Here is a 56,218-nt window from a genome sequence, read left to right on the forward strand (position 1 = left end):
ACAGTTCTGAGGGGTAGGGACAGTGTTGCAAGCATACAAAACCGCAGGATAACATTGGCGAAGGATTATTACTCTAGCGGGCGGAGGTCTGTTTCATGTTAGCAGATATAAAGCCCGCACGCCCTTGGGCGTTACAACAATAAATAGGAGGTATGCGCCTCCTCCCCATAGCGAAAGCAAGGGGTATCCGGCGCAATTTTTTTGATGAACGCTCAGGACAGAAAATATATATTCATGACGACTCACCCTGTAAGCAGATTAGTTTTCCGTCTCGCAGTCCCCTCAATAATCACTATGATGATAAGCGCGGTGTACAACATTGCAGATACATTCTACGTTGCCGGGATTGATGTACAGTCCCCGGCGGCTGTCGGGGTAGTGTTCTCATACATGGCGTTCATTCAGGCGATAGCGTTCTTTTTCGGGCAGGGAAGTGCCAACTATATATCGCGGGCATTGGGCGCAAGGGACAGAAGGAGCGCGGAGCTTATAGCGTCATCGGGATTCTTCACGGCTCTTTTCACAGGGATAATTATTGCGGCGTTAGGCTTCGCGTTTATGGATGACATACTGATTCTCTTAGGCTCTACAGATACGATACTGCCATATGCGCGGGCGTACTTCAGGTATATATTAATCGGGACACCGTTCATTATGTCGTCATTCGTCATGAACAACCAGATGCGTTTTCAGGGGAATGCTTTTATCTCAATGCTGGGAATAACATCGGGTGCATTGCTGAATATCATTCTTGACCCTGTATTTATATTCGTGTTCGGGATGGGCGTTGCGGGCGCGTCTCTTGCTACTATGATTTCGCAGATTGTGAGCTTCTCGCTTCTTCTCATGCTTTCAGGGCGGAGGGACGGAATACGCCTGAGCCTGCGAAATTTCCGGCCTTCATTCGCGCAGTACCGGGAAATCACAGCCGGGGGGCTTCCCTCGCTGGGTCGGCAGGGGCTTGCGAGCGTCTCAATGGCATACATGAATCAGCTTGCGGGGTTCTACGGCGATACGGCAATCGCGGCACTGTCGATAGTGTTCCGTGTTACCATGTTCGCGACGGCCATCGTGTTAGGATTCGGGCAGGGATTTCAGCCTGTGTGCGGGTTCAATTACGGCGCGGGGAAATTTGAGCGTGTTAGGCGTGCTTTCTTGTTCTCCGTCTGTGCAACGGCGGTGTACTGCATATCACTGAGCATTGCGGGATATGCGTTCGCGGAGGGGATTATAGCCTTGTTCCGGCCTGATGACGCGGAGCTTATCGCGCTTGGGTCTAGGGCATTGCGCTATGAATGCCTCGTGTATTCGACAGTGAGCTTTGTTACGATCTCGAACATGTTTTTGCAGAACACGCGCAGGACAGTCCGGGCTACGATACTTGCGGCATCACGACAGGGATTTATGCTGGCACTTTCGCTGTATTTCGGGCGGAAGTTTTTCGGGCTGACGGGGATAATTTCAGCGCAGCCTGTTGCGGACGGATTAACATTTCTTCTTGCTGTGCCGTTTGCGTGGAGTGCCCTGCGTGAAATGAAGGGGAATAAAATAACGGAGGGGGAAAATTCTCATGTCAAAAATATATAACATTTACGGGACTGACCCGCACGCCATGACTCTCGCGCTTCTTGAAGCCTCGAACGCCGCGAATCTCGTGCCGTCAGGGGCAAATATCATCCTGAAGCCGAATCTTGTTGTGGCAGGGTCTCCCGAAAACGGAGCAACGACTCACACCGGAGTCCTCTCAGGGTGCATAGAATATTTCCGGGAGAACGGAGTCCGGGACATCACTATAGCCGAGGGAAGCTGGGTAGGAGCGCAGACTCTTCCGGCCATGAAGCGCGCCGGGTATGATGATGTATGCAGGCGGTATAACGTTCCTTTTGTCGACCTGAAGCACGGCAAGACACGCAAAGTTGACTCACCCATAGGGCCGCTTGAGATTTGCGAGCTTGCGCTTGAGGCGGGATTTCTCGTGAATCTTCCTGTCTTGAAGGGACACTGCCAGACGAAAATGACGTGCGCCCTAAAGAATCTCAAAGGCTGTTTGCCTGACCGTGAGAAAAGCCGCTTTCACGCGCTGGGACTCACTCGGCCTATTGCGGCGTTAGGTTCTGTGCTGAAGCCGGGACTGATTATCGTAGACAGTATTTGCGGAGATTTGGACTTTGAGGAAGGCGGAAATCCCGTCCACACTAACCGCATGTTTCTCGGCACTGACCCTGTTATGATTGACGCATACGGGGCGGGGCTTATGGGACTCGGTTTGTCCGATGTGCCGTATATAGGTCTTGCGGAAAAATTCGGGGCAGGCTCGGCGCGTTTCACCCCTGAAGATATTCTCACCCTGAATGAGCCAGAGTCCGCCGGGAAATATCCGAGGCCGTCCGGGAGAGTGGCGAGTCTTTCGCGGAATGTACATGAGGATTCGGCGTGTTCCGCCTGTTACGCGGCGTTGATTCGCGCTCTTCACACTGACAGCCGGGGGCGCAGGCAGGAGATATATATCGGTCAGGGCTGGCGGGGGAAAAATATTCCTGAAGGGGCGTTAGGTGTCGGGCGGTGCTGTTCGTCAGCAAAAAGAAACGTGAAAGGATGCCCCCCGGACGCAAAGAGCATCGCGGAAATGTTTTAGGGGAAAAATATTGCAGTGTCAGAGAAAGAATCCGGCACTGCATTTTTTGCGGGCATGAAATTTATTGCTTAGGTGAAATTATGAGTGTCATACCGTCAGCAGACTTCACGATTCCTTCATGGCCTGCCGGAATATTCCCGCCGTCAGATTTTGCCCGCCAAATTTCGCCGCGGCACTTCACCTGACCGGGGATAATTTCGCTTACGTCAGAAATCACTTCAGCCGTGAGTCCCTTCATGCCCTGAAAGCCTGTTGAGACTTTCCGCCGGAGTCCCTTCACAATGAAATACGCAAGGAATCCGAATGTAATACCAAGCGCAATGGCAATCCCCGCTATGAATGTAATTGAAATCTGTAGCAATTCACCGCCCGGCGCACGGAAGAGAAATATCCCGCCGAGACACATTACAGGAATCCCAAGCAGCATTAGCAAGCCTGACGCGCCCGCGATAAGGTCAGCGGACATTAAGATTATCCCTGCGACAACGAGAATGACTCCGGCCCAGTTGAACGGAAGCATTTTGAGTCCGATTGCGCCAAGCAGGAGCATTACGCCTCCTGTTGTGCCGAGAATGAATCCTCCGGGCGTGATGACCTCAAAGAATATAGCCATCATTCCGCCGGATAATAACAGGTACGCGATTTCCGGGCTTGAGACAAACTGAATAATCTGCTCGGTGAACGACATACTGACGCGCTTAACGGTGATTTCGCTGTCAAGAATGATTCTTGCTGACTGTGAGCCGTTCTTGATCCTTCTGCCTGACACGGCTTTGATGAGCGAATGAATGTCCCCGGCTACAATGTCAATGACCCTTTCCCTGAGTGCCTCGTCCGCTGTGAGTGAAACGCTGTCGGTAATCATGGCTTCTGCTGTCTCAACGTTGCGCCCTCTGAGCTGTACTACTGAACGCATTTGCGCTTTAAGGTCATTCATGACTTTTGTGTTCATGTCGCCCTCCGGGATATTCTCGCCTCCGCCTGTAACGGGATGAGCCGCGCCGATGTTTGTCCCCGGAGACATGGCCGCGATGTGTGCCGCCTGAACGATGAACGCTCCCGCGCTGGCCGCCCTTCCGCCGGGTGGAATCCAGACAGCCACCGGGACTTGTGATGACAATATAGCCTGAACGATTCCGCGCATTGCCTCAACGAGTCCGCCTGGTGTGTCGAGCAGGAATATGATGAGGGAGTCGCCGTCAAGCTCTGACTCTCTGATAGTGTCGCGGACAAATTCCTCCATCTGTACGCCGACAGTGCCGGACAATTCCGCGAGGGTTACGGATGATTTAGCGTCTGCTGGAATTGCAAGCAATATTAGCGTGAGCGTGAGCAGAATTTTCTTCATGTGTGTGCTTCCTCCTGCTAAAAAATGCGTTAAGGTTTATAGACCGCATTTCTGAGCCTGTCTATTTGTTCACTGCTCATTCCCTCGGATTTCATGAACTCTATTACAGCGTTGAACATCTCGCTTCGGCCTTCTGCAAGACCTTCTGCGAGACCCTTTGCGCGGCCTTCTTCTAGACCTTGATTGATGCTCTCACTGCGTATTTCCCAATCGTGCAACATCTGAAACATATAAACCCGCCTCCATTTTGCATTAAGTTTCGCCACTTTCATGCGCTCTTCAAGCTCTCTGACAAACGGATCTCCGCCCGCCTTCCCCGTCATAAAGTCAAGAAACGCTTTAAGCTCCCCGCTGATGTCGTCAGTTTTCCCCTGCGTGTTAAGGAATATTGTAACAGCTCCGTCATTGAGCTTCAGCCCGTCAGCCTCGCCGCAAGTATTCATGAATGTGTAGATATGCCGTCCGAGCCTGAACGGGTCAAACGTACAAATGAATATCACATAGACATCGGGAAGCTCATTATACGCTCCTGATCTTGTGAGCGTCTCAGACTCTAAAGCCTCTAAGCCTATAACAGAGTGATACGCCCTCGAACGGCGGGGAAGGTCTTTCTTGTCGGTCGTCTGAATCTCGCAGTCAAAAATTTTGCGGCTGTCGGATTTCGCGTAGACATCAAACCTCACTCCGCGTGTATCGAATGTATACCTTGCGGATTTTTGCGTATTAGTGAACTCTATATGCCCCCCTGATATTACGGCAGCAGAGTCCGCAGCAGTCGCACTGAAACATTTTTATTCTCCCTTTCCTCAAATGCATTTGTTATTTGTATGTGCTATGTTAAAATCTTATCATCCAAAATAATATATTAACGAGGTGATAAAGTGTCAGACTCAAAGAAGAAAGACAAGCCCGCAGAACTACTTAGCCCGGGGGAGGGGGGTATGATGACGATTCCCCTTTAACCGCAGCAGGACTCGCAGCCTCAAAGTCAGCAGAAATTTCCGCAGACATGGCCGCAAAAAGATTCGCCGCTCCGTCAAGCTATGACCGCTCAGTCTACAATGATCCTTCAGCAATGCCGCGATACAAAGAGCAGGTGTTTCAGCAGGGCGCAAAAGTAACAAGCACCGCAACAGGTCAGACGCTCGTCCGCACTCAGGCAGAAGCAAAAGCGATATACGGCGATGAATGGACGCTTCACTCAATGGAAACAGATCACATTGTCCCGGTCAAGCAAGTACACGAACAACTGAAGGACAATCCTTTTCTCACAAATGAAGACCGCCGGGAAATAGCAAACATTCAAGAAAATTTTCAGCCGTTAGGACGCTCAGACAACGCTTCAAAACGAGACCAGAGCAACGAGCAATTTATACAGAATCCCAACTCACAAGGAAAAATCACACGCAGGGGCGCAGAAAATCTCCGCAGAAGCCAGCAGAAAGCACATGCAGCAATCAACTCAAAAGTTCTAAGGAGAACTGCATACCGAGTAGGCGAAACCTTCCACAACGCCGGGACTCAGGCAGCGCAGTACGGAGGAGTCAGCGCGCTCACAGCGTCAGGAATCACAAATATCATCGCGGTGATTAAAGGCGAGAAATCTCCGGGGGACGCACTCTCTGACATCGCTAGGGACGGCGTAAAGGGAGCAGCTTCAAGTTACGTTGCCGGCGGAGGACTCACGACATTAGCGCAGGCGTTTTCACGTTCATCATCAAAAATCATTCAGTCGTTCATGAAATCAAACGTTCCCGGCCAAATCGTTACGGGTGTTATGGCTTTCGGCGGTGCGCTAAAACGTTACGCAACTGGCGAGATTGATACCCGTGAATTTGTGCTTGAGATTGGCGAAGGCGGACTCAATTTCGGCGCAATGAGTTACGGCTTTGCGGTCGGTCAGTCATTGATACCAATCCCGATAATCGGAGGCATTATAGGATCACTCGTAGGAAGCGCGTTAACCAGCGGGCTAATCGGGAGGATCACGGAAAATTTACGGCGCAAAGAACTCGAACACCTCGAACGTATGAGACTGACGGCAGAACTTGAAGAGGCAGCGAGGCAGGAGCGTGCGTTCAGGGCGGAGCTTGAGTCGTATCTTCGTGAATGGTTCAGGGATTACCGCGAGTGTTTCACGGAAGCACTTTCGGGAATGGAGTCAGCATTTGCGGCCGGGGCGAACGCTATCACCCGGAAATTAGGCGGAACAGTTCAGTTTGAGACAGTTGCGGAATACAGAAGGCATCTTGCGAATAATGTGCCGTTTGAATGGTGAAAGGAGAGAATAATTATGCCGTTACCGTTTTTAGTGTGGGCAGCAGCTGCGGCAGTCGGGGGACTCGGTGCAGTGGGTCATGCAGTTGCGAGGGACGATCAGAAAGAAGCCGAGAGAATCGCACAGCGCGCGAAAGATACATACGAGTCAGCAAAGAAATCTCTTGAGACTTGCATGGAAAATATGAATCAGTCGCTGTTATCTTTGGGACGCTCAAAGAAAAATGTCTACGATACATCGATGACAAAGTTCATGCGGAATTACGAGAGAATAGAGAACATACCGAACAAAAATTTTCCCGGCATGGATGAGCTGAGAAATTTCAGGATAACGCCGGAAGACATGTTACAGCTTCGGAGGATGTCAAGTATTTATGAGGGGAGCTTGGCGGCGGGTGCTGCTGGCGCGGGAGCTGCTGCGGGACTCATGGCAATTGCGGCTAACGGCTCATTGACGACTGTCGGAGGCGCGTTGATGGCGGGCAATATCGGCACGGCTCTTACTGGCATCGGCTCATTGGCGGCGAGTCCTCTTGCTGTTGTTGCGGCACCTGTGATGTTCTTCACGGCGTTATCTGCGAGCATGAAGGCTGACGAGAACAAAGAGAAGGCACGACTCATGCTGGCTGAGGCAAACGAGAAGGCCGAAAAGATGAAGACTAACGAGACTTTATGCCGGGCAATCGGTGAGAGGGCAGATATGTTTCACACTTTGCTTGTGAGACTCGATGGCATGTTTTCTCAGTGCGCGGGAAAACTTGAGGATTTAGTTTTCAGGAAGGCAGGCTGCGATTTCAGCAGAAAGATTCAAGGCTATGAACTCAACGACAGCGAGATAAATTTGTGCTTGGCTACAGCTTCTCTTGCAAAGGCCGTGATGTCTGTGCTTAACACTCCGATTCTGACGAAGGACGGAACAAATGTAAATCCTGCAGCGGACTCAACGATAGACAAATTAAACAATGGCCTTTCCGCATTAACTGCCAGCTTCATAAGAGTATAGCTTCAAGAATCAATGAGTCCTCCTGAAATCATCGGGAGGATTTTTTTTGCGACTTGTTCCCGAAAATAATATAATTCGCAGAAAGGGGGCATTTACCATGAAATTCAAATACGTACGCATTCAGGGCCGCGAGCTTGCAGAGAATACCATGTACGCAAAGGGCATCTTCTCTATGTGCTGGGGACTAATTCAGAAAGACATAATGGACGCTGAAGACGCAGAATTATTCCGTGAGATTGATTTGTGGTTCGCTGAGATTCTCCCGTGGCCGCCTCAGTGTCAGAGGCAGGAAAATGTCGTGTGCTTCTTCAAGACTGAGAACACCGCAGAAATGATGAGGCTGATTACCCCGGCCATGAAGCTGCTTGAGAAATACAATCACCCTTTCTATGTCGTCTACACAAACACACCCGGCGAAATTGTCTATGAGGATGAGTATCAAGTTGCAGTGAAGGCTGGCCATGATTTAATCATTGAGAGCGTACAGCTGTCATGGAGCGATGAGCATAAGAAGAAGTGAAATTCCCGCGTTGTGATAAAATTTCCGCATGAACAAGCGCAGGATTGACGAAATCGGAATAAGATACGTTGAGAGCCTCAAACTTTACGAGGAATACGCCGCAAGAATCCGCAACCTGATTCAGGACCTCGTAGAAGTTGAGGGAGTAGAGTTTTACGCGATTGAGGGATGGGCAGAGCCTCCCGCGGAGCTTCTGCGTATGCTTACGACTCTTGAGGAGAAAGACTTGGCCGGAGTCGACCTCGTTACGATTCGCGTATTGTTGCGTTTTCCGGCTGACGTTCTCAGAATTGAGTCGCTCATCAAGTCCGAATTTGACGTTGACCCGTCGCGCTCCCTCCCGTCAAACTCGCGAGTCCTAAAAGACCCCGGCAGATTCGGCTATCCCGCTGTCGTCTACATCCTCTCATTGTCAAAATCACGCTCAACCCTCAAAGAATGGGAGAAGTATAAAGACCTGAATTTCCGCCTCGAATTACGCACATTATTACAAGAGGCATGGGCGACGATTCTCCCGAAAGTGAGTCAGACTGTCGGCACGGAGTCGGAAGACGAATTTACGCGGGAATTGTTCCTTTTGGGCGCAATGCTTGAGAAGGCCGACAAGGGATTTTTGACGCTCAGGGACGAAATCAAGAGCGAGGCACTTTTAGTCCCTCCGTCAGCCAAAAAGCCCCCTGAGCCTGTCGCGGCTGAGACAGTTTTCACGGACGAGGAATTATACCGACTTTTCCACGATGACCCGTCATTGCTGGGAAAATGGAACAATAACGCAATTTCGGCGGGCTTCCCTGAGTTTACGCCGGACGCGGATTATCTCCGGGAAAGTTTTTCGCACCTGTCCGAAATTCTCAGGGCTTCAGGGATTGACACTCTGTCGGAAGTCAGGAATTTTCTTGACGACATGGACAATGACGACAAGGGATTACGTCAGCTCAGGACTCTTCACGACAGCTTCAGCGACAGTCAGCAGTGGAGGGTTGACCCGTTTTCGGCACTGTTCCTTCTTGTACTCAATTTCAGGTGGGACATACTCAAGGACAAAGATTTAACCGCCCTCAACATCAAGAGAGGCTCAGACCGTATCAGCGGAAAAGATTAAATTACAGGGGGAAAATTTATGCGGAGTATAATTTTATGGGTGATAGTGTCATATCTCATAGGCTCATTTCCTACAGGCTACATAGTAACAAAACTCTTCCACAAAGATTCATCAGGCAAACGCGACTGGCTCGACATTCGGACAATAGGCTCCGGGGCAATCGGCGCGACTAACGTGGGCAGAGCAATGGGCGCGGCGTGGTCATGGTTCACGGCGGCGGTTGACATGCTGAAGGGGGCATTCGCTCTCCTGCTGGCGGCGCATATAGTCCCGAACGAGGAGAAAGAGATCATCATGGCGGTGTCAGCGTTCGCGGTTGTTGTGGGTCATAATTATCCTGTGTGGCTGAAGTTCAGTGGCGGGAAGGGAGTCGCAACGACTTACGGGACATTGTTCTTTATATGGCCGTACCAGTCATTTGCGGCGGTTCTTTTCAGCGGGGGACTATGGTATATTCTGCGCTGGCTGACCCGTATTGTGTCGCTGTCGTCTATGCTTTCTCTTTTCTCAATATCCGTATGCTTTGCCATGCTCGGCGCGCCCGTAACTTTCACGGTTCTTGCGTTTCTCCTCGCGTTATTGTGCGTGTGGCGGCACCGTACCAACATCGTGCGAATCATAAACGGTACAGAAAACAAATGGAAGGGATATTAGCCCGGTAACAAGAAAAAACAAAGAGGCTCCCGGAAATTCTCGCAATGGGAAAATCTGAGAGCCTTTTTGTTCGCTCTTTGTGTCTTCCTTCCTGAAAGCCTATAATCCTCTCAGCGCGTCAATAAATCCATCTATTTCCCCCTCCTCTGTGAAATATCCCGGCGAAACTCTCAAAGCTCCCTGCGGAAATGTCCCTAGCGTTTTGTGTGCTGACGGAGCGCAGTGTAGCCCCGGCCTCGTCTCATACCCTAAGCGCGAAAGCTCGTCCGCTAAAATCCCGTTGTCATGGCCGGAAATGTTCAGCGCGAAAACTGGCAGGCGCCTCATCATATCAGGCATTCCCGACAATATTACGCCGTCAATTTCCCGCAAACGCTCCAGGAAGTAACGCCCCGTATCATTCTCGCGGTCAGCAATTTTCCTCAGCCCCGTAACATTCAGCCAGTCAAGCGCGGAATTAAGTCCCGCAATGCCGGGTAAATTCGGAGTCCCGGATTCAAACTTGTCGGGCATGTCCTCCGGCTGTGTCTCAAGATGTGAATAGCTCCCTGTCCCGCCCGTGATTATCGGCTCAACTTTCGCGGCAAATTCGGGATTCCATATGATACCCCCGGTGCCCTGCGGCCCCATGAGCGATTTATGCCCGGTGAAACACAAAGCGGCAAGCCCTAATTCTGAGGCGTTCAGGGGAATCACTCCGGCGGTCTGCGCCGTGTCAAGCACAAACGGAACGGAACGCCCCCGACAGATTTCCGCGATGTCATTCACTGGCTGAATTGTCCCGCATACATTGCTTGCGTGGCTCATGACAGCGAGGTCATATTTTGCCGACTCCAATTCGCGCCGGAAGTCCTCAGCGTGAACTAGCCCATGCGAGTCAGCCTTCACGACTCCGACATTAACCCCGCGGGACTCTAACGCCCTTAGAGGACGCATTACCGCGTTATGCTCCATTGATGATGTCAGAACCGACATTCCCGGACGCAGGTAACCGCGCAAAACTACATTCAGCGACTCGGTTATGTTGGCGGTGAAAGTTACTGTCATAGGGTCATCGTCATACGCACCGAAAAATTCAGCCAGCTTTATTCGGCAGTCGAGGATGATATTCATTGTCTTCATGTCGCGCTGAGAATTGCTGCCCCGTGAAGAGTTAGCCCCTCCCGTGAGCATGAAATCACGCACGGCATTCACAACGCATTCGGGCTTAGGCCATGTAGTAGCGGCGTTGTTCAGGTAAGACATCAATAGCCCTCCCGTATAGCGTAGCGGACGAGTCCGGCCATGCTTGTGCACCCGGTTTTCTCCATGATGTGCCGTCTGTGAACGTCCACTGTGTTTTTGCTGATGGATAAATCGTAGGCGATCTCCTTTGCGTTTTTCCCGTCAGCCAAAAGTTTCAGCACTTCCCTTTCACGCTCCGACAAAAGACGCGCCGAATTTCTTTCGTCAGAACGCAAGAGCCGCAGATAGTCTTCAACGAGGACTTCAAGCGATGACCTTGCAATGTAGAAATTTCCCATCATCACAGTTTTGATTGACTCGTAAAGCTCCTCCGATGTGCATTCTTTGAGGATGTATCCGACCGCGCCCGCCCTGAGACTCTCTACGATTAATTCCCGGCTGTTGTACATTGAGAGCATTATTGCGCGTGTTTCGGGGACTTTCGGCAGAATTTGCCTGAGAGCCTTTATCCCGCTTAATTCGGGCATAGTTATGTCGAGCAGAATAATATCGGGCCTGAGCTTTACGGCCTGCGATACTGCCTCCGCTCCGTCTTTTGCCCGGCCGATTAATTCAATGTCGGGCTTCTTCTTCATGAGTTCCGCAAGTCCTTCAACAAATAATTCGTGGTCATCTGCCAGAAGTATTTTTGTCGCCATGCAGAATATCTCCTTTCTTCATCTTCAGGGGGCAGGTCATAACGGCCATGACTCCTTCTCCGGGTTCGGATATTATCTTGAGACTTCCGCCTAAAGCCAATAATCTTTCGCGTATGCTGAACAGTCCGAATCCTTTGTTATTTTCCTGCAATCCTTTTCCGTTATCCTCAACTCCTACGGTTATGATTTGCGGCTTTCGGTTGATTATGATGTTGACCTGCGACGCTCCCGAATGCTTTACGGTGTTAATCAATAATTCCCGCGCCATTCGGTAGAGAAGAACACACACAGAGTCATCAGCTTTGTATTCTTCCTCGCTTCCTCTTGTGATAATGTGCCAGGCGATTCCGTGAGGCTCAAGAATATTCTGTGCAAGCTCTTCAAGCGCAGGATTGAGTCCGGCCTCCCTCAGAGCAGGGGGACTAAGCTCAAAGATGAGACTCCTGTTGCCTGAAATAATGCGTTCGGTGTTGGCGATGAGATTGCGAATCTGCGGGCGGATATTCTCAGCGTCATTCCGCGACTCAAGCTCCCGTAACATTCTCAGCTGACAGATTAAATCATAGCCGATTCTGTCGTGAAGCTCGGTTGCGACTCTCCTGCGTGTGTCTTCCTCTGTGATTGTGAGTCTTGCGGCAAGCTCGCGCAATTGTTCCTGATATTTACGCAGGTCATCCTCGGAGCGTTTGAGCTTTGTGCGGTCGAGGAATATAACTGCGGCCATGTCTGTTGGAATCGGGAACGCTATAGCCTCAAGATAGCCGCCGATGTCAACGCTTTCACCGACACAGTGAACCGTCCTGTTCTGCGCTATGCAGTCGCGGATTATGCCCTGCCATTTTGCTTCAGCGTTCGGCCAAACATCATGGAATTTTCTGCCGATGACTTTTTCCCGTGAGAGCTTCATTACGCGCTCATACGCCGGATTAACGTCAACAAAAGTAATATTGCCGCCCTCGATTTTGTGTATGGCTATCGGGTCAAAGACGCGCTCAAATAATATCCTGTATGAAAAATTTTTGCCGGAGTCTGAATTTGCCATTATGATTTTGCATGTCCTGATAGATTTTTTCTGACTGTTACATTATAATTCATGTCGCTGTTTTTCACGCACAATTCGGAAGTGAGATTCGTCTGGTGACGGGCACAGGCTTCAAACCTGATGAGGGGCGGTTATGGCTGTCTCTGGTGGGTTCAATCCCCACACGCTTCCGCCAAATGAAGACAAAAATTCCCCCGGTTGAAACATGGCCGGGGGATTCGTTTATTTCGTGAGGATTAATTTGTAGCCGCCCTCATCGCGTTCTTCAACGTCAACATTCCAGCCCTTGTTGCCTGCGAAACGTGATACATTGTTGCGTGAAGTTGCCGTATCAACAAGAATTTCTACATGGCCGTGTTCGAGTCCCGCAAGTGCTTTTTTCGTGAGCATGACGGGCTGAGGGCATGAAAGCCCTGACGCATTCACCGTGATAATGTCGCTCATGATTTACTCTCCTTTCTCCCGGCAGAATATCCCGACAAAGACGCAGAATATCAGCCCGATAACAGTAACATGAATCCCGTAAGCACCGATTCCCGCTCCTGATGAGGCTGCCGAGAAATTATGCGCGACAGCAGCCCCTGCGAGCATTCCGAGAACGAACACGCCAGCATCCGAGTCGCCTTCCCCGGCCATGATTAACTGACGGCCAGGACAACCGCCCGCGAGAGTGAAAGCGAGTCCTGATAGTACCATGCCCATGAAGTTCCATGTTTCATTTGTGTGCGCGACTGGCTGACCCTCGAATCCGGGTTTGAACATTCCGAGCGCGTAATTTGCCGCGAACGCAACAATCATGAATGAGATTATGCCCTTCAGCAGGTAGCCGTCTCCCATCATGAGAAAATCGCGAATCGCTCCGACAGTGCAGAACCGTGAACGCTGTGCGAGCCATCCGACAATGAGTCCCGCTCCCAGTGCCATTAACGCGGGGGCGTGCTGTGAACCGGGGCCCTTCTCCGAGAAGAACACGGGAGCATTCTCCCCGAACTTAGGCGCGAGGAAGAGAAATGCCAAGAGTGATAATGCTACAAGTGGCATGATGAGTCCGGCGGCTTTCGGGTTTGACTCTGAGGCTCCGAGGCTGAATCCGTTCCACAAAAATATTATGCCGATAAAGATTCCGACAATGAGTCCGCCGACACCGTACAGTGCGTTCCAGTCCCCGCCCGAAACACGCAGGTATGCCCGCCAAGGACAGCCGAGAAACACTAACGCCCCTAACATGGCGAACATTCCGAGTCCGAAACGCACGGCAGGCGATGAGCCGCCGCGGGGGGAATATTCACGGAAGAATATTGCCGACAGGAACGAGCCGAGAATGAAGCCGGGAATCTCAGGCCGGATATACTGCACGACTCCGGCGCGGTGAAAACCCAGTGCCCCGGCGATGTCCCTCGTGAAGCACGCCACGCAGAATCCCATGTTGCCGGGGTTGCCGAAATGAGCCAGCGCAACAGCAATCAGCCCGATTAACCCTCCTGCGATTAACGGGCCGTTCTTTGACGTTAAAGACTTGTCCATAACGATAAGACCTCCTGAATTTTTGCTGAGGCTATATTTTAGGACAGGCAATAACGCAATGCACTAACGGAAAAATTATTACACTGGGATTCCGGGGGCTTTCGGGAAGTCCTGCCAGTCGGGGATGATTTTGCCGGGATTTTCGGGGGGGATTCTGGCGCATAAAAATTTCAGGCAGTACCATAAGAATCTCAGTGCCTTCAACAGCGGGACGGGCATATACGCGTGGAGGATGTAAGAGCATTTTTCCCTGGGTGAAACTGTCCCGGCGCAGAGAAACTCTTTCGGGTACATTCCTGTAGCTTTGCGAACCTGCTTTAGTCTGTCATACTCGGCGTTCATTTCAATAGCGCGTTTGATTTCATACACAAGCTCCCTGCCGTGATGGATTTTGAGAAGCCTTCTCGTTTCCGGCGTGTTGAGCGGGCTATCAATTGCCATTTGTATGTAGTCGTTGAATTTCCCGTCAACAAAAATTCTCCGCTCGCTGTATGGAACATTTGACGCGCTTCCAGGCCTCCTCAATATGTTCCATAGAATGCGGTTGCAGTAAAATATACCGCCGATCCTGAGAAGGTACTGAAAGTTGAACAGCGAGTCTTCCCCATAATGAATGTTCTTTCTGAAGCGAAGCCCGCTTTCCCTTAAAATCTGTAGGCTGTAGAGTTTGGCATGAATAAAGTAAAAATGTAGCTTATATATAGCAGATAACGTTTCTTCAGCGGAAAGGGAGAGCGATTCTGTATTTTCTATTCCTGTATGCCTAGTCAAATTCGCGCTCCCCCCTTCAAACTTAACCCCGTAGAAATTCGCGGCGATAAGTTTTCCGGGGTGTTCCCTCTGAGCGTCAAGCAGGATTTCTATCGCGTCATCCTCCATCCAGTCATCAGAATCGAGGAACACGAGATATTCCCCTCTTGCCTCATTGATCCCGTGATTCCTTGCTGCAGAGACTCCTGCATTTTTCTGCGTGAAGACTCTGATTCTGCTGTCAGTCCCTGCAAAATATTCTGCGACCCTCAGTGTGTCATCTGTCGAGCCGTCATCAACTATGAGAATCTCAATGTTCCTGTGAGTCTGCCTGAGTGATGAGCCTATTGCCCGGTGAATGTACGGTGCTGTGTTATATGCGGGAATGATTATCGATACGAGGGTAGAGTCTTGTGTGGCTTGTGGCTTGTGGCTTGTGGCTTGATTATAGCGACATTATCGGCCTGTGTCAAGATTTCCTGTCATCCTTTCTTTGTGGGATATGGCGAGATTATACCAGACAAAAGCATAACCCCGCCCGAAATTTTCACATCACAGGCACGAGTCAACGTCAACCCGGTCAATCATAACGTTCAGAATTTCGCGGTCAGTCTCCCTCATGCCTACCTTCCCGATATAGCCCATATTCTTTATTGTGCGTTCAACATCATCCTCAACGAATCCTTCACCGCCGCGGAACTCGTCATAATTCATGCTCATGTGGTGCGCTAATATTGCCGCGTGGACTGATGACGCAATTTTCGCCGCGCAGCTCGGTTTTGCCCCATCGCAGACAATCCCGCCGACATTCGCGAGGGTGTTTGTGATTGTCCGTCCTATGCTTGCGTAGTCTCCTCCGGCCATGTACGTTATCCCCGCCCCCGCCCCTGAAGCCGCGCTCACAGCACCGCAGAAAGCCGACAATGAGCCGATAAAGTGCTTGATGTATATTGATACTAGGTTGCTTACGGCCAAAGCCCTGAACATTTTTCCGCGTGATATTCTCCATCTCTCTGCGTATTCGACAACTGGCAATGTTACAGTGATCCCCTGATTCCCGCTGCCTGAGTTTATGATTACGGGGAGGGGACATCCGCTCATGCGGGCATCACTTCCGGCGGCGGCACGGGCGCAGGCGCAAGTTCTCACGTCATCGCCCCATGTCTCAAGCATAGTTTTGCCGATACACGCACCCCATTTGTTGTCGAGACCTTCCTGCGAGATTCTGACGTTGCACTCAACCTGCCGCGAAAATATTTCCTCAACGTCAGAAATATTCAGCCCGTCAGCAAAGTCAACAATCCCGTGCAAAGTCATCATGCTTTTGTCTGCTGTTGACTCGGAATCGACTCTCACTTTTTCGGGGGCATTCTCACTGATGATTTTTCCGTCAAGTTTCACGAGGGTGATATTTGTGTGGAAGTTCTCAATTCTTACGGCTGACTTGTGATTTTGACTCTCCGCTTCAACCTCGATATACAGATTCGGGACATCCTCAGCCAGTGAGACAGAGCAGAAATTTTCCCGGACAAGTTTCCGCGTCAATGCTCTTGCGTCATCATCCGCGCCGGAAATGACTTCAAGCTCACGCGATGAGTCACCCCCTACAGCGCCGAGAATCGCCGCGGCCTCTATGCCTTTCTGCCCGCCTGAGTTAGGTACGATTACGCCCTTCACGTTCTTGATGATGTTGCCTGAACATGATACATGAAGGTGTGTTGCGTCCTCCCCTAAAATTTCGCGTGCCTTTGCTGAGGCGTAAGCTATTGCTATCGGTTCTGTACAGCCCATCGCAGGCACTAATTCTTCACGCAGAATCGCTATGTAGTTTTCGTACTGGTCATGTGAAATCATTGGGATAATTTTTCCTCCGCTGAATGTGTATGAAGTTGACTGTGAATTTATCACAATTATATATCATGTCAAAGTTGAGAAATTTTGTCGGGTATGCTATTCTTTGTGCCGTCAAAAATCAGTCAGGGGGGTAAAAATTTCGTGAGGCTTTCGACATCAGCGCGTTACAGCCTCCGGGCATTGTCGGATTTATGCACGTACCCGGAAGAGCCTGTATCAGTCAGCGATATAGCGACCCGTCAGAATATTCCCGCGGCATATCTCGAACAGCTTTTCGGGAAATTACGCAGAGCCGGAATACTTGAGAGCGTGAGAGGCTCACAGGGAGGCTACATTCTTGCGCGCCCTGAGCGTGATATTACGGTCGCTGAAATATTGCAGGCTATAGGCGAGCCGCTGATATTCGGGTCATGCCAGACGGAAAAAGGCTGCGAGAACGCCGTAAAATGTCCCACGTTCAATTTGTGGCGGAAAGTGAAAGGCTCAGTGGATGAGATTCTCAGGTCAACGACTCTTGAGGATATAGCCGGCGAAACATTAACCCTTCTTGACGCACAGCCTGACCCCGAACGCATAGAGGCTAGGCGGAAAGCACAGAAATCAAAGGGGGAGTAAATTTTCATGTTCGTATACTTGGATCACACAGCAACAACACCGACAAGCCCGGAAGTTTTGCAGGCAATGACTCCATATTTCGGGGAAATTTTCGGCAACCCTTCAAGCGTCTATTCATTCTCACGCAAAAGCAGAGAGGCCATCAGCAAAGCACGTGAGCAAGTCGCAAACGCACTCAACGCTGACCCGTCAGAAATATATTTCACAGGCTCCGGGACAGAGGCGGACAACTGGGCATTGAAGGGAACATTAGAGAAGGGGAAAATCGCCGGGAAGAATCACATCATCACTACAGCGATTGAACATCACGCGATACTTCACACGTGCGAATATCTCAAGAAAGTAGAAGGTGCTGAAGTAACATATCTTCCTGTTGACGCTGACGGATTCGTGAGTGTTGACGCTGTGAGGAACGCAATCACCGACAAGACCGCGCTAGTGTCTGTGATGTTCGCGAATAACGAGGTCGGGACAATTGAGCCAGTTGCGGAAATCGGAGCATTATGCCGGGAAATGAAGATACCTTTTCACACTGACGCGGTGCAGGCGGCGGCGCACCTCAAAATTGATGTTAAGGCCATGAATATAGATATGCTCTCGATGTCGGCGCACAAGATGTACGGCCCAAAGGGAGTCGGAGCGTTATACATGCGGAAGGGACTCAGGCCGGAAAATTTCGTTCACGGAGGAGCGCAGGAACATGGCCGGAGAGCAAGCACCGAGAATATAGCGGGGATTGTGGGCTTCGGCGCGGCAATGGAAATTTTGCAGGGGAGACTCGCGGAGGATTTAGCGGTAAATTCAGCAAGAAGAGACAGGCTCATAGCGGGAATATTGGAGCGGATTCCTCACGCGAAACTCAATGGCGCAACAGGCAGTAACAGACTCCCGAATAACGTAAATTTCAGCTTTATCGGAGTTGAGGGTGAGACACTGCTGCTTGACCTCGACGCAAAAGGAATATCAGCGTCAACGGGGAGCGCGTGTTCATCAGAGAGTCTTGACCCCTCGCACGTTCTGTTAGCACTGGGACTGAAACATGAGATGGCGCACGGGTCATTGAGATTCACGCTTGGGCGGCTGAATGACGACTCGCAGATAGATTATGTTCTTGACGTACTGCCGGAAATTGTAGCAAGACGCCGGGCAATGTCGCCGTTATGGGAAGATTACATGAAATCACAGGAGGGAAAATAGAGTCATGGCATTAGATTACAGCAAAAAGGTAATGGATCACTTCATGAATCCGCGCAACGTAGGCGAGATTGAGAACGCAGACGGAGTCGGCGAGGCAGGCAATCCTAAATGCGGGGACATCATGAAGATATATTTGAAGGTGAACCCCGACACAAAAATTATCGAGGACGTGAAATTCAAGACGTTCGGCTGCGCTAGTGCTATAGCGTCGTCGAGCATGGCAACGGAGCTGATAAAGGGACGCACGATTGAGGAAGCGTGGAACCTGACGAACAACGCGGTTGCGGAAGCACTTGACGGACTTCCGGCGATAAAGATGCACTGTTCAGTACTGGCGGAAGAGTCGATACATGCCGCGCTGAATGATTACCGAAAGAAGCATGGAATGGAAGAGATTCCGATGGAACATCACGAGGATTAGCGGGTGAAAAGAGAGTCCCTCTCCTGAGAATTTGCGGGGGAGGGATTTTTGTTGCGGTGATGTTATTCGTAGTCGATACGCTCAATCTTGAAGATTACCGGCCTTGTTCCGTCAGAGCAGCAGGTGATCATAGTGTTCTCGTCCTTCATCCATCCGCGCATAATTGAGCCGCCCTGCAATCCTGTGTAGATATAGCGCGAAATTGCGTCCCACGCCTCAGAACAGTGAGGTTTTTCCGGCCCTCCTGCGACTGTTGAGGGGTCAGCGTTTGTCTTTGTGAGTGTGTTGATGCCCATGTGCCAGAAGTCATCGCGCTCATCGTCCCGGAAGAACTCGAACTCATCGCCGACATTGTAGCAGGGGCATTCGCCGGACTCAGGGTCAGCGCAGTATTTTTCCTGCAAGTCGGGATAAAGTTTCTTGTCAATGACAGTGAGTCGTACTTTGTGTTTCACGAATATGCACGTCCTTTGTGAGATTTGTTTTCAGGCTATCACAATGTTGACGCGGATTCAATTCTGAAGTGTTGCATTTAATGACGGAGGACAAAAATTATCAAATTATCAGGGGAGGGATTTTTTTACTCGCATTCATAAAATTTTCTGTTCCACAAAAAACAAGGACAAGAATTTATGCTATAATCATACTCACCTAAAGAATGAAAGCACATGACTTTTTGGCGTGTGCCAGCAGTCTTATCTTGTCCCGTATAAATTATAACACAGGACATAATAAGATGATTAATAGTTGTGTGCTTAAAATTTTACTGAAGGAATCTATTTGCATGAAGGAGGTGTGAATCATGGGATTCTTCAAGGATATGTTTAAGTCCATAGCTAAGATGGGGCCTTTCGGGCTTGAGCGTCCTCGTGATGCTTTGCGTGCTCTTGAGAGCATCATTCATAGCAACAGAGATGATGATGAGAAAGTCAAACACGCGAAACCCATCTTAATGTGGCTGAAAAGAGTATCACTCACGGGGGACAGAGAAGCTAATGAGGTACTCAACCAGGTAAGAGACCGCTACAGAAATTTTCTTGACATTAACGGCATCAATGTATAGCTCGCAGATTAACGCAACTCCTTCTGTATTGTTGCAGGGGGAGTTTTGTTATGCGCTGTCTTTCTTGTTATGCCGCTCTGATATTGCGTAAATGAAATACGTTACAGCTAACAGATCCCCTGCACCGCCCGGACTAATCCATCTCCCGATAAATTCCCCGTCAAGCCTCCGAATGTCCTCAATCCCGAACCCCGACTCAATCATCTTACGCGCAGCCGTCATAACCTCGTGGGCGGTCTCCATGTCATGCCGTGATATTATGTTCGTGTCGTGAGCATGTGCCATGATGTGAATCAGCGTCATCGACAGAGCGTCATTGATATTCATTCCCCGCGAAATATATTCCCTCAGCGCAGGAAGCCCCGCAAGCCTCACAGAAGGATAGCCCGACTCAGCCTCGCCCCTTATGCCCGTTATGCCGTGAATCAGATATACCCGCTCGCCTTTCGTGAGCATGGCCGGATTTTTGTCCTTCACGCCCGCAAAATCTCTCTCGCAGATTCCCGCGCACATTTCCCCCGCAAGTGTCATGACTCCTTCCGCAGTAACTTCACGCCCTGAACCCGCCGAATATCCCGCGCACGCACAGAGCAGGCCGAGCGAGAATATTTCCCCCTTGTGAGTGTTGATTCCCCCGGTTGCCGCGAACATTCGTTTTTCCGCCTCGACTCCAATCTCTCGCACCGCCGGGAAAATTTCAGCAGGAGGAATCTTATTCGCCCCCCCGCTGAAGCCTTCCCGCGAAAATTCCGTGAAACTTCCCGCAAGGCTCGCCGCGCTCTTCATGAACGTGAAAAAATCCATGTCCCTGTGCGCCCCTGAGTTATTGCGGTCAACAAGTCCGGGCTTGGGAGTCGCTGACACCTCAAGCAGCATTGCTTCAAGTGCCAGTCTCCCTATGATTTGCGGAACTGATGCCGCCTGTGATGTGTTACCCCCCTCCGTGAACGGTGTCCCCCCTAAGTTAGGGGGGATTAAGGGGTGTGCATTACCGTTCGTGAGGACTAAAGGGGGGTATATCATTCTTCATCGTCATCATATTCTTCCTCGTCGTCTTTCTCTGCGTATTCGCGTCCCCTTATTTTTGCCCACAAGAAACGAACACGCCACACTAATTTATACGCCGCAGGTATCGACAGCATTGCCAGCATTCCGCCCGCTATCAGTCCCCCGATGGCAACAACTGCAATCGGCCTCTTCATTTCTGACCCTCGCCCGGTCGACAATAACGGGATTAATGATACGATTGACGTAACGACGGCCATTAACAGCGACTTGAATCGCACGTGGCACGCTTCCTCTACGGCCTCGTAAGGGTGAGTGCCTTTCAGCCGCAGAACTTCTGCATAGTCGACAACAACAATCGCATTGTTCACGACCATTCCCACAAGCATTATCATTCCGATGATGGCGAATATTGAGATGTTGACTTCTGAGAGCAGCATTGCAGGAACGACTCCGATTGCCGCCATCGGGACAGTTGCGAGGATTACAACGCTGTACGTCCACGACTCCAATATTGCCGCGACAACGAGATATGTTACGACGATTGCGATGATTAGAGTCCGCAATAACTCCGTGAAATTCTCGGCCATGTCTTCCTGTTCGCCTCCGAAATTTATTGATACACCTTCAGGAAGAGTCATAGCGTTTACGACCTCGCGCATTCTCGCGTTTCCTTCGCCTGATGTTATGTATCTCACTCGCCCAGTAACAACAACAGCTCTCTCACGTTCAACCCTGCGAATCTCCGTAGGGCCGTCGCTCCACGAAATATCAGCAAGTTCATCAAGCGGAACAAGCCCGTGTGATGTCATTATAGGCAGCTCGTGAGCCGTGAATATATCGCTGGCAAGTGAACGTGAAATCCTCGCTTTTATGTCGTACTCATAGCCGCCCTGACGGAATTTCCCTGAGTCCCTGCCTATGAGATAGCCTCTCACTATGCTTGCGAGATCCGCAATGTTTATCCCTAATGGCGCGAGCCTCCAGCGTATTGGCGTGATTCGGAGTTCAGGCTTGCCCATTTCCATCTCTATTTTGAGGTCTCGTATTCCCGGAATGACTCTGCCCTTTGCGCGAATCTCCTCGGCTATCGTGTAAAGCTGATTCAAGTCCTGCCCCTTTATCTGAATTTCTATCGGGTTTCCGAATCCTGAGCGTGTAGCGGCTATTGAGATTTCCACGCCGGGAAGGTCTGAAAGGAACGGGCGAATCTTGTCCGCAAGTGCCTGTGTTGACGGCCTGTCGGGGTCATCATTCATGTACAGTGCTATTTGAGCCTCACTGATTGAGTTTGACCGCATTGACCCTGCTACGGTTGATACTACGTTCCTGATGTATTTCCGTTCGGGAATGGAGTCAATGTATTTCTCGACCGTGTAAATCATATCCGCTGTCCTGTGAATTGATGAGTTGTTGTCGAGCGTCAATGTGATTCGCACAGTCCCGTCATCAGTTGAGGGCGTAAACTCCGTACCAATGAACGCGCCGAGCTTGAGTGAGCCATACGTAGCAAGCACCGTGAATATCACCGTCAGAAATGGGAATCTCATGGCCGCGTGCAGAATGATAAAGAACATATCCCGGAAGCCGTCAAATATCCAGTTCCACCAGCCTGTGAGAATTTTGCCGATTAACGGAAGCTCGTTGTCATGGCCGGTCTTCTTGATACGGGCGGCAAGGCAGGGAGTAACCGCCATCGTTACCCACAAAGAAAAGCACGTAGCATACACGATTGTTACGGCGTAGGGCTTGAGGAACTGCCCCGCGATTGTCGACATCAGCGCGACAGGCATAAACACTCCCAAGTTCGTCAAGACTCCCGCAAGAACGGATATAGAAATTTCTACGGTGCCTTCCTCGGCGGCCTCAAATGCCCCGTAACCCATATCACGGAATCGGTATATATTCTGTATGATTAGTATTGCGTTCATGACAAGAGTACCCATTGAGAGCGCGAGTCCCAATGTACTCATCAAGTTTAGCGTGTACCCGTGAACCTGAAGGGGGACAAACGTAGCCGCAAATGCAACAGGCATTGAGAACGCCACAATAAATGTCGCTCCGAATCTCCCTAAGAACAGGTAAATCACAAGTGCCGTCAGAGCGATTCCGATAGCCGTATCACGGATAATATTTTTGACCGCAGACTCAACAAAACTGGTATCATCATACGTGTATTCATACGTGAAATCGGGGTAATCTTTCATTGTCCGGGTCATCAACCGCTTAATCTGCCGTCCTGCCTCTACAACGTCAGCATTTGAGCGCGGGCTTATCCTCAGCTGCACAACAGGATGACCGTCAGCACGCGCCATGCTTCTTTGATCTTCCTCGCCGTCAATGACTTCTCCGAGCATTGAGAGTCTCACGGGCTGACCGTTGGCGGTCGGTATGAGTATGTCTTCAAGCTGTTCCACCTCGTTGAACTCGCCCATGAGTCGCAGTGATACTTCATCTTTTGTCTGAGTAACGTAGCCTGACGGTGTAGTCTGATTGTTGGCCGCAACGACTAAGCAGACGTGCATATAGTCTATCCCGTAATCGCTCAGGGCGGCGGGGTCAAGATTGATGTGAATCTCTCTGTCTCTTCCGCCAGTAACGTCAACCCGCCCGACTCCCTCAACTCGCGCCATAACGGGCTGTATTCTGTCTTCTATGAGCTTCTTTGCGGTCTTCTCCGGCATTGATGATGTGAATGATACGATAAGGAACGGCTGTGCGGATATGTCGAATTTGCTTGACACTGGCTCGTCTGCGTCATCGGGAAGATCCGGGATTTTTGCCTTCACCTTGTTGTTCACGTCAACTAGTGCCAAGTCCGGGTTAGTCCCTGCTTCCATCTCAACGGCTACCATTGAGATACCTTCAATTGAGTATGTTGTGATTGACTTTAGATTTTCGAGGTCAGCTAATGCGTCTTCAAGAGGTTTGCTGATGAGCTGTTCGATTTCGTTCGGGCCGGCTCCCTGATAGGTAGTGCGGACAAGCACAAAGGGTAATTCAACATCGGGGTAAAGCGTAACGCCTAGTGTGAAATAGCTTGAGATTCCCAGCAGTATCCATATGACAACAGAACACCCGGTAAAGACCGGGTGCGTAATGCAGAACTTTATGAATCCTCTCATGAAAATTTATCCCTCGTTTGAATCGTCCTGCTCAGTTTTCCCCGCAATGCCTACATTACGGACAATCCCGACTCCGTCATAAAGCACCCTGTTCCCGCTGGTGATTAATGCGTCTCCTGCTTTGAGTCCTGACGTTACTATGACTCGTCCCTCGCGGCCTTCTCCTGTCGTTATCTGCGTGAGTTTGGCTTTGTTTCCGTCAGCAACGTAAACTGACTGAGAGTTACCCCTGTAGACTACGACATTTGACGGGATGACAACAACACTCTGCTGTGTGTCGACTCTGAATCTTCCCTCTACGTATGTTCCCGGTAGTATTCCTGAGTTTGCCGGGAGGCCGACTGTTACGGGGTAAAGTCCTGAGCCTGACTGCGCTTCGGGGCTAATGCGCTTCACGAATCCCTGATGTGTTTTGCCGTCTACCCTGATTTCTACTGGCGTGTTCCTGTTGATTCTCGTTATATCTTTCTTTGACACCATCAAATCGGCTTCCATTTCTTTCGGGTCAACGATCGACAGCAACACCGCTCCGGCCTCTGCGATTTCTCCCGGCTCTACATTTCTTGCCGCTACGATTCCGTTGATGGAGGCTTTGAGGCTTGTGCGCTGTAAAGATGACTGCGTACTCTTGAGCGAGGCTTCCGCCGTCTTCATGCGTGAATATGCCGCGTCAACTTCTGACTTTGAGATTCCGCCCTTAGCGTTAAGCTGCTTGAGCCTGTTATAGTTCAGCACTGCCTCATCGTATGCCGTCTGCCCGGACTGAACCTGCGCCCCTCTTGCGGCTACCTGCAATGTGATGAGGGTCTGCCCGGCCTTTACGGGGCTTCCCACGTCAACATTCACAGACCTGACTATTTCGCGCTCGTATGTCGTTATGTTCTGTGTATGCGCGCTCTTTGCCTGGCCGTAATAGCTTCTCCATGTCTCCCAGTCTGATGTCTTTACCGTCTCTGTTTCTACGGGGTATACTGTCTCGGTCTGAGTCTCAAGCGAACGCAGGTTAGCCTCGGCCTGATTTAACTTTGCGCGTACCTGAGTGCTTACGAGGAATCCGACTCCGGCAAGAGCCAGCACCCACAGCAAAATTCTTATGCGTGTAATAATTTTTAGCATAAACTTATATCACCTCTGAGAAAATTTTGATGTTTATTGTGAAACCGCATTATAGCACAGTGAAACATTGTCATATGAAGAAATTGTGAAAGGTGAAAAAGGATTTTGCCGCAGATTTCATGACGGAAAAATATTGCCTGCCTCAAAATTTTTCACGGCAATTTTTATTCTGCAATATACATTCTTTTACTGCTGACAGAAAAATCAATCCCGCGTATTATTTTCTCATTCCAAAAATTTCAAGGAGGCTTCATCACAGTGAAAAGACTCGTAACAGTTTTCATTGCGTTAATTTTCGCGCTGTCTCTGGCGGGAATGTCATCCGCTAAAGATACGTTAGTTGTCGCTGACCAGTACGACGCTACCACGCTTGACCCTATCGGGCATAACGACTACCCGACAAGCCGCGCCTGCTCGCACATCTACGACACGTTAATTTTCCTCAACCCTGACGGAACACTCAGGCCGGGACTGGCTGAGAAGTGGGAATTTCTTTCCGATACGGCCTACAAGATGTACCTGCGTAAGGGCGTAAAGTTCCACAACGGAGACGAAATGACCGCAGAGGACGTGAAATTTTCCCTCGAACGCGCAAAAACTCCGGCAGGCTCTCACATTCACACATACTGCCAAGACTTAGACCACGTTGAAATTGTTGACCCCTACACCGTAATCATTCACCTGAAGAAAGTAAATTATCCGTTCTTCTCGTCTCTCGTCCACAGCTGGGGCAATATCGTCTGCAAGAAAGTCGTTGAGGCCGCCGGCGATGACTACGGTATGAATCCCGTAGGAACAGGGCCGTTCAAGTTTAAGGAATGGGCAAAGGGAGATCACTATACCTTTGAGCGTTTCGATGACTACTGGGGGAACAAGGCGAAATTTGAGACTCTCATAGTCCGTTCGATACCTGAGCCGACAAACCGCACAATCGAGCTTGAGACGGGCGCGGTTGATATTGCGTACCCCGTAACAACAATCGAGCTTGGGCGCATTCAGGATAATGACGAATTAGTGTTACAGCGCAAAGTTATCCCGTCAACAACATACATGGGCTTCAACGTCCACAAGGCACCGTTCGACAACCTGAAAGTGAGACAGGCAATTTTCGCGCTTCTCGACACCGTGAACATTCAGCGGGCGGTTATGAGGGGGGTAGGGCAGACTCCGCGCAGTCTGATTCCTGCCGTAACAAAATACTCAATCAATGATGAGCTTCCCGTTCATGAAAGAGATGTGGAGAAGGCCAAAAAGTTATTTGCTGAAGCAGGAGTTGACCCGACAAAACTGAAGTTCGTCATCCGTTCCAACGAGAGAAAAGAGCGCATAGACATGGCCACGATAATACAGGCTCAGTTAGCTGAGGCCGGCATTCAGACCGAAATTGTCCAGCAGGAATGGGGCGCATATCTCAATGTCCTTCAGCAGAAACAGCACGATGTATTTTTACTCGGCTGGGGATTGTCTGTGCCTGATCCTGATTACGCTGTGGCAGGACTTCTTGAGACAAACGCCGGGACAAATTACACGACATTCTCAGACCCGAAACTTGATGAGATGCTCGCAAAGGGCAGAAGCCTTCCTGACGGCCCGGAGCGTGCGAAAGTCTACAAGGATATGCAGCTCTATATCAATGAGCAGCTCCCGATGATTTACCTGCATAATGACGAGGCAATAGCAGGAGTCCGCAAAATCGTGAAAGGATTCGAGGTTGACCCGTTCGAGGTTCATTCGTTCAGGAATGTTTACTTTGAGGAATAACGAATCAGCGCGGAAAAATTGAATAGCTGACAATGACGGCAGGACTTCAGCACAACACCTGCCGTTAATTTTTTTGCACAAGGAAGTGAAAATTAATGCTGAAATATATTCTGCGCCGTATCATCATGCTTATACCTGTTTTGCTCGGCGTTGCTTTCTGCGTTTTCACACTGCTTTACTTCACGCCCGGAGACCCCGCAAGAATGGTACTCGGCGACCTTGCTACGGATGAGGCAATAAAGGAGTTCCGCGACAAGGAGGGACTCAATGATCCGTTCCTCGTTCAGTTTGGGAATTACGTCTACAAGGCAGTATTCAAAGGCGACATAGGGCGGTCGTACAGCTCAAAGCGTCCCGTAATGCAGGAGATATTGACGGCGTTCCCCTACACGCTGAAATTGTCGGCGTTCGCAATGATTATCGCAATCATAATCGGAATCCCCTGCGGAATAATATCGGCCATAAAACAATACTCATGGTTTGACACAATCACGATGATTTTCGCCATGATCGGACTCTCAATGCCGGTCTTCTGGCTGGGACTGTTACTGATTCTGTTATTCGCCGTGCGTCTGAGGTGGCTTCCGTCGTCGGGGTTCTCAACGTTCAAAGCAATGATTCTCCCTTCAGTCGCATTAGCCGCGCAGAGTATCTCAATGGTAACGAGAATGACGCGCTCCTCAATGCTTGAAGTTATCCGCGCCGACTACATCCGCACAGCCCGCGCAAAGGGTCAGAAGGAAAGTATCGTTATCGGCGTTCATGCCCTGCGGAATGCGTTAATCCCTGTTGTAACGTTATGCGGGTTGCAGTTCGGGCAGTTGTTATCGGGGGCGATTCTCACGGAGAGTATTTTTGCGGTGCCTGGAGTCGGTCGGCTTATGGTCAACGCGATAATGAGCCGCGACTATCCTATGGTGCAGGGCGGAGTCCTGTTTATCGCAATCACATTCAGCATTGTGAATTTGCTGGTCGATTTGCTGTATGCGTACATTGACCCGCGAATCAAGGCCGAATTAAAGTAGGAGGGCATGAGATGACAGAGAAAATTATCCCTGAGTTAGTCCGAAAACGCCGGAGTCCTTTTGCTGACGTAATGTTACGGCTTGCGAGGAGTCCTCTTGCTATGTTCGGGCTTGCGATAATATTCATGCTGGTATTCTGCGCGATATTTGCGGAAATGATTTCGCCCTACAGCCCGATAAAGCAGGACTTGATGCACATGTTCGAGACTCCATCATCGGCGCATTGGCTCGGAACAGACGAATTTGGCCGGGACATTCTGAGTCGTCTGATTTACGGCGCGAGGGTCTCATTGCAGGTCGGATTTATCGCTGTGGGAATCGCGCTTGTGATCGGCGGTATGCTCGGAGCGGTCTCAGGGTATTACAGCGGGAGACTCGACAACTGTATCATGAGAGTGATGGATGTGCTGTTGTCGATTCCTCAAACGTTACTGGCGATTGCGATTGTGGCGGCACTAGGGCCGAGTCTCATGAATCTTATGATAGCGGTAGGAATCTCAGCCGTCCCCACATATGCGAGAATCGTGCGGGGTTCGGTGCTGTCGATTCGGAGTATGGAGTTCATAGAGGCTGCGAGGGCGGCGGGAAGCTCCGACTTACGCATAATCCTCAAGCACATAATCCCAAACAGCATGGCACCCATCATAGTACAGTCAACACTTGGAGTCGCCTCGGCAATCCTGAACGCGGCGGGACTCTCGTTTATCGGTCTCGGAATCCAGCCCCCTAACCCTGAATGGGGCGCAATGTTATCGGGAGGCCGTCAATACATTCGCGATTTCCCGCACATGACTCTATATCCCGGACTCGCAATAATGCTCACGATTCTTGCGCTAAACTTTTTGGGCGACGGACTGAGAGACGCTCTTGACCCGAAATTGAAGAGGTGATGACGAATGAATGACATCATGCTTGACATAAAGAATCTCACGATACATTACAGCACGGAAGGCGGAGTCGTTCACGCTGTTGAAGGTCTGAATCTCACGCTGGGACGCGGTGAATCACTCGGCTTTGTCGGCGAGACAGGCGCGGGGAAAACAACAACCGCCCTCGGAATCATGCGCTTAATCCCTAATCCCCCCGGAAAAATTATGAGCGGTGAAATCATATTCAACGGTGAAAATTTGCTCACTAAGTCCGAGTCGGAAATGCGGAAAATTCGCGGCGAGAAAATAGCAATGATATTCCAAGACCCAATGACGAGCCTAAATCCCGTTATGACTGTCGACAAACAGATAGCCGAAATGATTTCCCTTCACAAAAATGTATCACACTCGGAGGCGTTAAAGCTGGCCGGGGATATGCTTGAGCTTGTTGGGATTCGCCGCGAGAGAATGCACGATTATCCGCACCAGTTTTCCGGCGGAATGAAACAGCGCGTGGTGATTGCGATTGCGCTGGCCTGTGATCCTGAATTGCTGATTGCTGACGAACCTACTACAGCACTTGACGTTACTATTCAAGCGCAGGTGTTAGAGCTGATGAAGGAACTGAAGCAAAAATTTTCGGCCTCAATGATTCTCATCACTCACGACTTGGGAATAGTTGCGGACATCTGCGACAAAGTTGCGATAATGTACGCCGGGCGGGTTGTGGAATATGCCGACAAAAGATCGCTCTACACGAATCCCATTCACCCATACACGCGGGGATTGTTCCGTTCAGTGCCGGATATTGATGAAGATGTTGACGAACTTCCCGTGATACCCGGCCTAATGCCTGACCCTGTGAATCTTCCGCCGGGCTGTGCGTTTCACCCCCGTTGCAGTATGGCGACAGAGGAATGCGCGAAAGTCCGTCCCGATATGCAGGAGGCGGAGCCGGGACATTTTGCGGCGTGTCCTTTCTGCGTCAAGAAATTTCTTAACGGGGAGGCGTTGTAGATGTCAGACGCATATATACGAGTCGAGAACCTCAAGAAATATTTTGCGACAAAACGCGGAATGTTACACGCTGTTGATGATGTCAGCTTTGAGATAATGAAGGGTGAAACTCTCGGCCTTGTCGGTGAGTCGGGCTGCGGAAAATCGACATTAGGGCGGTGCTTGATACGTTTGCTTGACAGCACATCGGGAAAAGTTTTGCTGAAGAATCCGAATGATGACGGCTACACGGACGTAACGAAAGCGAGTCCCCGCGAGATGAAAGAATTACGCAAGCGTGTGCAGATAGTATTTCAGGATCCGTACTCATGTTTGAATCCGCGCTTGTCCGTCTGGGAATTAATCGCAGAGCCGTTAATCGTCAACAACATTTACAGCGACAAAAACGAAATGAGGAAGCGAATCCGCTCATTGATGGACACAGTTGGACTCGCTGAACGACTCGAAAATAGTTACCCTCATGAATTAGACGGAGGAAGGAGACAGCGAATCGGAATCGCCCGGTCTCTTGCGCTTAACCCGGAATTTATTGTGCTTGATGAGCCTGTTTCGGCGTTGGACGTTTGCATTCAGGCGCAAATTCTGAATCTCTTGAACGCATTGCAGAAGGAGTACAAATACACCTATGTGTTTATCTCCCACAATTTGAGCGTAGTCCGCCATGTCTCAGACCGAATCGCAGTAATGTATCTCGGTCAGATTGTCGAGCTTTCAGAGTACAAAGAGTTATTCAGCAAGCCCCTTCACCCGTACACGCAGGCGTTACTGTCAGCAATTCCACTCGCAAAACTGGACGTAAGGCGCGAAAGGATTATACTTGAAGGCGATGTGCCGAGTCCGATTGAGCCTCCGCAGGCGTGCAGGTTCGCGGGGAGATGCCGTTACGCGCAGGAAATTTGCCGGAACACTCCGCCCGCATTGAGGGAGATTTTGCCCGGACATTTTGCGGCATGTCATTACGCAAAGGAGACGCAATAATGTACACAACGTTAGAACACTTCCTGAAGTATGTTACGTATGATACACAGTCAGACGAGAAAGCCGGGTTAGCGGGAAAAGTCCCAAGCACCGACACACAGTGGGAATTAGCCCGCGAAATGGAGAAGGAATTGACCGAGCGCGGATTCGTGAATGTCTCAGTCAGCGAAAATTGCTACGTAATGGGAACATTGCCCGCCAACACAGACAGGAAAATTCCCGCAATAGGATTCATTACCCACATGGACACAGCTGCGGAAGCCTCCGGGAAAAATGTGAAGGCCAGAGTCGTCAAGAACTATGACGGGGGGAATATCGTCCTCAATGATGCGTTGAACGTCATAATGTCGCCGGAAGATTTCCCATTCATGAAGGATTACATCGGCCATGATTTAGTTGTTACGGACGGCACGACTCTTTTAGGGGCTGACGACAAAGCCGGGATGGCTGAAGTTATGGGTGCGGTTGACTGGATAATCGCTCATCCTGAGTTTGAGCACGGAAAAATCTGTGTTGCCTTCACGCCTGACGAGGAAATAAGCGAGCTTGCGAGTCATCTCGACATTGAGAGATTCGGGGCGGATTTCGCGTACACACTTGACGGCGGTTCACTCGGTGAAATCAGCTATGAGAACTTCAACGCCGCAAGCGCAACCGTAAACATACATGGCCGCTCCGTACATCCCGGTTCAGCAAAAGGACTCATGTTAAGCGCGGTAATGATGGGAAATGAATTTCTGTCGATGTTCCCGGCCCACGAGACTCCCGCAACGACTGAGAAATACGAGGGCTACTATCACTGCCTGACGTTTCACGGAGACACGGAGAACGCAGAGCTTCACTTTATCATTCGCGACCACGACATGAAGAAATTTGAGGCGCGGAAGAAATTTTTTGCCGACTGCGTAGACTGGATGAGGAAGAAATACGGCGCGGAAAGATTCGATCTCGAAATGCACGATCAGTATTACAACATGCGCGAGAAACTCGACGGACATATGCACATCGTTGACCTTGCTGTGAACGCAATGAAGGAAATCGGGATTGAGCCGTACTTCAAAGCCATGCGCGGAGGGACTGACGGAGCCGCGCTGACATGGAGAGGGTTAATCACGCCGAATATTTTTATCGGAGGCCACAACTATCACGGGCGGTATGAATTTGTGTCGGTTCAGGTCATGGAGAAGGCAACAGAGACCGTCATAAAGATTCTGGAGCTTGCTGCGAAAACAAAATAGGGATTATAGGTTAGCGGTTAGGGCGCGGATTTTTTCTGTCCCCTAACCCCTACCCCCTGTTCCCTATACATCATAAGGAGCTGAGATTCACACATGGCATTGAGAGATTACCAGCTTAAAGCGATACGCGAGACATACAAATGGCTGCGAGAACATGACGGAAATCCCTGCATAGTAGCTCCGACAGGCTCAGGAAAAGCACACATCATAGCGGGCTTCTGCGAGGACATTTTACGCAAGAAGGCTGACGCGAAAATTCTAGTCCTCTCTCACGTGAAAGAGTTGTTAGTACAGGACGCGGAGAAAATCCGACTCGCATGGCCGGAAGCACCCATAGGAATCTACAGCGCGGGACTCGGCACAAAGCAGACCGACTCAATCACAGTAGCAGGGATCCAATCTATATGGCGGAAACCTTATGAGCTTGGCCGGATTGATGTCGTAATCATCGATGAGGCTCACATGATTCAGAATGAAGACGAGGGAATGTACCGCCGTTTATTGTCATCACTTCAGGAAATTAACCCTAAAATCCGCATGATAGGACTCACCGCGACACCCTACAGATTAGGGCAGGGGTTATTGACTGAGGGCGACAACGCTATATTCCAGGCGTTAATCGAACCCGTAACAATTGAAGAGCTTGTACAGAGGAAATTTCTTGCGCGACTGACATCAACATTCACAGACCTGAAAATGAATGTCGAGGGCATAAAGAAAGTACAGGGGGACTACGAGAAGCAGGAGCTTGAGTCCCGCGTCAACAGCTCAGACATTAACGCCAAAGTTGTCGCTGAGACTATACGCCGCGCCGGAAACCGTACAGCGTGGTTAGTGTTCTGCGTGAGTATCTCACACGCCGAAAAGATGAGGGACGAATTTATAGCGCAGGGAGTCAGGGCTGAGGCTATCACAAGCAAAACGACATCAGAGCAGCGCGCGAGGATATTCGCGGACTTCAAAGCGGGGAAAATCCGGGCGGTAACAAACGTAGGAGTCGCCACAACGGGATTCGATTACCCTGATATTGACGTTATCGTGATGGCTCGTCCGACTCTGTCGCCGGGACTCTATATTCAGATGAGCGGGCGAGGAATGCGCGTCAAAAGTCCGGGGCATCATCAGGATTGCTTAGTGTTAGACTTTGCCGGGAACATTGCCCGTCATGGTGCCGTAACGAAAATCATTCCCCCCCGAAGAACCGTAAAGGCCGGGAAAAAGTCCCAGGAGCTTGGCGACATGTTCAAGATCTGTCCCAAGTGTCATAAGACCGTCATGAAGCGGGCGCGGGAGTGCGTTCACTGCGGGCATATCTTCAGCGAACTGTCAGATTTGAACGTAAACGAGGACATAATGGAGGGCGTGAATGATTCTGCGGCTGAGACTCAGGAAACACCGCCGGGGTTTACGCGTATGAAGGTGGCTTACTGGTACTGGAAAGTAGTTTACCGGAAGAAAGACAGAATGCCGATGATAAGAGTCGATTTTTACGGAGAAGACAAATTGCAGGGGCCTAAACAGTTATTCTTGTACATCATGGATGAGGACAAATCAATGAAGGAACGCGCATACAGGATGATAAAAAGCCTTCTGCAGGGAGTAAAAATCCCGGAGCTTGAAAAATTTGACAGCGCGAGAATCCTTTACGAGCTTTGCGAAACTGTGAAGAACAATTTCACGCCGCCTTCATGGATTGAGTACAGAATCGAGGACAGGCACGACAGTCATTTTCACTGCATAATACCTAAATGGGGCTGGGACGAGTAAGAAAAATCCCCTTCCCGAAAATCTCAGGAGGGGGATAATTTTATGTCCTTCCGCCGTTCCACATGTCCTCAAGCCTGACTATCGTAAAGCCCCTGCGCTGAAGCTCCCGGATGATTCGCGGCAGTGCCTCTACAGTGTTGGGAGTCCCGGAATGCATGAGGATAATATCACCGTTTCGGACGCTCCCGGCAATTACGTTGTAGATTTCTTCAGGAGGCCGGCCGGTGTAGTCGGCAGTGTTGAGGCTCCACAGTCCCAGCTTCAGATTCATGCGCCTCATAGCGTTAAATATCTCCATGTTGTAATGTCCTCCGGGCGGGCGGAGAAAACGTGTCTTCCTTATGCCGAGATTTTCGAGTACCTCATCGCACCTTTCTGCCTGCCGGACAATGTGCGCCGTGTGATCTTGGTATAACCGCGGGTGAGTGTAGGTATGATTGGCGATTTCGTAGCCCTGATAACTGAGCATGAGTGTAATATTGCTGTAGCGTTCGGCGAATTTTCCCACAAGAAAGAATGTCGCTTTTACGTCAAAACTTGAGAGTACCGCGTCAAGCTCCTGCATTCCCGTTTCACGCGGGCCGTCGTCGAACGTAAGCACTACTTCCCGTATGAATGGATTGCCCTTAGCGATTCCGTATTTTTCGCGCTCGTCAGTCAGAGGCCCCCATTCTATGAATATGAACACAGCAAGAAAGAGAAGCATAATTCTGCGTAACATAACTAATTTCCCCTACGTAATATTTTCGATATGCTGATTATAGCATTAGGGCAAAAAAAATCCCCCTCACCAATCACGGCAAGGGGGGAAAATATTTCCGTATTACTTCCTGAAGGGGGCAAGCAGATCCTCATCCCAGCCAACCGGCCTGAAGAACCCTCCGTATAATTCCGCAAGATGATTCCTCATTGCCTCGCTCTGATACGCCTTCACGACTTTCTCATACGCCGCAAATTTCACGGGGTCAGAAAGGTCAGCGGTACGGGCGGCGATTAAGTTCCAGTACTCTTTCTCGCGTGCCTGGTCAGCAAATACAGCGTCAGAAGCCTTCAGACCGTAATCAAGCGCGTATGTATCATTGATTACCCCCGCCGCAACATCGGGAAGCGCAGAAGGTATCGTGTTGGCGGCAAGCTCCTGAAGCGTGATTTTCTTGCTATAGGACGCTATATCTTCCTTTGTCGGGTTGAACCCTGCGCCTTCTTTCAGCGTGATTAGCCCGGAAGTAGCAAGCACCTTTATCGCCCGGCCTCCGTTTGTCGGGTCATTCGGGATAGCTATCACATCGCCGTCTTTGATTTCGTCAAGCGTCTTGATTTTGATGGAGTAGAGATTCAGAGGAACGACAAATGTATTGGCTATGTTCGTGAGCTTATAGCCCCGGCTCTGAAGCTCGTCCGCAAGATATATCCTGTGCTGGAATCCGTTCAGGTCTATATCTCCGTCATCAAGTGCCCTGTTCGGCGTAACATAGTCCGTGAACTGTATCACCTCAAGATTTATGCCCTCTTTCGCGAGCATTTCTTTGACGGGCTGCCACATCTCATCGTAAACGCTACCGGTAACGCCGAGCCTCACAGTTACGTCAGCAAACGCACTCACCGAAAGCGCAAGCACTAACACAAACGACAGCAGAAATTTTCTTGCCATGATTCTTTACTTCCTTCCGTGAAAATTTACGTGATATTTTACCGCTTAATGTGTATTTTTTCGCGCGAAATATTCTCCGAGCCACTGTACGAGGCTCACTCCCGCCACAAGAACGCCCACAACTACCCACGTTATATCCTGCATGTTTCTGTCATGGCCGTAGCGTATCGCGAAATCCCCTAATCCCCCCGCACCGACTGCCCCGGCCATCGCAGTCAGTCCCAGCAGGCTTATGATTGTTATCGTTATCGCACGGATTATAGGCGCAAGGCTCTCACGGAGATATACCCGGAATATCACCTCAAACGGACTCGATCCCATCGACAATGCCGCCTCAACGAGTCCCTTCTCGGTTTGGGCTAATGCGCTCTCTACCTGCCGTGCGAAAAACGGAGTCGCCCCGAAAACTAGCGGCACAATCACGCCCCGGACATATATCGCCGTTCCCATTATGGCGCGGGACAATGGCATTAACGCCGTAAGCAGAATGATAAACGGAATGGAGCGGAAAAGGTTAATGATTTTGTCGAGTACCTGATATACAGTTCTGCTCTCCATGATTCCGCCGGGCTTTGTTACGGTCAGTATTATCCCAAAAATCAGTCCCAGCACGAAAATTATCGCCCCTGACCATGCCTCCATAAGCAATGTGTCTCCGCAGGCTCTCCAAAATTCCGGCAGGCGTTTCATAAGGTTAGGCAGTAATTCTTGCATCGTTCAGAACCTCCACGCGAATATTTTTGTCAACGTAATACTGAATAGCCCGGTCAATCTTTTCACTTTCACCGCTGAATATTACGACAGTCCCGCCGACCATAGCACCCGCTACAATTTCAACATCAGCAAGAACAATATTAATCTCAATGTCGAACGCCCTCGACGCATACGAGATTAACGGCTCTGAAACGTCAGCATGTACATAAATCAATCTCGCCATGACCTGACCGGGTTTCACTTTCACGATTGGCGAGTCGTCAGCTATGAGGGTCTCAATTTTCGACAGGTTGGACGTTGTGCGGACGAAATTTTTTGTTACGGGGTGCTTAGGGGATGAGAATATCTCGAAAACGTCGCCGGACTCGATTATTTTCCCTGCGTCCATAACTGCGGCTTTCCGGCAGATATTTTTGACGACTTCCATTTCATGAGTGATTACTACGATTGTTAGTCCTAATTTGCGGTTAAGGTCTTTGAGGAGCTGAAGTATTGCGCCTGTTGTCTGAGGGTCAAGTGCGCTCGTTGCCTCATCGCAAAGAAGTATGCCGGGGTCATTGGCGAGTGCTCTTGCGATTGCGACTCTCTGTTTCTGCCCGCCGGATAATTCTGAGGGGTAAGCGTTCTCCTTGTCGGGAATGTCTACGAGGGCGAGAAGCTCCCGGACTTTTGCGCGTATTTCGTCATGCGTCATTCCGCGCAGGGGGTATGCTACATTCTGCAGGACTGTCCGCGAGGGCATAAGGTTAAACTGCTGGAATATCATCCCGATTTTTGTGCGGGCCTTGTAGAGTTCTTTCGGCTTCAGCGTCATCATCTCAATACCGTTAATTTTGACGCTGCCGGAGTCGGGTCGCTCAAGAAGATTTATGCACCGCACAAGCGTTGACTTCCCCGCCCCGGAGAATCCTATTATCCCGTAAATGTCGCCGTCATTAACTGTGAGTGATACGTCATTGACCGCGTGAATGGATTTGTCTTTGTCCGCGTGAAAACTCTTCACTATGTGTTCAAGCTCAATCAATGAATTTTATTCCTCCTGTGAAAATTTTGCAGGGACATTACATAACACAGGCCGCGAAATTCCGCAAGGGTAAGGCGGCGGATATTCAGAAGGGTAGAAACATGGTATTATTTGAATTGTAATCCTACAGGCAAGAAAAAAATTTTTCACATATAACTTTACACAATTATACCATCATTCAAGGAGGTAGTGCCATGATATTCGGCGCGATTGTTGGCGATGTTGTCGGAAGCCCCTACGAGTTCAATAACATAAAGACGAAAAATTTTCCCCTCGTAACAGATGAGTCATTCCTCACTGACGACTCAATAATGACCCTGGCGATTGCCGATGCCCTAATGAAATTCCCGAAAGGAAGCGAGATTGACGGCGCGGAATTTGAGCGGGCTGTTACGGAGTCGATGAGGAGATTCGGCAGGCGTTACCCTCACAGGGGCTACGGCGGAATGTTCCTGAGCTGGCTGGAATCCCCTGACCCTAAGCCCTACAACAGCTGGGGAAACGGCTCGGCCATGAGAGTCTCCCCTGTGGCGTGGTACTTTGATGACCTTCCTACGGTCGAGAAGTTCGCGGAATTGTCAGCCCTTCCGACACACAATCACCCCGAAGGCATAAAGGGAGCGCAGGCTACAGCCTCGGCGGTTTTTCTTGCCCGCACAGGAAAAAGCAAGGACGAAATCAGGAGCTACATATCACTCCGCTATGGCTACAACCTTCAGAGGACCTGCGACGAGATTCGCCCGGTCTACAAATTTGACGGCTCATGTCAGGGGACAGTCCCGGAAGGAATTATAGCCTTCCTTGAGTCCAACAGCTTTGAGGACGCAATCAGGAACGCAATATCACTCGGCGGGGATTCTGACACGTTAGCGGCTGTAACAGGAGCGGTAGCAGAAGCATTCTACGGAGTCCCGGAGGAAATCGAGACTCTGATTCTCCCGCTGCTTGACGATTCCATGAAGTTCGAGCTTGAACGGTGGCGCAAGACTCTTTCAGGTGAGACGGACTCCGGCAAGTCAGACAAAAACGGCGCAACCGACATGATATTTATCCTAGACCGCAGCGGCTCTATGTCCGGGCTTGAGGCTGACACAATCGGCGGCTTCAACTCGATGATTGACAGGCAGAAGAAAGAGTCCGGCAATGCTTTTGTGTCGACAATATTATTCGACCACGTTCAGGAAGTCCTGCATAACCGCGTGAATCTTGCTGACGTTAAGCCAATGACGCGCACAGAATATTTCACGAGGGGAAGCACCGCACTTCTTGACGCTGTAGGCAGGGCGATACGCTACACAGTGAACGCTTACAGGCACATGAAGCCCACAGATGTCCCCGGAAAAACAATATTCGTCATAATCACAGACGGTTACGAGAACGCGAGCCGGGAATATTCGTACAATGATGTGAAGCGGATGATTGAGCATGAGAAAGAAAAATACGGCTGGGAATTTCTGTTCATCGGCGCAAATATCGACGCTGTAGAGGCGGCCTCATCAATCGGGATTTCTGCGGACAGGGCGGTGGATTATGTTGCGGACTCACAGGGGACGGAAGTCGTTTATGACGGAGTAGCCGAGGCGGTTTGCTGCATGTCAATGTGTGAAGAGCCTTCCGAATTTTTGAGCAGAGGAGAATGGCGGGCGAAAATTGATGAGGATTACAGTACGCGCTTTCACGGCGGAAAGAATCACAGGGACAATACCAATACGGATGATGACCCCGAAATTCTGAGCCTCTTTGAGGACGAAACGGACGAGAAATAACAGCTTTCAGCATGTCGGGGATATGTCGCGATATGGGCATGTCCCCCGGAATTTTTCGCGGAATATTTCAGGAAGGGGCGCGTAATATGGTAATGCAGGCAATATTTTTGGCGGCTGTGATTGTGATAATGGTATTCCTTCTCGTGATGATGTGGACGATTTACGGCGGCATGAAGGAATTTCTCCGGGACAATGTGAGGGAAGTAATAATAGCTTCCGGCGAGTGCATAATAGACAGGGTACAGAATCTTCACGGGGCAATGAGTACACATATTAATGCGCTTGAGACAGGGAATATGACTCTCAGGAATGAAATCACGCGGAGGCTTGATGCTCTGTCGAACATAATCGCGGACTCCGGTGGAAAATCAGAAACAGGAGTAAACAGCATAGTGAATGAGCTGAATGATATTATCCCCGCTCTGCGTGATGAGATGAAGAATCTGACTGACACTTTGTCGCAAAACACAGCCTCATTCCAGAAAAGCACAATCAGCAATCTTGAGGCCGAAATCCGCAAATTAATCATGGCTGTGAAATCTTTGTGCGGGGACGTAACAAAGTCAGCAAACGAACAAAGCAAAATCCTTGCGGAAATGGCCGGGACTGTACAGGGCGTAATGAGAGAGGGAGCCGGGAATCTTCAGAGCGAGTTCGGGAAATCCCATGCTGAAATCAGGAACATAATCACGGACTCAGTGAAGAAAATTGATGATGATTACCAGCAGAATATGACGAGAATATTTCAGGCGATGGCGGATAACTTATCGGCGATAATTCAGCAGTTGAAGACAGCGGGCGCGGAAGTAGTTTTACCTGCACCGGCAAACACCGCGGATATTCTCCCAGAATCGCAGAACATAGCCGCAAAACTTGAGGCCGCCGACCCCGCACAGGAAAAACCCAGGAGAGGCAGACCGAGAAAGAATCCCCCTGAAGTAACAGACACCGCAAAGAAAGAGGCCGGGAATAATGCCGCTTGACCCTGAGAAAATTTTTGCTGACTTAACCGCCTTCAGGAAAGAGGTACACGCTCCCGAATGCCATTGTGATTATGACGTTAAGCCCTTCCGTTTCGTGATATACAATCCTGCCGGGAGAGTCTTCCACTTCATGCCATGCCAGTCAATAATAACCGCCAATAACAGCGGGGCAGTCTCAAATTTCCACCGTACCCGTGAAAATCCCGGACTCGCCGTGTGCGGAAACTGCATAAACAAATGGAATAATATGCACCCCGACAAGGCATTGAACGCAAGGACATTCGACATCAATAAATTTTTCGGCGGACTAATGTATGACGCTCACATGTGGGACGGAATAAATTTGCCCTCTGAGTTTGACGGGGACGAATTTTCGCGGGAATGCTTCTTCCTCTACAGACCCGTTAAACTTCCGCATAACGTCTTTCACTTCATGAAGTGCAGCGCGGTGTGTGAAGATGAGAAAATCGGCTGGATTCGTTCGTTCAGCTTCACCGACAGGATTACGGGAAAATTTGAGATGTTCGACGGAAGTTTTCAGGCACTCCGGCCATGTGATAAATGTCTTGCCGAATGGGACGGCGGAAAAGGCTGGCAGGGTTACAGCAGTAAAGATAATGACGGAAAGAAAGCCACACGGGACTCCTTCAGCCTGCGGGAATTTGCGCGTCATTGCGGGAGTCTTGGGACGAAACCGCCGGAACTCTCTGCACTCTATAAGCTCATGGACGACAATTCGGTATGGTTCGGCGCGAAAGTCAGCAATGATTACCCGTCAAACTGGGACAAGATTTCGGCCATGTACAGAATCGCCCATAATTACCGCTGTGAGCAGTGCGGGCTTGACATGCGCGGACATCCTGATTTGGCGGTCGTCCATCACGTGAACGGCTCACACCCCGATGTAGCCCCGGAAAATATGCGGGTTCTCTGCCAATGGTGCCACTCAAAGCAGCCTCATCACGAAAGAAGCGTGAAGATTGACCGCTATACGTATAACCTTGTCCGGAAATTATCCCGCGAGCAGGGCATAAAGATGTCATAAAAATTGGACGGCCTCCCAAATTCTGAGAGTGCCGCCCGTTATAGCCGTGATGTTTTTTGCTGACGTTTAGCCGATTTCAGCGATTAATTTCTCGACAGCCTCGTGCGCGTCCGCCGGAAGTTTGTCGATTCCGCCCCTCTCAGTATCACGCGACTTGATGAAGCGCAGTCTGTCCTCAAATCTCTTCTTGAGCTGAGTCCTGTACTCCTCATTCTTGAGGTCTGCGACAAATCCGGGGATCTCCATCGTCTTTATGCCCGTGAGATTCCCGAAAGGCACCCAGTTAGCTTTGCCCTCAACAATGCGCTCAATAATCATGAGCGTGTTCTCTTTGCCCACAGCCTTGCCCATGAAGTTGCCGGTGTTCAGAATGTAGCAGTCAACGCCGTCTGAAATGAGCTGCTTGAATCTCTCGTAGTCCATCCCAAGAGGATACGTCCTGAACGGGTTGGCGTAAGGCTCGCACACAAGCGCGTCCGGGTCAACGCCGGGTGCTAAGTTCTCCGCGCTGGTTCTCTTTGTGGCAAGCGTTGCGCCGAGAACGGAAGCCAGTGAAGGCCCTTCAAGTTTCAGCACGGGCGGGAGTGTCGGGTCTCTCATGAGCCAGAATATAGCGTTGAGAGGCTCGTCAATTCTGTCGACTCTGTTCGGCGACCATAAGCGGGACTTTATTGCGCGCCCGTTTCCGTTGCGGATGTCTTCTGTTACGGCGATAAGTTTACCGTCCTTTGTCCTTACGCACCCGCAATTCTGAAGCGTCAGCACAAACTTGTTGTCCGGGCAGCCTATCGGGTAATCTGCTACCTTGTCGAAATATGTCGGCTCAAGTGCGATGGCGTACTTGTCTTTCACGTTCACGACAAAGGCATCATCATGGAGAACCATTACATCATATTTTCCGTCATGCTTTGCGTGAGTGATTGTTGACTTTCCTGACCCTGAGAGTCCGAAAGCCGCGACAACAAATTTCTTCCCGCTTCCGTCCTTCAGCGTGTAGCGTTTGAGTCCGCCGTGGCATGACGCATAGCCGTTGCGGGCGGCGATTCCCCAGGCAAGAGTCAGAGTACCCTTCTTGAGTTCGCCGAAATATCTCAGGCCAAGAACAATGGCGCAGTTCTCTTCAGGCGAGAAGAAAGCAATTCCGAGCGGGAACTGTTCTGCGAGTTTTGCGTCTCCGTGCGGCCAGTCAGGGTCAGCCACAAAGAATATATCCCCGTCATGATCTGAAATTCTGCGGGAAGCCTCGTAGCGCGGTTTATATGCCTCGTTTGCGTACTGGAAGTTAATCATCCAGTTGTAGAGGTTATTCTCGTAGCCTTCAGGGAGGACGATATGAGCCATCGTCATGAAGTCTTCATCGAGTCCCACATATGCATCAGCTTGGTAAAGTTTCCTGTAGCGCATATTGAACACTGCCTCGCGGATAATCTTGCAGTATTTCGCGACATCAACATCAGGATAGCCGACAATCCTGCGGGCCGCGGCTGTGCGTCCGAAGATTCCGCCGTCGTTGAACAGGAGAACGTTTGCGTCCTGTGGGAGTCCCTGCGCCTCAGGCATGAAGACGGGCATCCCGGTAAGCTCGATTGTGCCGGGGGAGTTTTTCGCGAGATTGTACGCCTCGTGAAGGTCTGAAACGTGATGAACGTTGTTGCCGTAGAATAATGTCTCAATAGTTGTGCGGGGCTGTGCGTGATAAACTTTCTTGAAATTTTCGGGATCATAGTATCCGATTGTTGACATGAAAAATTTTTGCTCCTTCCTTGAAATTTATGGGATATGCGCGGTAATTATAGCACCCGCAAAACAACATTGCGCTGTGATTATAGCGGTGAAAGTGTGATATATTGTTGCAGAATTTCACCTCAAGGAGAAAAATACATGCGGAGAATAAAATTACCCCTTGCAATAATAATATTAACGCTCATGATTCCGGGCGTGTCATACGCGGCTTCATGGATTAATTTCCCGACAAGCTGGGACATCGGGCAGGCGTTCGCAATTTCAATCACCTCAACGGCGGAATACACACAGCCTACAGTAACATGGATGAACAGAAGCATATCCCTCAACATAGAGTCAGGCGGTGCCGGGAAAATATCATACGGGCTTTTAGGCTCAGACGTTCGGAGCGTGAAGCCGGGAAGGTATAAGATATTGTTCGAGTTCATACAGGCCGGGAAAAAGTACAAAGCCTCCGGGAACATACAGCTGCGCGCAAGACAGTACCCGAAAGAAGAATTGCGGGTGAGTCCGAAAATGGTAAACCCTCCCAAGAAAGAATTATCCCGTATACAGAATGAGTCGAAATTAATCGGAGCTGCCCTGCGGACAATGACGACCCCGCGAAAATGGTCGACTCCTCCTCAGCCCCCGCTGTCGTCAATCACACTGACAAGCAATTACGGCAAGCAGAGAATCTACAACGGCCAGCCCCGCGCAGGCCATAACGGCGCAGACCTAAGAGCCGTAACAGGGACGGATGTCCGCGCACCTTTCGCCGGTACTGTAGTCCTTGCCGGGCATCACTATTACGCCGGGGGAAGCACGTATATAGACTCAGGCAACGGGGTAATAACAGCGTTCTTCCACCTGAGCAAAATACTCGTGAAGAAGGGCGACAAAGTAGCAAAAGGCCAGGTAGTCGCAAAATCCGGGGCAACAGGGCGCGTAACAGGGCCTCATCTGCATTACAGTCTTATACTCGGCGGGCAGTTCGTTGACCCTATACCGCTGTTATCCACGAGTATCACGAAAATGTTGAAGCACGGCAATATTCAGCAGGTGAATTAAACATGAGGAATATTTACGGGCTTATACTCAGCGGGGGAAGCGGTACAAGGCTGTGGCCTCTGTCGCGTGAGAATTTCCCGAAACAGTTTATCAGACTCTACGGGGACAAAACATTATTGCAGGCTACATTATTGCGTATGGTGAACATGATTCCGCTTGAGGCTCTGCGGGTAATATCGGGGTCAAAATGGCATGACCTGATTATGTCCCAGGCGGGCGAAACTTTCGGGGCTGACAATCTCCCGGACAATTTCATCACTGAGGAGCCTTGCGCGAGGGGAACAGCTCCGGCGATACTGCTTGCGGCTGAAGAATTGCTGAGTCACGGCGCGGGCGCGGACGATGTTATGATTATCGTACCCAGCGATGCATACATACGTAACACAAAGGCATTCACGGACTCACTGAAGGCGGGAGTCATGGCCGCTGATGATGGGTATATTGCCACGCTGGGAATCGCTCCTGTACGGCCTGAGACGGGATTCGGGTACATCATGCAGGGAAACGAGATCGCAAGGGGATATTACGAGGCTGAAGCGTTCGTGGAGAAGCCTGACTTTTTGACGGCGCAGAAATATATTGCTGACGGAAATTATTTGTGGAACGGCGGAATATTTATCTTCACGCCTAAAAGTTTGTACCGCGAACTTGAACGCGCTGACCCGGAATTACACGCCGCGGCCATGAAAGGAAACTTGCGGGAAAATTTCGAGTCCCTGAAAAATATATCGTTCGACAATTCAGTGATGGAGAAGGCAGAAAGAGTCGCCGTTGTCCCTCTTGTCAATTCGGGATGGTCTGACGTAGGCTCATGGGACGCGCTTCATGATGACGTAATGCAGTCTGACGAACGCCGCAACGTAATCACCGGGAACGCGCTAATTCTTGAGGGGAATAACTGTTTTGTTCATTCGCGGGAAAAATTAACGGTGCTGAATATGGTGAATGATTTGATTGTTGTTGACACTCCTGACGCATTATTCATCACTAGGCGGGGAGCGTCGCAGGAAGTCCGAAAGGCCGTCAAATTTCTGAAGGATAACGGAATGGGCGGTATGTGCTAAAATTTTCACACTCCAAATTTTATTACGGAAGGGGATATTGTCCCAATGAAGAAAAATATCTTTCCATTTGCTTTGGTGATGCTCCTGATATTTTCGGGAATGTCATACGGTGCTAACCTGTCCGCCCTCAAGAAGAAAGCCGAGAAGGGCGACACAAAAGCGCAGGTTGAATTAGGTCTCATGTACCATGAAGGCCGTGGAGTCAAAAAGGACTTCAACGAGGCCGCAAAATGGTGGCAGAAAGCCGCGGAGAAAAACGATCCTTCAGCGCAGAGCCATCTAGGGACAATATATCTGCTTGGCGAGGGCGTGAGGAAGGATTATCACAAGGCACTCGACTATTTCAACAAGTCAGCGGCTAAGGGAAATTCGGAGGCTCAATACAATTTGGGCGTGATGTATTTCAACGGGCTTGGAGTAAAACGGGACTTCAAATCTGCTGTGAACTGGTACACGAAATCAGCGAATGCCGGAAATATTGCGGCTCAAAATTCACTCGGTGCAATGTACTGGCTTGGGCAGGGAGTCAGCAAAAATCCCAAAGAGGCGGCTAAATGGTGGGCAATGGCCTCGAAAGCCGGGGACGCAAGCGCACAGTACAATCTCGGAGTAATGTACGAGAAAGGGCAGGGCGTGAAGAAAGACCCGGCGCAGGCAGTCAAGCTCTACCAGCAGTCAGCGGAAAAAGGCTACGCATTGGCGCAAAACAGTTTAGGCGTGGCATTTGAGAGGGGAATCGGTGTCATTGCCGACATAGCGATAGCGAAAATGTGGTACGACAGGGCGAAATCATCGGGCTATAGGCGGGTATACTATGATTTTGACGTTGTTGTGTGCCCGGTGTACAGCAGGCCGCTTCTTTACGTGGAAATTGATACGGCCGGTTACTGGTACTGCGGGGGATATTACGATGGCGGGTGCGTGTATTACGGCTATGATGCTCCGGGTGGCTATATCGGCGGAGGGGACTGGGTTTATTACACGGACGATTACAACACGACAGTGATTAACGAGGTCAACAACAACACGTATATTGACATGTCGGACAACTCCACGTATATCGACAACTCGGACAACAGCGTGAATATCGACAACTCCGAGACTAATGTTAATGTCGATAATTCCGAGACGAATACGAACGTGGACAGCTCCGAGACGAATATGAACGTGGACAGCTCCGAGACGAATACGAACGTGGATAGCTCAGAGACGAATACGAACGTGGACAGCTCCGAGACAAATACGAATGTCGACAGCAATACGGACAACAGCACGACAAACAATGACGACTCGCAGGGCGGCGGCTCATTTGGCGACAAGGACGATTCAAATCCCAGTGAACCCGCTGAACCTGAGCCGGAGCCGGAATCCGAACAGGAGCCGGAATCCGAACAGGAGCCGGAACCCGAACCCGAACAGGAGCCGGAACCCGAACCAGAGCCTGAACCAGAGCCTGAACCTGATGACTCCGGCGGGGACTCAGGAGGGGACGAGCCTGTAATTATTCCTGACGAATAGCGCGGAAAATTTGCGGGTTTGACAAAATTTTAATCGGAGTGTATTTTATGCGGTATCATTGAAAGCCGGAGTGGCGGAATGGTAGACGCAGCGGACTCAAAATCCGCCGGGGGCAACTCTGTGGGAGTTCGAGTCTCCCCTCCGGCACCATCACAAAAACATTCAGGGGAGATATTATGCCGAACAAGAAATCCGCAGAAAGGCGCGTAAGAATTTCCGAGCGCAACAGACTGTATAATAAGTACTGGACATCAAGATGCAAGACCGCCGTAAAACGTGTGCTTGAGGCCGTAGAATCAGGCGACAAAGAGTCAGCCGCAAAGACATTCGACACTGCACAGAGCGTAATAGACAAAGCAGTCGTGAAGGGCGTAATGCACCGAAACACAGCCGCAAGACGCAAAGCACTCATGTCGCGCCGAATGAAGGCAATGAACGCATAACTCACTCACGAAATCACAAAAGCCCCCCGGAGAAATTCCGAGGGGTTATTTTTGTCCCGTCATCTGTTCCTCCGCCCATTGATAGATAGACTCAAGCGCGGGAATCAATGACCTTCCCCGGTCTGAAAGGCTGTATTCCACTGTCGGCGGAATCGTCTCGTACTGCTTACGGCAAATCAGCCCGTCCGCTTCAAGCTCACGCAGGCATTTCGTCAGCATTGTCGCAGTTATCCCGACTACTTTCCGTTCAAGCTCCTTGTAGCGCAGTGTCTGATTGTCCGCGTCAGAGATGTACCACAGGATCGGCAGCTTCCATTTCTGTCCGATTATCCTCATCGCGTAAAGTATAGGGCATTCCGTCCCGTAAATATTCTCATCAGCAGGAAGATTCATATCCATTCAGCAACACTCCCAATGCTACAGATTTCAATACCGGCAAAGAAAATTCTTCATACTTCATAAATTTTTGCGGGTAATTATAATGTCGCGCTGAAAATTTCACAAACAGGAGTCAATCTCAATGGGCAGAAAAATTTTTGAGGCGGTAAATCTTCACAACCTCACAATGAAAAACAGACTCATACGTTCGGCGACATGGGAAGGAATTGCGGCGTTTGACGGCTCAATAACGGATGAGGCTTACGGGATTTACAGTGAGCTTTCGCGGGGCGGAGTCGGTGCGGTCATTGTCGGGTTCACGGATGTTTCGCAGGATGACTATTACATTCACGGCGCAATGAGACTCTCACGGGACGAGCTTATACTGCAGTACAGGAAACTCACCGACATAATACACGCTGAGGGCTGCCCGGTGATAATACAGCTTGCTTTAGGGGCATTTTACCGAAAACTTCCGAACGGACTCACACAGCAGGCAGAGCCGGACAATATGACAGAGGACGAAATACAGCAGGTCATCGGAATGTTCATTCAGTCAGCAAAAAGAGCAGAGGCAGCAAATTTTGACGGAGTACAGATTCACGCGGCGCATTTCTTTTTCCTCAGCCGATTCATTAGTCCGAGAGTCAATCATAGGAGCGACATTTACGGCGGGGACAATGTGAAACGTTCGCGCATTCTCATGGAAATTTTGAGCGGGATAAAATCAGAGTGTCCGAATCTGCATGTTACAGTCAAAATAAACTCAAGCGACTTCATACGGGGTGGCCTCACTGAATCCGACAGCCTCGAAATTTGCGGACTTCTTGCGGACAACGGCATAGACTCTATTGAGGTCAGCGGCAACGGAACTTCAGCAGAAGGAATCAGAGCGGGAGTCAATGAGGCGTACTTTCTCGACTTTGCGGCCAGACTCGCGGAGAATGTCAATGTTCCTGTTATACTTGTCGGAGGACTCAGAAGCCTTCAGACTATGCAGACGATTTTAGACACGACAAAAATTGAGCTGCTCTCACTCTCACGGCCTCTGCTGAGAGAGCCTGACCTGCCCGAAAAATTCCGCTCCGGGGAAAGCTCCGAGTCCCTGTGCGTTTCCTGCAATGCCTGCTACAGCTCACACGCTCACAGGTGCGTATACAGATGAGCGCGTACCGTCTTGAAGTTCCGACTGAACGGGGGAGCGTCCTGAACGGGGTACTGTTCCGAAATGATGACGTGAAAGCCAACACCGTTATGATTGCGATTACTGGTATACACGGCAACTTCTATTCTAATCCGTTCTATTACGATTTCGGGGAGACTCTTAACGCCGCGGGGATTGATTTCATTTACGCGCAGACTAATGACGCATTCAACCGCATAGAGACATTCAACGCAAAAACACATCAGCCCGAAATTATCGGCTCATTCAACGAGAGATTCTCATACACGGACGAGGACATAGACGCATATTTGAATCTCGCGCATGATGAAGGCTACGGGAAAATTATTCTTGCGGGTCATTCGTTAGGAGCGAACAAGGTCATATATTATCTCTCACGCCATCACGACACGGAAAAAGTATCACGATTCCTTCTGCTTAGTCCGGCGAATATTGAGTGGCTGACGAATGATGTTACGGAGCGTGAAAAAAATATTGTGCGGGAAATGCACGAGACCGGGCGCGGAGGGGACATGCTTCCGTTTCAGCTAATGGGATGGGTTCCCTGCATTGCTGACACGGCTTTTGACTGGCTGTTTTCTGACACGCTGAATAATGTACATGTTGAGCCGGAAAAAGATTTCTCGCAGGTTTCGCGAATCACTCACGCGGGAGGGCTGTTGATTGGGACATTTGACCGCTTCACTTACGGAGACCCCGCCGGCTTCCTCACGAACATAAATAATCATATGCCGTCAGCAAAAGACAACAGGCTGATATTCATTGAGGGCACCGGGCATACGTACCAGCGAAAAGAGAAGGAGACAGCAGAGAGGATACTAGAATTTCTGAAGGGGTAACAAAAAAAGCCTCCCCCGAAAAAAGGAGAGGCAATTTTTTCCCCTTTTTCCCCGATGACTATTCCGCAGACTTTTTCACAGCACTGTCAAAGAGGGACTCAACATCTGCTGACGGTTTCGGAGTGATTAGCGCGACAATTACCGCAACAATTAATCCCGCGAAAAATCCCGGTATTATCTCGTAGACTCCAGTGTCGGCCATGTACGTAAGCCAGGCAATGTCTACTACAGCTCCCGTGAAAATTCCGCAGGCAGCTCCCGCAAACGTGAAACGCTTCCAGTAAAGACTAAGCATTATCGCAGGGCCGAACGCAGCACCGAATACGCCCCAGGCATTTGAGACAAGCGACATTATAGAGCCGGCATTAGGGCTTGAAGCTATCATCAGTGCCGCAACAGCTATCAGCAATACTACAATGCGCCCCGCCCAGAGCATTTCACGGTTTCCGGCCTTGTCCCCGCGAATCACAGGGCGGTATACGTCTGACGCAAACGCAGAGGCCGCCGCCAGTAGCTGACTGTCCGCAGTACTCATCGCCGCCGCAAGAACAGCAGACAGCAATACGCCTGAAATTACCGACGGGAAAATTCGCCGCGTCATCACGACAAACACAAGCGAGTTATTATTCACGGCCTCGTCGAATCCGATAAACATACGCCCGATTACACCGACAAGCCCCGCAAAAATTAGTATTAGCACCGTCCATGTGATTCCGATTTTCGCCGACTTCCGCAATTCTTTTTGTGAATTTATCGACATGAAGCGGATGATGATGTGAGGCATTCCGAAATAGCCCAGCCCCCAGCCGAGTCCTGATACTATGTCCTGCCACGATGAAAATACATTCCAGTAATTAGGCGTGTCAATTTTCGCAGAGGCTCCCGCTTCAAGCATTGCCGCCGCCGCTATGGGTACTATGAACATCGCGCACAAAACTAACATCCCCTGAAAGAAATCCGTCCATGATACCGCGCTGAACCCGCCTAGGAATGTATAGCTGATTACGATTATCGCCGCGAGGTACATTGCTATTGTCGTGTCGAGTCCCGTTACGGTGTTGAAGAGAGTCCCGCACGCCTTTATGCTTGAGGCCGCGTAAATCGTATAGGCCACAAGGAAGACCGCCGCCGAGATTATCTGCAGGGCTTTCGATTCCGACATGAAGCGGTTTGTGAGGTACTGAGGGACGGTTATTGCATCGTTAGCCTCGATTGAGAATGTACGCAGGCGGGGGGCTTCATATATCCAGCTCAGTGAATAGCCAACAGCGAGTCCGACAGCTATCCACACCTGTCCGAGTCCAAGCGCGTATATTGATGTCGGAAGTCCCATGAGAACCCACGCGCTCATGTCTGACGCTCCTGCTGACAGTGCCGCGACCCAAGGGCCCATCTTCCTGTCGCCTAAGAAATATCCCTTCTCTGTCTGGTGCTTGTCCCTGAAGAAAAACCATATCCCTATCGACAGCATGAATACCAAGTAAATTATGAATACGCTGACTTCCTGAATGTTCATTCCCTGAGTGTTCAAATAAACATCTCCAATCGTCAAAAAATTCAATGAAGTATATCATAACTTAAAGTGCCATAAAATTTTTACGGTTTCTGCTATCATCAAAATACCGCGTGGATTCCCCTTGCTTTAGCTATGTGGAGGAAACGAGCTAACTTATTTTACTTTTTCCCTTTTGTTTCTTAAAATACAAATATATTAACAAATGGGCGTTCTGTAACAGGAACGGATAAATACACAACGGTCTTAGAGCCGTTCCGGGCTGGCATGTCGCCCTTGCGATTTCCGCATAAAAATTGCCCAAACATAAGGCGGGGGAGTAAGTCGTAAAAAGTAAGCGGATAGGCTTTAGGGTCTTACCGTATAGAGGCGAGTAAGCACGCCCCAGTGAATAAGGGTATTCTGAAGCGGTAACAAGCGTGTTCAGACATTAGTCCGTGTACCATACTTCGCTGAAAGCCTCCGGCTTTAGCTGTGAGGTGGCTTACGAAAGTTCTGCGCTACATTGAGGGAAATTACAGGAGCGGGACTCTCAACGAGATTGCAGGGGCTTCTCCACTACAACAACACGACACTCTCGCGCCTCATACGCAAAAAGACCGGGCGCAACTTCACCGGGCTTTTGCAGGAAAGGCGGCTATCCCAAGCGGCATGGTTTCTCCTGAACACGGACGAAAGAGTCGATGATATTGCGTACCTTGTCGGCTATGAGAACATGACTCACTTCCACAGAATTTTCACCGAGTGTTACGGGAAGAGTCCCAAGCACTACAGGGACGGCAAATGATGATACTTTTTGCGTGAAAATGCGCTTTGAATTTCCCGGTCTCATGTCGGATAATTAGCACACCCAGAAAAAATTTCACAACATAACAAAATATTACCGCGAGGAGTCATTATCCATGAAATATTATCTCGCTGTTGATATAGGTGCGTCATCAGGCCGTCATTTACTCGGCTGGAATGAAAGCGGGAAAATCCTCACAAAGGAAGTATACCGCTTCCCGAACGGCATGAAGGAGTCCGGCGGCCATCTCACATGGGACATTGAGTCGCTCGTCTCACACGTCAAGCGCGGAATCGATGAGGCCCTCAAAATTTCGCCCGACATCGTGAGCCTCTCTATCGATACATGGGGAGTCGATTACGTTCTCATGAAGGGAGACTCGGAAGTCCTGCCCTGCTACGCTTACCGTGATTTGAGGACGATTGAGCCGATCGAGAAAGTACACAAGCTGATACCGTTTGAGGAATTATATTCGCGGACTGGGATTCAGCTTCAGACGTTCAACACGATATACCAGATCTACGCGGACAAACTTGCGGGAAGGCTTGAGGGTGTTACGGATTTCCTTCTTATGCCTGAGTACCTGCTGTACAAATTGTGCGGGGTAAAGTCCCACGAGTATACGAACGCTACGACAGGCGGAATGGTAAACGCTCAGACATAGCAATATGACCAGGAAATTATTGCGCGTCTCGGACTCCCGTCAAACCTCTTCAAGTTCCTCCAGAATCCCGGCACAAAACTGGGAGCGTACAAGGGGATTCAGTGTGTATTGTGCGCGACTCATGACACAGCCAGCGCGGTCGAGGGAATCCCTATGGAGGGCAGCGAGATTTATATCTCTTCAGGAACGTGGAGCCTCCTAGGTGTAAAGATGCCTCACGCCGTAACATCAATGCATAGTATGTCGTCAAATTTCACGAACGAGGGCGGAGTCGGCTATATCCGTTATCTGCGTAACATCATGGGAATGTGGCTCGTGAACCGCCTGCGGGATGAGCTTTGCCCGGAAAAAGATTTCGGCGAAATAGTCCGGGAGGCTGAAGCGGATTCGTTTGATGAGACTGTAGACGCTAACGACAATATGTTTCTGTCCCCTGACAGCATGAAGGACGCTTTTGACTCTAATCTCAGGCACAAGCCCGCGAATGTTGCAGGCTACTTCAGGTGCGCTTACCGCTCGTTAGCCAACACTTACCGGGACACGGTGAACGAACTCGAAAACATCACAGGCAGGAAATATCACAGTATATACATTGTCGGGGGCGGGGCGAAAAATTCATACCTCAACCGCTTAACCGAAATCGCAACAGGAAAGAAAGTTATTGCCCTTCCGATAGAGGCTACATCACTGGGCAATCTCAAAATACAAATGGAGGCGGTATAGTTGAGCTATTCAGAAGCAAAGAAAAAATATTCAGCTCTCGGCGTTGACACGGACGCGGCAATCTCAAAGCTGAAGTCCGTACCTGTCTCGTTACACTGCTGGCAGGGCGATGACGTACGCGGATTCGACACAGACCCAAGCAAGCCCCTCACAGGCGGTATACAGACAACGGGAAATTATCCCGGGCGCGCAAGGACTCCTGACGAATTAATGTCAGATCTTGACGAGGTAATGAGCCTCATACCCGGTACGCCGAAAATGAATCTTCACGCAAGCTACGCGATTTTTGACGGCTCGGAATGGGCAGACCGCGACAAATTAGAGCCGAAACATTTTGCGAAATGGGCGGCATTCTGCAAGGAGCGCGGACTCGGCTGCGACTTCAACCCTACATTCTTTTCACACCCGAAATGCGACCCTCTAACGCTCTCTTCACCGAATGATGACACTCGAAAATTCTGGATAGATCACGGGAAGGCCAGCATACGAATCAGCGCATATCTTGCGGAGGAACTCGGACAAACCTGCGTCATGAACATTTGGACGGGCGACGGCTTCAAGGACATTCCCGCCGACAGAATCGGCCCGCGCAAAAGATACCGCGAGTCAATCGACGCAATATTCACAGAGCCTTACGACTTCAGCAAAGTGAAACCCTGCGTAGAAAGCAAAGTTTTCGGAATCGGAGTCGAGGCTTACACGGTAGGAAGCGCGGAATTTGCATTGAGTTACGCCGCTCTGAACATGGGCAAATGTATTCCCCTCATGGACAACGGACACTATCACCCGACAGAAGTTGTGAGCGACAAGATTCCCGCTCTTCTTGCGTTCTTCCCGGAGATTGCACTTCATGTTACGCGCCCGGTGAGATGGGACTCAGATCACGTTGTACTGTTCGATGATGAAATGAAAGAGATTGCCCGCGAAATAGTCAGGTGCGGAGGTCTTGAAGGCCGTGTGCATATTGCGCTTGATTACTTTGATGCTTCAATCAACCGTATTGCGGCGTGGACAATGGGCTACAGGAACGCGCAGAAGGCGTTATTGTTCGCACTGTTGCAGCCCGTCGAATCGTTGAAGGCCATGCAGGACAAAGGCGAGTTCAGCAAATTGCTTGTGTGTCAGGAGGAGCTGAAGACTCTACCGTTCGGCGATGTCTGGGATGAATACTGCGGTGTTTGCGGTAAGCCCCTAGACGGCGAATGGTTCCCGAAAGTCGAGAAGTACGAAGCTGACGTACTCAGCAAGAGAGGATAGCCGGCCATGAAGGACATAATGACAGCACCTTTCCTTGTCGAAATGATTCGGACATGCACGAACATGTACAATCACGGCTGGGACGAGCGCAACGGCGGTAATATCTCCCTCATGCTTGACGAGTCAGAAGTCGCAGAATACGGAGATGTGAAGAGAGTCTTACGGACAATCCCGACAGGATTCCGCGCTCCCTCGCTTGAAGGCAAGTACTTTCTTGTTACTGGGACGGGAAAATACTTCAAGAATGTGCAGTATGAACCCGCTGTGAATCTGGGACTCGTGAAAATTGCTGACGGGGGAGAGAATGCGCAATTGTTATGGGGCTTCACTGACGGTGGAAAATTTACGAGCGAATTTCCCGCGCACATGATGAGCCACGCGACACGACTCGCCGTCAACCCCTCGAACAGAGTCATAATGCACTGCCACCCGACAAACCTTCTCGCGATGACCTACGTACACACGCTTGACGAGAAAGCATTTACGCGGACACTCTGGCAGATGTGCACGGAATGTATTGTAGTTTTCCCGGACGGCGTGAACGTTCTGCCGTGGATGCTCTGCGGGACGAACGAAATCGGCGAGGCTACAGCGGAGAAAATGAAGACAGCCCGGCTCGTTGTGTGGGCGCAGCATGGGCTTTACGGAGCGGGTGAAAATCTTGATGAGGCGTTCGGACTCATTGAGACGGCGGAGAAAGGCGCGGAGATTTACATGAAGATAGCGCACCTTCCCCTAGTCAACACTATCACAGATGAGCAAATGCACCTGTTAGAGGGAAGATTCAGCGTAAAAGCCCGTGAAGGGTATTTAGCATAGGGAAATAATCCATCTGTGTCCCTTTCGTCAGCAAGCTAATACCTTCCCTTACGCAGGAGTACGACCCCTCCGACCCCTCCGGCCTACGGCCACCTCCCCTTACGCAGGGGAGGCAAGAAGCTCGGCGAGTCTCTCGTCCCCCCTGGCAAGGGGGGATACAGGGGGGTAGCCCTGGCAAGGGGGGAGGGAGCGCAAGCGGAAGTGGGGTGAACCTGCCAAGGAGGAAACAGAGGGGTAAAGAGAAATAAAGAGTAAATCATTAAGGAGGAATTATTGTAATGGCAAGCCGTATAGTACTTAACAACATATCGTATCACGGAAAAGGCGCAATCGAGAACATTCCCGCAGACCTCAAAGCACGCGGAAAAAAGAAAGTATTTGTCTGCACAGACGCAAGCCTCGTGAAGTTCGGGGTCAGCAAGAAAGTAACAGACCTCCTCGACAAAGCCGGAATAGCCTACGAGGTTTACAGCGACATCAAGCCGAATCCGACAATCGAGAACGTTCAGAACGGAGTCGCGGCCTTCAAGAAAGCACAGGCCGACTCAATCGTCGCAATCGGCGGAGGCTCGGCAATGGACACAGCGAAAGCCGTCGGAATCATCATCAACAATCCCGAATTTGCTGACGTGAGAAGCCTTGAGGGAGTCGCCCCGACAAAAACGCACGCAGTCTTCACAATCGCAGTTCCCACAACAGCAGGTACAGCGGCGGAAGTAACAATCAACTACGTTATTACAGACGTTGAGAAGAAGCGCAAATTTGTCTGTGTCGACACAAACGACATTCCTGAAATCGCAGTTGTTGACCCCGATATGATGTCATCAATGCCCAAAGGACTCACAGCCTCCACAGGTATGGACGCGCTGACTCATGCCATCGAGGGCTATATCACTAAGGGACACTGCGAAATCTCCGACATGTTCCACCTGAAAGCCATTGAGCTTATCTCGCACAGTCTGCGCGGTGCAGTCGCCGGGACTCCTGAAGGCCGCGAGGGTATGGCACTCGGACAGTACATCGCCGGAATGGGATTCTCGAACGTAGGACTCGGAATCGTTCACAGCATGGCGCACGGACTCTCAGCACTTTACGACACACCGCACGGAGTCGCCTGCGCAATCAGGGTCTGTCAAGTAAACTGTGTATGAGATTTTCTATGCCACTTTCGGAAAACGATCCGCGTATCTCACATAGAAGTGGCTTAACGCTTTTGACCAGTTGCTTATCGGCATTGTCCACTTGCGAGACGCATTCGACACCGC

53 protein-coding genes and 2 tRNA genes are annotated in these 56,218 nt (G+C 50.2%); 35 read left to right on the forward strand and 20 right to left on the reverse strand.

Annotated elements, in window-relative coordinates; translation table 11 throughout:
* Positions 1-204: 204 nt before the first annotated feature.
* Together IKQ95_02995 and IKQ95_03000 are read left to right on the forward strand one after the other, a co-directional pair.
* Positions 205-1,587, forward strand: a complete 1,383-nt coding sequence (locus IKQ95_02995; GenBank protein MBR4195661.1) for an MATE family efflux transporter — start codon at positions 205-207, stop codon at positions 1,585-1,587.
* Positions 1,571-2,635 carry a DUF362 domain-containing protein gene (locus tag IKQ95_03000; protein ID MBR4195662.1) on the forward strand — a complete coding sequence of 355 codons (1,065 nt, stop codon included), beginning with the start codon at positions 1,571-1,573 and terminating at the stop codon, positions 2,633-2,635. Before IKQ95_02995 ends, IKQ95_03000 begins: the two co-directional genes overlap by 17 nt.
* A 61-nt stretch (positions 2,636-2,696) precedes the next feature.
* Here IKQ95_03000 and IKQ95_03005 read toward each other — a convergent pair whose 3' ends face one another.
* Positions 2,697-3,983, reverse strand: coding sequence for a nodulation protein NfeD (locus IKQ95_03005; protein ID MBR4195663.1), 1,287 nt, complete (start codon positions 3,981-3,983; stop codon positions 2,697-2,699).
* A 29-nt stretch (positions 3,984-4,012) separates the two neighbouring features.
* The gene (locus IKQ95_03010) at positions 4,013-4,666 is read right to left on the reverse strand and encodes an Rpn family recombination-promoting nuclease/putative transposase (protein ID MBR4195664.1); all 654 of its coding nucleotides are present in this window, start codon (positions 4,664-4,666) and stop codon (positions 4,013-4,015) included.
* A 326-nt stretch (positions 4,667-4,992) separates the two neighbouring features.
* Here IKQ95_03010 and IKQ95_03015 point away from each other — a divergent pair, with 326 nt between their 5' ends.
* From IKQ95_03015 to plsY, 5 genes are all read left to right on the forward strand, one after another.
* Complete coding sequence (locus IKQ95_03015) at positions 4,993-6,261, forward strand: hypothetical protein (GenBank protein ID MBR4195665.1); 1,269 nt, start codon at positions 4,993-4,995, stop codon at positions 6,259-6,261.
* Positions 6,262-6,276: 15 nt separating this feature from the next.
* Positions 6,277-7,263 (forward strand): hypothetical protein, encoded by a 987-nt coding sequence (locus tag IKQ95_03020; GenBank protein MBR4195666.1) that lies wholly within the window; start codon positions 6,277-6,279, stop codon positions 7,261-7,263.
* 97 nt (positions 7,264-7,360) lie between these two features.
* Entirely contained in the window at positions 7,361-7,783 is a 423-nt protein-coding gene (locus IKQ95_03025; protein MBR4195667.1) for a hypothetical protein, read from the forward strand.
* Between the two features lie 28 nt (positions 7,784-7,811).
* Positions 7,812-8,885 (forward strand): hypothetical protein, encoded by a 1,074-nt coding sequence (locus tag IKQ95_03030; protein MBR4195668.1) that lies wholly within the window; start codon positions 7,812-7,814, stop codon positions 8,883-8,885.
* Positions 8,886-8,903: 18 nt separating this feature from the next.
* Positions 8,904-9,539, forward strand: coding sequence for a glycerol-3-phosphate 1-O-acyltransferase PlsY (plsY, locus tag IKQ95_03035; protein MBR4195669.1), 636 nt, complete (start codon positions 8,904-8,906; stop codon positions 9,537-9,539).
* 99 nt (positions 9,540-9,638) lie between these two features.
* On the opposite strand, the gene IKQ95_03040 is transcribed toward plsY, so the two are convergent.
* Genes IKQ95_03040 through IKQ95_03050 form a run of 3 tightly spaced genes read right to left on the reverse strand, consistent with a single transcriptional unit; the run spans position 9,639 to position 12,464 of the window.
* Entirely contained in the window at positions 9,639-10,787 is a 1,149-nt protein-coding gene (locus IKQ95_03040) for an aminotransferase class V-fold PLP-dependent enzyme (GenBank protein MBR4195670.1), read from the reverse strand.
* Positions 10,784-11,422 carry a response regulator transcription factor gene (locus tag IKQ95_03045; GenBank protein ID MBR4195671.1) on the reverse strand — a complete coding sequence of 213 codons (639 nt, stop codon included), beginning with the start codon at positions 11,420-11,422 and terminating at the stop codon, positions 10,784-10,786. Before IKQ95_03045 ends, IKQ95_03040 begins: the two co-directional genes overlap by 4 nt.
* A complete protein-coding gene (locus IKQ95_03050; GenBank protein ID MBR4195672.1) occupies positions 11,394-12,464 on the reverse strand; it encodes a PAS domain-containing protein in 1,071 nt (356 codons plus the stop codon). The genes IKQ95_03045 and IKQ95_03050 overlap by 29 nt, the downstream gene beginning before the upstream one ends.
* A 77-nt stretch (positions 12,465-12,541) precedes the next feature.
* Here IKQ95_03050 and IKQ95_03055 point away from each other — a divergent pair.
* Positions 12,542-12,639: transfer RNA gene (locus IKQ95_03055), tRNA-Sec, on the forward strand.
* A 47-nt stretch (positions 12,640-12,686) separates the two neighbouring features.
* Here IKQ95_03055 and IKQ95_03060 read toward each other — a convergent pair.
* From IKQ95_03060 to IKQ95_03075, 4 genes are all read right to left on the reverse strand, one after another.
* Complete coding sequence (locus tag IKQ95_03060; protein ID MBR4195673.1) at positions 12,687-12,908, reverse strand: sulfurtransferase TusA family protein; 222 nt, start codon at positions 12,906-12,908, stop codon at positions 12,687-12,689.
* A 3-nt stretch (positions 12,909-12,911) separates the two neighbouring features.
* Positions 12,912-13,988: a YedE-related selenium metabolism membrane protein gene (locus IKQ95_03065; GenBank protein MBR4195674.1), complete on the reverse strand. Its 1,077-nt coding sequence runs from the start codon at positions 13,986-13,988 to the stop codon at positions 12,912-12,914.
* A gap of 78 nt (positions 13,989-14,066) precedes the next feature.
* Positions 14,067-15,131, reverse strand: coding sequence for a glycosyltransferase family 2 protein (locus IKQ95_03070; protein MBR4195675.1), 1,065 nt, complete (start codon positions 15,129-15,131; stop codon positions 14,067-14,069).
* Positions 15,132-15,290: 159 nt separating this feature from the next.
* Positions 15,291-16,592, reverse strand: a complete 1,302-nt coding sequence (locus IKQ95_03075; GenBank protein ID MBR4195676.1) for a serine dehydratase subunit alpha family protein — start codon at positions 16,590-16,592, stop codon at positions 15,291-15,293.
* 93 nt (positions 16,593-16,685) lie between these two features.
* Between IKQ95_03075 and IKQ95_03080 the strand changes: the two genes are divergently transcribed.
* Genes IKQ95_03080 through nifU form a run of 3 tightly spaced genes read left to right on the forward strand, consistent with a single transcriptional unit; the run spans position 16,686 to position 18,825 of the window.
* Complete coding sequence (locus tag IKQ95_03080; protein ID MBR4195677.1) at positions 16,686-17,207, forward strand: Rrf2 family transcriptional regulator; 522 nt, start codon at positions 16,686-16,688, stop codon at positions 17,205-17,207.
* A gap of 6 nt (positions 17,208-17,213) precedes the next feature.
* Positions 17,214-18,404, forward strand: a complete 1,191-nt coding sequence (gene nifS / locus IKQ95_03085; GenBank protein ID MBR4195678.1) for a cysteine desulfurase NifS — start codon at positions 17,214-17,216, stop codon at positions 18,402-18,404.
* Between the two features lie 4 nt (positions 18,405-18,408).
* Entirely contained in the window at positions 18,409-18,825 is a 417-nt protein-coding gene (gene nifU / locus IKQ95_03090; protein MBR4195679.1) for a Fe-S cluster assembly scaffold protein NifU, read from the forward strand.
* Positions 18,826-18,887: 62 nt separating this feature from the next.
* On the opposite strand, the gene IKQ95_03095 is transcribed toward nifU, so the two are convergent.
* Positions 18,888-19,280, reverse strand: coding sequence for a TIGR04076 family protein (locus tag IKQ95_03095; GenBank protein MBR4195680.1), 393 nt, complete (start codon positions 19,278-19,280; stop codon positions 18,888-18,890).
* Between the two features lie 365 nt (positions 19,281-19,645).
* Here IKQ95_03095 and IKQ95_03100 point away from each other — a divergent pair, with 365 nt between their 5' ends.
* On the forward strand, positions 19,646-19,888 hold the full coding sequence (locus tag IKQ95_03100) for a hypothetical protein (GenBank protein MBR4195681.1): 243 nt from the start codon (positions 19,646-19,648) through the stop codon (positions 19,886-19,888).
* 48 nt (positions 19,889-19,936) lie between these two features.
* On the opposite strand, the gene citG is transcribed toward IKQ95_03100, so the two are convergent.
* Genes citG through IKQ95_03115 form a run of 3 tightly spaced genes read right to left on the reverse strand, consistent with a single transcriptional unit; the run spans position 19,937 to position 25,134 of the window.
* The gene (citG, locus tag IKQ95_03105; GenBank protein MBR4195682.1) at positions 19,937-20,911 is read right to left on the reverse strand and encodes a triphosphoribosyl-dephospho-CoA synthase CitG; all 975 of its coding nucleotides are present in this window, start codon (positions 20,909-20,911) and stop codon (positions 19,937-19,939) included.
* On the reverse strand, positions 20,908-24,018 hold the full coding sequence (locus IKQ95_03110) for an efflux RND transporter permease subunit (protein ID MBR4195683.1): 3,111 nt from the start codon (positions 24,016-24,018) through the stop codon (positions 20,908-20,910). The genes citG and IKQ95_03110 overlap by 4 nt, the downstream gene beginning before the upstream one ends.
* Before the next feature lie 6 nt (positions 24,019-24,024).
* The gene (locus IKQ95_03115; GenBank protein MBR4195684.1) at positions 24,025-25,134 is read right to left on the reverse strand and encodes an efflux RND transporter periplasmic adaptor subunit; all 1,110 of its coding nucleotides are present in this window, start codon (positions 25,132-25,134) and stop codon (positions 24,025-24,027) included.
* Between the two features lie 258 nt (positions 25,135-25,392).
* Between IKQ95_03115 and IKQ95_03120 the strand changes: the two genes are divergently transcribed.
* From IKQ95_03120 to IKQ95_03150, 7 genes are all read left to right on the forward strand, one after another.
* Positions 25,393-26,895, forward strand: a complete 1,503-nt coding sequence (locus IKQ95_03120; protein ID MBR4195685.1) for an ABC transporter substrate-binding protein — start codon at positions 25,393-25,395, stop codon at positions 26,893-26,895.
* Between the two features lie 95 nt (positions 26,896-26,990).
* A complete protein-coding gene (locus tag IKQ95_03125; protein MBR4195686.1) occupies positions 26,991-27,920 on the forward strand; it encodes an ABC transporter permease in 930 nt (309 codons plus the stop codon).
* Positions 27,921-27,931: 11 nt separating this feature from the next.
* On the forward strand, positions 27,932-28,810 hold the full coding sequence (locus tag IKQ95_03130; protein ID MBR4195687.1) for an ABC transporter permease: 879 nt from the start codon (positions 27,932-27,934) through the stop codon (positions 28,808-28,810).
* Between the two features lie 6 nt (positions 28,811-28,816).
* Complete coding sequence (locus tag IKQ95_03135; protein ID MBR4195688.1) at positions 28,817-29,806, forward strand: ABC transporter ATP-binding protein; 990 nt, start codon at positions 28,817-28,819, stop codon at positions 29,804-29,806.
* Entirely contained in the window at positions 29,807-30,784 is a 978-nt protein-coding gene (locus IKQ95_03140; GenBank protein ID MBR4195689.1) for an ATP-binding cassette domain-containing protein, read from the forward strand. It begins immediately after the preceding gene.
* The gene (gene pepT, locus IKQ95_03145; protein ID MBR4195690.1) at positions 30,784-32,022 is read left to right on the forward strand and encodes a peptidase T; all 1,239 of its coding nucleotides are present in this window, start codon (positions 30,784-30,786) and stop codon (positions 32,020-32,022) included. Before IKQ95_03140 ends, pepT begins: the two co-directional genes overlap by 1 nt.
* Before the next feature lie 93 nt (positions 32,023-32,115).
* Complete coding sequence (locus IKQ95_03150; protein MBR4195691.1) at positions 32,116-33,789, forward strand: DEAD/DEAH box helicase family protein; 1,674 nt, start codon at positions 32,116-32,118, stop codon at positions 33,787-33,789.
* Between the two features lie 40 nt (positions 33,790-33,829).
* On the opposite strand, the gene IKQ95_03155 is transcribed toward IKQ95_03150, so the two are convergent.
* The 4 genes from IKQ95_03155 to IKQ95_03170 all read right to left on the reverse strand — a co-directional run bounded on the left by IKQ95_03155 (position 33,830) and on the right by IKQ95_03170 (position 37,178).
* Positions 33,830-34,510 carry a polysaccharide deacetylase family protein gene (locus tag IKQ95_03155; protein MBR4195692.1) on the reverse strand — a complete coding sequence of 227 codons (681 nt, stop codon included), beginning with the start codon at positions 34,508-34,510 and terminating at the stop codon, positions 33,830-33,832.
* Positions 34,511-34,612: 102 nt separating this feature from the next.
* A complete protein-coding gene (locus IKQ95_03160; GenBank protein ID MBR4195693.1) occupies positions 34,613-35,440 on the reverse strand; it encodes a MetQ/NlpA family ABC transporter substrate-binding protein in 828 nt (275 codons plus the stop codon).
* Between the two features lie 45 nt (positions 35,441-35,485).
* On the reverse strand, positions 35,486-36,130 hold the full coding sequence (locus IKQ95_03165) for an ABC transporter permease (protein ID MBR4195694.1): 645 nt from the start codon (positions 36,128-36,130) through the stop codon (positions 35,486-35,488).
* 4 nt (positions 36,131-36,134) lie between these two features.
* Positions 36,135-37,178: a methionine ABC transporter ATP-binding protein gene (locus tag IKQ95_03170; GenBank protein MBR4195695.1), complete on the reverse strand. Its 1,044-nt coding sequence runs from the start codon at positions 37,176-37,178 to the stop codon at positions 36,135-36,137.
* Between the two features lie 194 nt (positions 37,179-37,372).
* Between IKQ95_03170 and IKQ95_03175 the strand changes: the two genes are divergently transcribed.
* The 3 genes from IKQ95_03175 (at position 37,373) to IKQ95_03185 (ending at position 40,972) form a co-directional block, all read left to right on the forward strand.
* Positions 37,373-38,944 (forward strand): ADP-ribosylglycohydrolase family protein, encoded by a 1,572-nt coding sequence (locus IKQ95_03175; GenBank protein MBR4195696.1) that lies wholly within the window; start codon positions 37,373-37,375, stop codon positions 38,942-38,944.
* Between the two features lie 86 nt (positions 38,945-39,030).
* Positions 39,031-39,927: a hypothetical protein gene (locus IKQ95_03180; protein ID MBR4195697.1), complete on the forward strand. Its 897-nt coding sequence runs from the start codon at positions 39,031-39,033 to the stop codon at positions 39,925-39,927.
* On the forward strand, positions 39,917-40,972 hold the full coding sequence (locus tag IKQ95_03185) for a hypothetical protein (GenBank protein ID MBR4195698.1): 1,056 nt from the start codon (positions 39,917-39,919) through the stop codon (positions 40,970-40,972). Before IKQ95_03180 ends, IKQ95_03185 begins: the two co-directional genes overlap by 11 nt.
* 66 nt (positions 40,973-41,038) lie before the next feature.
* Here the strand turns inward: IKQ95_03185 and IKQ95_03190 are convergent, their stop codons facing one another.
* Positions 41,039-42,715: a phosphoenolpyruvate carboxykinase (ATP) gene (locus IKQ95_03190; protein ID MBR4195699.1), complete on the reverse strand. Its 1,677-nt coding sequence runs from the start codon at positions 42,713-42,715 to the stop codon at positions 41,039-41,041.
* A 138-nt stretch (positions 42,716-42,853) separates the two neighbouring features.
* Here IKQ95_03190 and IKQ95_03195 point away from each other — a divergent pair, with 138 nt between their 5' ends.
* From IKQ95_03195 to IKQ95_03215, 5 genes are all read left to right on the forward strand, one after another.
* Complete coding sequence (locus IKQ95_03195; protein MBR4195700.1) at positions 42,854-43,765, forward strand: M23 family metallopeptidase; 912 nt, start codon at positions 42,854-42,856, stop codon at positions 43,763-43,765.
* A gap of 2 nt (positions 43,766-43,767) precedes the next feature.
* Positions 43,768-44,829, forward strand: a complete 1,062-nt coding sequence (locus IKQ95_03200; GenBank protein ID MBR4195701.1) for a mannose-1-phosphate guanylyltransferase — start codon at positions 43,768-43,770, stop codon at positions 44,827-44,829.
* A gap of 45 nt (positions 44,830-44,874) precedes the next feature.
* Entirely contained in the window at positions 44,875-46,347 is a 1,473-nt protein-coding gene (locus tag IKQ95_03205; protein MBR4195702.1) for an SEL1-like repeat protein, read from the forward strand.
* 64 nt (positions 46,348-46,411) lie between these two features.
* Positions 46,412-46,497 (forward strand) — tRNA-Leu (locus IKQ95_03210).
* Positions 46,498-46,523: 26 nt separating this feature from the next.
* Positions 46,524-46,790 (forward strand): 30S ribosomal protein S20, encoded by a 267-nt coding sequence (locus tag IKQ95_03215; protein ID MBR4195703.1) that lies wholly within the window; start codon positions 46,524-46,526, stop codon positions 46,788-46,790.
* A gap of 45 nt (positions 46,791-46,835) precedes the next feature.
* On the opposite strand, the gene IKQ95_03220 is transcribed toward IKQ95_03215, so the two are convergent.
* On the reverse strand, positions 46,836-47,189 hold the full coding sequence (locus IKQ95_03220) for a helix-turn-helix transcriptional regulator (protein ID MBR4195704.1): 354 nt from the start codon (positions 47,187-47,189) through the stop codon (positions 46,836-46,838).
* A 121-nt stretch (positions 47,190-47,310) separates the two neighbouring features.
* On the opposite strand from IKQ95_03220, the gene IKQ95_03225 reads away from it, so the two are divergent.
* Both IKQ95_03225 and IKQ95_03230 read left to right on the forward strand, forming a co-directional pair.
* Positions 47,311-48,333, forward strand: coding sequence for an NADH:flavin oxidoreductase (locus IKQ95_03225; protein MBR4195705.1), 1,023 nt, complete (start codon positions 47,311-47,313; stop codon positions 48,331-48,333).
* Positions 48,330-49,190 (forward strand): DUF1749 domain-containing protein, encoded by an 861-nt coding sequence (locus IKQ95_03230; GenBank protein ID MBR4195706.1) that lies wholly within the window; start codon positions 48,330-48,332, stop codon positions 49,188-49,190. Before IKQ95_03225 ends, IKQ95_03230 begins: the two co-directional genes overlap by 4 nt.
* A 58-nt stretch (positions 49,191-49,248) precedes the next feature.
* Here IKQ95_03230 and IKQ95_03235 read toward each other — a convergent pair whose 3' ends face one another.
* The gene (locus tag IKQ95_03235) at positions 49,249-50,721 is read right to left on the reverse strand and encodes a sodium/proline symporter (protein MBR4195707.1); all 1,473 of its coding nucleotides are present in this window, start codon (positions 50,719-50,721) and stop codon (positions 49,249-49,251) included.
* Between the two features lie 487 nt (positions 50,722-51,208).
* Between IKQ95_03235 and IKQ95_03240 the strand changes: the two genes are divergently transcribed.
* The 6 genes from IKQ95_03240 to IKQ95_03265 all read left to right on the forward strand — a co-directional run bounded on the left by IKQ95_03240 (position 51,209) and on the right by IKQ95_03265 (position 56,104).
* Positions 51,209-51,490: a helix-turn-helix transcriptional regulator gene (locus IKQ95_03240; GenBank protein ID MBR4195708.1), complete on the forward strand. Its 282-nt coding sequence runs from the start codon at positions 51,209-51,211 to the stop codon at positions 51,488-51,490.
* Between the two features lie 115 nt (positions 51,491-51,605).
* On the forward strand, positions 51,606-52,154 hold the full coding sequence (locus IKQ95_03245; GenBank protein MBR4195709.1) for a hypothetical protein: 549 nt from the start codon (positions 51,606-51,608) through the stop codon (positions 52,152-52,154).
* A 108-nt stretch (positions 52,155-52,262) separates the two neighbouring features.
* Positions 52,263-52,877 (forward strand): hypothetical protein, encoded by a 615-nt coding sequence (locus tag IKQ95_03250; GenBank protein ID MBR4195710.1) that lies wholly within the window; start codon positions 52,263-52,265, stop codon positions 52,875-52,877.
* On the forward strand, positions 52,878-54,134 hold the full coding sequence (locus IKQ95_03255) for an L-rhamnose isomerase (protein ID MBR4195711.1): 1,257 nt from the start codon (positions 52,878-52,880) through the stop codon (positions 54,132-54,134).
* A gap of 6 nt (positions 54,135-54,140) precedes the next feature.
* Positions 54,141-54,953 (forward strand): rhamnulose-1-phosphate aldolase, encoded by an 813-nt coding sequence (gene rhaD / locus IKQ95_03260; protein MBR4195712.1) that lies wholly within the window; start codon positions 54,141-54,143, stop codon positions 54,951-54,953.
* A gap of 278 nt (positions 54,954-55,231) precedes the next feature.
* Positions 55,232-56,104, forward strand: coding sequence for an iron-containing alcohol dehydrogenase (locus IKQ95_03265; GenBank protein ID MBR4195713.1), 873 nt, complete (start codon positions 55,232-55,234; stop codon positions 56,102-56,104).
* The last annotated feature ends 114 nt before the right edge of the window (positions 56,105-56,218 follow it).

The organism is Synergistaceae bacterium (assembly GCA_017540085.1).
Lineage (GTDB): Bacteria > Synergistota > Synergistia > Synergistales > Aminobacteriaceae > JAFUXM01.

Excerpts from the sequence above, each read along its gene's own strand:
- IKQ95_02995 (MBR4195661.1), top strand. The coding sequence starts at position 205 with ATGAACGCTCAGGACAGAAAATATATATTCATGACGACTCACCCTGTA.
- IKQ95_03000 (MBR4195662.1), top strand. The coding sequence starts at position 1,571 with ATGTCAAAAATATATAACATTTACGGGACTGACCCGCACGCCATGACT.
- IKQ95_03005 (MBR4195663.1), bottom strand. The coding sequence starts at position 3,983 with ATGAAGAAAATTCTGCTCACGCTCACGCTAATATTGCTTGCAATTCCA.
- IKQ95_03015 (MBR4195665.1), top strand. The coding sequence starts at position 4,993 with ATGGCCGCAAAAAGATTCGCCGCTCCGTCAAGCTATGACCGCTCAGTC.
- IKQ95_03020 (MBR4195666.1), top strand. The coding sequence starts at position 6,277 with ATGCCGTTACCGTTTTTAGTGTGGGCAGCAGCTGCGGCAGTCGGGGGA.
- IKQ95_03025 (MBR4195667.1), top strand. The coding sequence starts at position 7,361 with ATGAAATTCAAATACGTACGCATTCAGGGCCGCGAGCTTGCAGAGAAT.
- IKQ95_03030 (MBR4195668.1), top strand. The coding sequence starts at position 7,812 with ATGAACAAGCGCAGGATTGACGAAATCGGAATAAGATACGTTGAGAGC.
- plsY (MBR4195669.1), top strand. The coding sequence starts at position 8,904 with ATGCGGAGTATAATTTTATGGGTGATAGTGTCATATCTCATAGGCTCA.
- IKQ95_03045 (MBR4195671.1), bottom strand. The coding sequence starts at position 11,422 with ATGGCGACAAAAATACTTCTGGCAGATGACCACGAATTATTTGTTGAA.
- IKQ95_03050 (MBR4195672.1), bottom strand. The coding sequence starts at position 12,464 with ATGGCAAATTCAGACTCCGGCAAAAATTTTTCATACAGGATATTATTT.
- IKQ95_03060 (MBR4195673.1), bottom strand. The coding sequence starts at position 12,908 with ATGAGCGACATTATCACGGTGAATGCGTCAGGGCTTTCATGCCCTCAG.
- IKQ95_03065 (MBR4195674.1), bottom strand. The coding sequence starts at position 13,988 with ATGGACAAGTCTTTAACGTCAAAGAACGGCCCGTTAATCGCAGGAGGG.
- IKQ95_03075 (MBR4195676.1), bottom strand. The coding sequence starts at position 16,592 with ATGATTTCACATGACCAGTACGAAAACTACATAGCGATTCTGCGTGAA.
- IKQ95_03080 (MBR4195677.1), top strand. The coding sequence starts at position 16,686 with ATGCTATTCTTTGTGCCGTCAAAAATCAGTCAGGGGGGTAAAAATTTC.
- nifS (MBR4195678.1), top strand. The coding sequence starts at position 17,214 with ATGTTCGTATACTTGGATCACACAGCAACAACACCGACAAGCCCGGAA.
- nifU (MBR4195679.1), top strand. The coding sequence starts at position 18,409 with ATGGCATTAGATTACAGCAAAAAGGTAATGGATCACTTCATGAATCCG.
- IKQ95_03100 (MBR4195681.1), top strand. The coding sequence starts at position 19,646 with ATGTTTAAGTCCATAGCTAAGATGGGGCCTTTCGGGCTTGAGCGTCCT.
- citG (MBR4195682.1), bottom strand. The coding sequence starts at position 20,911 with ATGATATACCCCCCTTTAGTCCTCACGAACGGTAATGCACACCCCTTA.
- IKQ95_03110 (MBR4195683.1), bottom strand. The coding sequence starts at position 24,018 with ATGAGAGGATTCATAAAGTTCTGCATTACGCACCCGGTCTTTACCGGG.
- IKQ95_03115 (MBR4195684.1), bottom strand. The coding sequence starts at position 25,134 with ATGCTAAAAATTATTACACGCATAAGAATTTTGCTGTGGGTGCTGGCT.
- IKQ95_03125 (MBR4195686.1), top strand. The coding sequence starts at position 26,991 with ATGCTGAAATATATTCTGCGCCGTATCATCATGCTTATACCTGTTTTG.
- IKQ95_03130 (MBR4195687.1), top strand. The coding sequence starts at position 27,932 with ATGACAGAGAAAATTATCCCTGAGTTAGTCCGAAAACGCCGGAGTCCT.
- IKQ95_03135 (MBR4195688.1), top strand. The coding sequence starts at position 28,817 with ATGAATGACATCATGCTTGACATAAAGAATCTCACGATACATTACAGC.
- IKQ95_03140 (MBR4195689.1), top strand. The coding sequence starts at position 29,807 with ATGTCAGACGCATATATACGAGTCGAGAACCTCAAGAAATATTTTGCG.
- pepT (MBR4195690.1), top strand. The coding sequence starts at position 30,784 with ATGTACACAACGTTAGAACACTTCCTGAAGTATGTTACGTATGATACA.
- IKQ95_03150 (MBR4195691.1), top strand. The coding sequence starts at position 32,116 with ATGGCATTGAGAGATTACCAGCTTAAAGCGATACGCGAGACATACAAA.
- IKQ95_03155 (MBR4195692.1), bottom strand. The coding sequence starts at position 34,510 with ATGTTACGCAGAATTATGCTTCTCTTTCTTGCTGTGTTCATATTCATA.
- IKQ95_03160 (MBR4195693.1), bottom strand. The coding sequence starts at position 35,440 with ATGGCAAGAAAATTTCTGCTGTCGTTTGTGTTAGTGCTTGCGCTTTCG.
- IKQ95_03165 (MBR4195694.1), bottom strand. The coding sequence starts at position 36,130 with ATGAAACGCCTGCCGGAATTTTGGAGAGCCTGCGGAGACACATTGCTT.
- IKQ95_03175 (MBR4195696.1), top strand. The coding sequence starts at position 37,373 with ATGATATTCGGCGCGATTGTTGGCGATGTTGTCGGAAGCCCCTACGAG.
- IKQ95_03180 (MBR4195697.1), top strand. The coding sequence starts at position 39,031 with ATGGTAATGCAGGCAATATTTTTGGCGGCTGTGATTGTGATAATGGTA.
- IKQ95_03185 (MBR4195698.1), top strand. The coding sequence starts at position 39,917 with ATGCCGCTTGACCCTGAGAAAATTTTTGCTGACTTAACCGCCTTCAGG.
- IKQ95_03190 (MBR4195699.1), bottom strand. The coding sequence starts at position 42,715 with ATGTCAACAATCGGATACTATGATCCCGAAAATTTCAAGAAAGTTTAT.
- IKQ95_03195 (MBR4195700.1), top strand. The coding sequence starts at position 42,854 with ATGCGGAGAATAAAATTACCCCTTGCAATAATAATATTAACGCTCATG.
- IKQ95_03200 (MBR4195701.1), top strand. The coding sequence starts at position 43,768 with ATGAGGAATATTTACGGGCTTATACTCAGCGGGGGAAGCGGTACAAGG.
- IKQ95_03205 (MBR4195702.1), top strand. The coding sequence starts at position 44,875 with ATGAAGAAAAATATCTTTCCATTTGCTTTGGTGATGCTCCTGATATTT.
- IKQ95_03215 (MBR4195703.1), top strand. The coding sequence starts at position 46,524 with ATGCCGAACAAGAAATCCGCAGAAAGGCGCGTAAGAATTTCCGAGCGC.
- IKQ95_03220 (MBR4195704.1), bottom strand. The coding sequence starts at position 47,189 with ATGGATATGAATCTTCCTGCTGATGAGAATATTTACGGGACGGAATGC.
- IKQ95_03225 (MBR4195705.1), top strand. The coding sequence starts at position 47,311 with ATGGGCAGAAAAATTTTTGAGGCGGTAAATCTTCACAACCTCACAATG.
- IKQ95_03230 (MBR4195706.1), top strand. The coding sequence starts at position 48,330 with ATGAGCGCGTACCGTCTTGAAGTTCCGACTGAACGGGGGAGCGTCCTG.
- IKQ95_03245 (MBR4195709.1), top strand. The coding sequence starts at position 51,606 with ATGAAATATTATCTCGCTGTTGATATAGGTGCGTCATCAGGCCGTCAT.
- rhaD (MBR4195712.1), top strand. The coding sequence starts at position 54,141 with ATGAAGGACATAATGACAGCACCTTTCCTTGTCGAAATGATTCGGACA.
- IKQ95_03265 (MBR4195713.1), top strand. The coding sequence starts at position 55,232 with ATGGCAAGCCGTATAGTACTTAACAACATATCGTATCACGGAAAAGGC.